A 43611-nucleotide genomic window follows, 5' to 3' on the forward strand; every position below is an offset into this window, starting at 1 on the left:
GCGAGGGGTTCCAGTTGACCTGCAATGACCTTGAGCAGCGTGGATTTGCCGCAGCCGTTCGGACCTATGACTCCTACTCGTTGCTGGCCGCTTAACAGCAGTGTGACCGGGGCTTGGTTGGCCGGAACATAGGGGAGCTTCACCTCATCCAGTTCCACAACGCGCTGGCGGGTCAGCGGCATCAAGGGCAGGGCGTGAAGATTGATAGCGGTGTCCTGCTCGATCAACTCGGCTGCCTCCTGTACGCGTTGTGCCAACTGCTTTTGGGCCGTCACGTGTTGCTGACGCAGTTTGCCGGTGGTGGCTTCACTGCGACCCTTTTGCCTGTCCAGCAGGATTTTGGCCTGATTGGCTTGCTTGCCCTGTTGATTCCCGCGTGCCTGTCTACGCTCTTGCCGTTGGCGTTGCTCTTGCATGGTGCTTTCTGCACGCTGACGTTCCAGTTTGCGGTGCTCCAGCTGGTCCAGGGCGTTTTGCTGCTCCAGGGCTTTCTGCTCGGCGTAGTGGCTGTAATTACCGCCATAGCTACGCAGCCCCAGGGAAGACAGCTCCACAATGCGCTCCATCGTGTCCAGCAGTTGGCGGTCATGGCTGATGACCAGCAGGCCGTGGGGCCAGTGTCGTAACTGCTCAATCAGGGCAAGCCGGTTGTCGCGATCCAGGTGGTTGCTGGGTTCATCCAGAATCAGGAAATCGGCCTGAGACAGCAAGGCATGGATCAGCGACAGCCGCATGGCCTGGCCGCCGCTTAATGTTTCGGCAGGTGTCCCGGCAGTCAGATGACCCAAGCCATTGCGCTCCAGCGCTTCCTGTAATTGCTGCCGAATATCCCAACGGTCTTCGATCAGATTGAAGTCTTCCATGGCGCTACTGCCGGCTTCAATCCGGGTAAGTGCGTCCAGCGTTGGCCCTACACCCGCCAGATCAGCGACGCGCAACCCGCTGACAGACACCACTTGCTGCGCCAGATAATGGACTTTGCCCGAGCGCAGGCAACGGCCACTGCTGGGCTGAAGTTGCCCGGCCAGGATTTGAGCCAGAATGGTTTTGCCCACGCCATTACGTCCGACCAGGCCCGTGCGCCGCGAGTCGAAGGTTTCGTTCAGTTGGGAAAACAGAGTCTTGCCCTGCGGCAGGGTATAGGACACGCCTTCCAGCGTCAGATAAGGATTCGTCATACGTGATGCTTCCATTAATGCCAAGAACTCCCCCTGCGTTGTGGGGGCTGGTGGAGACTGGCCGTCTAGGGGACGGCGGCATTAGTGGCGCATTGGACGAATACCTCACGGGAAATGAATCGAAGCCACACTATAAAAGCATTTTGCCGGGAAGGTAAAGTCGGCTGGGCTTCTCAAGGAAGCGATGAAGGTCGTGTGATTCCATCACAGGAGCGGGTTTGGGCTCAGAAGCCTGGGCTTGTCTCACGGTTTTGGGATCTTGATTTACAGGCTTCAGCGCGGTGAGGTCTGTACTGCTGCAGGCTGCGTGAAATACCGAGCCGCGAGAGATGGCCACCCAGCAGGAAATGAAGTTTATTTCCTGACGTTTATTCAATAAAGTGGAGTCCTCGGCTTTTCATCCTCTGTATCGCTTCATGTCTGGAGGATAGAGGCAGGACTGCCTTTTCTCTCCCAATCCGGGAAGCCGCACCATTTTGAAGGAATGTCATGAACACATTCAATTTACCCGCTCGCTCGATTGTGTATGTGCAGGATGTGTATTGTGGTTGGTGCTGGGGTTTTGCCGAACGCATGGTCGAGTTCGAGGCGGCCAACAAGCATCGCATTCCTTTTACCGCTGTCTCGGGTGGCTTGTTCGTGGGTGACCGGGCTGCGCCCATGTCCCGCTACCCTTATATTTCCGAATCCAACGAGCGCATCGCGCAAATGACGGGGGTGACGTTTGGGGCTGCTTATAAAGCCTTGGCCGAGGAAGGGACCACGGTTATGGACTCTTTGGATGCGGCGACAGCCTTGGCGGTGCTGCGTGCGCAAGATCCGGAGCAGGCCATTCATTGGGTGCACGAGTTGCAGCAGGCTTTCTACTTGAACGGACGCAGCTTGTCTGATCAGGAGGTCTGCCTGGGAATTGCTGCTGCCAATGGCCTGGATGTAGAGGCTGTGCGACGCCATTTAACTGACGGTTCAGGCCGGGAACAAGCCTTGGCTGATTTTGCCCTGGCACGGGCTTTGGGCGCGCAATCCTATCCGACCTTGCTGTTTGTGGATGGTCGAAAAGTGACAAAGCTACCGGCGGTTGGTACCCCTTTGGAAACGCTGAATCAGACACTGGATTCCTTATTGGGCTGATTAGCAGTTCGGTACATAAAGCAGATTGAAATTGCGGCATCCGGGCCCAGCCAGGATGCCGCATTGGGTTTTACTGCAAGCAGGCTTAGAAGCGGTAAGCCGTATTCAGATGCACGGCCGTTTGTGCGTTGGTGCCTTTGCCTACTTGGGCGCTGATACCGGCCCCCAGCGTCCAGTTATTGCTTAACTGGCCCACGGTTCCCAATTCCAGCAGACCTGTGTCACGCACTCGCTTTTGGTCTGTAGGCAGATAAAACTGGCGATTGTTGTAGACGCCATCCTGCAGGTGCGCGCCCAGTTGCTTTGCAGGTTTCTTGAACTCGTGCAGCCACTCTGCAGAGGCATACACAGCCCATTGATTGCTGAGCGCCACATTGATTTGATAGCCCAGGCCACTTTGTACAGAGGTCTGGTCCTGGGCGTCGAAGCCCATGGAGGTGGACAGACCCTGCCCGTCCTCGGACAGGGATTTGATCTTGGCTTTCTGCAGACTCAAGCTCAACAGCGGACCATGGGTGACAGTACCGACCTGCCAGTCGTAGCCTGTACTTATCTTGCCACCGTATTGGCTGCCGCCCGCTTTGGCCTGGTGCTCGCGGGTGGCGGCACCAAGACGCAGGTGGCGGCGGGTTTTATTGTCCAGATCGCTGTAGAACAGCTGGGCGTTGAACCATAGATTGCTGGCTTGCCAACGTCCGTACAGGCCGGCTGACTGACGTTTTTGGCTGTAACTGCCGTTGTTGGCGGTTTTGCCATCCAGGTCCTCGTAGGACAGGTAAGCACCTGCCGTCCAGTCGTTCATGCGCTTGTCCACACCGAGCTTCCATCCCGCCTGGGTACCGTCCAGACGGGAGTTCGAGCTGCTGCCATTGCGGCTGATGGCTTCCCCCTGGAACCAGACGGACAAACCTGGGTTCCCGGACGAGCTGACAGTGTGCAGGCGACGATCAATATGCTGCATTTGCATCTGCCCGGCGGTATTGGCGGAGGAGGCCAGTACGGCTACCTGACTGGGAGCGCTCAGGACAGCATGGGCATAGTCAGCAATCGTGCTATGGCCGCCTGAACTGGGGTGTACGCCGTCGGCAAACAGATAGTGTTGATCTGCTCCGGCTGCGACCAGATCGGCGGGGGTGCACAGGCGGGAGGAAACACTGCCGCAGGCGGCAGTATTGACGTTGCTAAAGCCATAGGCTTGGGGATCTGCGGCCACTTCATGCAAGAGCGCCGAGACATTCAAAGGAATGATGTTGGCTGAGCTTGTTGCCAGTTGCTGGGTGAAAGCCTGGTTGTAGCTGTCACTGAGCAAGGTGGCGATACCTGCACTGATCGGTGAGCCGGAGAACTCCGGAGTCATGCCCAGGTCAGGGATGTTGGGGACCAGAATATAGCGCGCGCCTGCCTGCGATAGCGCGTTGACAAGGGCAGCTTGATTGCCGACGGAATCAGCCACGATCTGAGACATATTGAACGGATCTTTTACGGCGGCAAACAAGTCATTCGCGCCACCCCAGACGGTGTACAGGGCCTGCCCGTCCAAACGCCCGTTGCTCATGGCCAGCAGTTGGTTGGTCTGGGTTGTCATGGCGGGCAAAGGTGGATTGGTGGGGCCGGGAGGGTTGCTGGGGTCCAGCAGCTCATCGACGGCCACGCGAGCACCACCGACAGCATAGTTGCTGCCGCCCTGGCTGCTAGGTGAGGCGTCGGTTCCCAGCTTTTGAGCCAGTACCTGGGACCAGACCTGGCCAGGATTGGTGGTAAAGCGCGAGCCGAACTGTCCACTGTCAGTCAGGCTGTCGCCGATGAAATAGGTATTGGAGAACGCTTGGGCCTGTGTCCCTGCATGCAGGGTCATCAAGGCCAAGGCAAGACATGTTTTTTTCATTGCGCAGTCATTAAAAAGGCGTTCCCCAAGCAGCACCTTTTGAACAGCCCTTTGCTTTTTGTGTCGTGGCGTTCAAGGTCAATCAGCATCTCGGATGGAACAGGTGGATGAAAAGATCATCGGATCAGGACCATCATAGTCAGGAGGCGTTTATTTCTGACACAGACAGGCACAGGATTGTGCGGTCAGGATAAACGCGGGCAATGGGCAATAAAAAAACGCCATGCTGTTGCATGGCGTTTTGGTTCAATCTTGATTGGGCTTAGCCGCGGACCAGGGGGGCGACACAGACATTGGGGTTGTCGGCCAGGGGCACAAATTTCATGCTGCCACCGTCATAGGCGTCGATGGTGCCAGACTCAATGTCGTAGACCCAACCATGCAGCGTCAAGCGGCCTTCGGACATGGCCAGGCGCACGGAAGGGTGGGTCTGGATATTGGCCAGTTGGGCAACCACGTTTTCCCGCACCATGGAAGCAATGCGATCTTGCTCGCTGGCGTGCGTGCGGGCTTCATTGACCAGACGTGCCGAGTCGGCATAACGCAGCCAGTGCTCCACAGCAGGCATGTGATCCAGGCACTGACAGGAGGCAATGGCGGTCATGGCGCCACAGTCGGAGTGGCCGCAGATCACGACATCGGATACACGCAGGGCGGACACGGCGTATTCCACGGAGGCGGTCACTCCACCGGGTTCTGGACCGTAGGACGGGACGATGTTGCCAGCGTTACGAATCACGAACAGATCGCCGGGTTCACGTTGTGTCACCAGCTCTGGGACCAGACGGCTATCGGAGCAAGAGATAAACAAAGCGCGGGGGTTTTGTTGTGTAGCCAGATTTTTGAAGAGCTTGGCGCGCTTGGGGTAGGCTTCCCGTTGAAATTTCAGGAAACCGTCGATAATGTCTTTCATCCTTGTCCTTGTAGTTCGGCTTGGATAGAAGATTAACTCTTCAAGGTCATAAGGTAAAATACCGATTTCTGATGCTTTTCATTGGCTTTGCTTATACAAAGGCCCCTTATGCTCTTGCGCCATCTTAATTACTTTCTGGCGGTTGCCCAGTATCAAAGCTTTACCCGCGCCGCGCGTGCCTTGCACGTGTCTCAGCCGGCCCTGTCGCAACAGGTGCGTCAGCTGGAGGAACATTTAGGCGCGCAATTGTTTGACCGCACCGGGCGTCTGGTGCGTTTGACCGATGCCGGTGAGGTCTATCTGCGTTATGCCCGGCAAGCCTTGCAGGATCTGGAGGAAGGGCGGCGAGCCTTGCACGACGTCAGTGATCTGAGTCGAGGCTCCTTGCGGGTGGCGGTGGCACCGACCTTTACGTCCTACCTGATTGGCCCTTTGGTGGAGGCCTTCTACCGGCGCTATCCCAATGTGCGTCTGGTGATTCAGGAAATGTTGCAGGAGCGCGTGGAAACGCAGCTGGTCGAGGACGAGCTGGATATTGGTATTGCGTTTGAAAAGCCTACCTCGGCTGCAGTGGAGTTCCAGCCTTTATTGGTGGAGACGCTGGCCTTGGTGATGAGCCGTACGCACCCCTTGGCCGAGCGGCGCAGCATTGATAGGGATACCTTGACGCGTGAATCTCTGGTCTTGCTGACCCCCGAGTTCGCCACGCGCGGACAGATCGAACGTCATTGTCGTCAGCATGATCTGGACTTGAAGGTATCGATGGAGTCCAACTCGCTCAATGCGGTCATTGAGGTGGTGCGGCGCACAGGTCTGGCGACCTTGTTGCCTGCTGCCATTGCCAGCAATAGCGAGTATTTGGTAGCGGTGAGTCTGGACCCGGCACCGCCGCAACGGCGGGCCATTCTGATGCAGCGCAAAGGTGCATATCAATCTGCAGCGATGCGCGCCTTTATTGAGCTGGCGCTGAAATACGGCGCGGCATCGACGTTTTAATACGGGTGTCCGGCAGAGCGGTAGTCACGTTCTGCTGCGGGCACTTTACAGCGCCACCACCACACTTTGCTCCAGAGGACGCAATTCGCTTTCCACAGCGGGTTTGCCCTCGTTCAAGTGGGCGACCAGATCTACCGTGGTAGAGATACGCGTCAACATCAAACAGGCCACTTCACCACCGGCAACACGGCTGCTATGCCAGCAACCGGGACGCATGCATACACCTTGCCCTTGAGGGATGCGGAAGGCTTTCAGGGTGGACAAGTTCGGGCCGCCTTCAGGCTTGCTCTCGGCCACGATATGGATCACTTCACCGGTCAGCGGGATCAGTGCCTGTTGTGTCAGCAGGTGGTTTTCCAGCGTCGTGATGTTGGGATCCTGAATCCGGTAATTCACCCACAACACTTCGGTCTGACCGCTTGGACCTGTGTCAAACGCATGTTCATGCCAGAAATCGGTAGCGGCATTGCTGAAGGCTGCCGTCGCAGGCGCCGTGGCCAAACCTTTACCCAACATCCAGCCATAAGGGGCGAAAGCCTCGGGGCTCAGGGGCTGGGGAGTCAGGGTGATTGGGGTGCTCATGGTTTATTGCTCAAAGAAAGTACTAAGGCAGCATCTTATCAAGAATGCAGCCTCGAACCGGGATTGGCCTAGATCAATAAGCTTGAGTTTCTCGTGGGTATTGTGGAACTAAGTAAAACATCCCCTGTCTTGAAGAGGGCTCGTCTTTACTTAGCGAGCTAAGCAAGCCGCCTTTTTTCATGGGCGGCTTCGCTCTGTTTGCTTTCTTGACAAGGGGTTGCTGTGCTTCAAGCTGTTTCGCTGACCTGTAGACGGGGCCAGCGTCGTGTGTTCTCCGAGCTGAGCCTAAGGCTTGAAGCTGGCCAATGCTGTTTGGTCAGTGGGCCCAATGGCAGCGGTAAAACCAGCTTGCTGCGCATCCTGGCCAATATCGCCCAGGCTGATGAAGGTCAGTTGATCTGGCGCGACCGCCCCGTGCAAAGCAACGATAGCGATTACCGCCGACAGCTGGTGTATGGCGGGCATGCGCCGGGGCTTAATGGCAGCTTGTCGGTGCAAGAGAATCTGGACAGCCTGCTCATGCAGGATCGTGTGCCGCTGGAACGGGAGGCCTGTGACCAGGCGTTGCTGGCTGGCGGTTTGCTGGCTTACCGTCGTGTGCCTGTACGGCAACTGTCAGCCGGACAACGTCGCCGCGTGTTTCTGGTGCGCCTGTCCCTGAGCAATCGCCCCTTGTGGATTCTGGACGAGCAGCTGACTGCGCTGGATAGCGCCGGTCAGAAGTTTCTCGGCGAGCTGATTGCGCAGCATCTGCATAAGCAGGGCGCTGTCATTCTGACCAGCCACCAGACCTTGCCCTGGGATTTGGAGGTGCAGCATCTGGATCTGGGGCAGGCATGTTGAGCCTCTTTTTAGCCTTGATGAAGCGCGAGTGGCGCCTGGCGATGCGTCGCCCCGGCGATGTTCTGATTCCTCTGGTTTTCTTCCTGGTGGTGTGCAGCCTGTTCCCCTTGGGCGTGGGGGCGGATGCGGCCTTGCTGTCCAAGATGGCCCCCGGTGTGCTGTGGGTGTCGGCCTTGCTGGCCACCATGCTGTCGTTAAGCCGGCTGTTTGAGCAGGACGAGCAGGACGGCGCGTTGGAACAGGTGCTGTTTTCGCACTTGCCGCTCAGCCTTTGGGTCTTGGGCAAGGTGTTGGCGCATACCTTTTTGACAGGGGTGCCTTTGCTGTTGCTGGCGCCGATTCTGGGGCTGCAATTCAGTCTGCCTACGTCCAGCCTGGGCGTGCTGATGCTGTCTCTGGCGCTGGGCCTGCCCGTTCTGACCTTGCTGGGGGCGATTGGTGCGGCCTTGGTACTGGGTCTGCGCTCAGCCGGGGTCTTGCTGGCTTTATTGATTTTGCCCTTTTACGTTCCCGTGCTGGTCTTCGGGGCGGGGGCGGTGCAAGCGGTTCAGGCCGGATTGGGTGCGCAAGCGCATCTGTCCGTTCTGGCCGCTTTTTTACTGTTGGCTTTGTTCTTCGCGCCACCTGCTACGGCAGCGGCGCTGCGCCTTGCTCTTGAGTAAATTCCATGAACTTTTTGTATCGCTACGCTGCCCCGCAGAATTTTTACTTCCTGGCCGGACGCATTGTGCCTTGGGCATCCGCTCTGGCTCTGCTGCTGTTCGTAGTTGGGGCGTATGTGGGCTTTTTCCTGGCTCCAACTGATTTCCAGCAAGGTGAGGGCTACCGCATTATTTTTCTGCATGTGCCGGTTTCCTGGATGTCCATGCTGATCTATCTGGCCATGGGCTTCTGGTCTTTGATCTGCCTGGTTTTCAATAGCCGCACGGCGGCCATGATGGCGGCCGCGCTGGCACCGACTGGAGCCATCTGTACGGTCTTGTCTTTAGTCACGGGGGCTTTGTGGGGCAAACCCATGTGGGGCGCCTGGTGGGTCTGGGATGCCCGTCTGACTTCCGAATTGCTGCTGCTGTTTTTGTACATGGGTTTCATGGGCTTGCGTGGTGCCATTGACGACCCACGTCGCGCTGACAAAGCCGCTTCCATCCTGGCCCTGGTCGGGGTGGTGAATGTGCCCGTTATCTATTTCTCGGTGCAGTGGTGGAACACCTTGCATCAGGGGGCTTCGGTATCGCTGACCAGCTCGCCATCCATGGCCACCGTCATGCTGACGGGCATGTTGCTGATGAGTCTGGCCATGTGGTGCTACAGCATTGCCATCGCACTGTACCGGGTGCGCAATTTGATTCTTGAACGTGAGGCGCATACCGCCTGGGTTCGCAACTTGACGGAGGGCTGATGATGCATTGGTCGAGTGTGGGCGATTTTTTCGCTATGGGCGGCTATGCCGTGTATGTGTGGGGCTCGGTGCTGGCCTGTACCGTGTTGATGCTGGGTGAAGTGCTCAGCGTCCGGGCAGGGCGGGCACGGGCCTGGCAGCGGGTACGTGACGAGCGCGCCCTGGGGGGCCAGCGCCATGACTAAGCGACAAAATCGTCTGGTCCTGATTCTGGGCGCATTGATCGTGCTGGGGGCGGCAACCGCCCTGATCCTCAATGCCTTCCAAAGCAGCCTGGTGTTCTTTTTTACCCCTACTGAAGTCAGCCAGGGGCAAAGCCCTGAAAACCGGACCTTCCGGGTGGGTGGCATTGTGCAGATGGACAGCATCCGCCGTGGTGGCGCCCAAGGCATGGCCGTGAACTTTGTGGTGACAGACGGCGCGGCCCAGGTGCCTGTCAGCTATACGGGAATTTTGCCGGACCTGTTTCAAGAGGGGAAAGGCGTGGTGGCCCAAGGTCGCTTGAACGAGCAGGGCCATTTTGTGGCGGAAGAAGTGCTGGCCAAGCACGATGAAAACTACATGCCGCCCGAGGCCATGCATGCCATGGAGCAGGCCGAGCGCGCGAAACAAGGAGCCCAGCCATGATCCCGGAGCTTGGACACTTTGCCCTGATTCTGACTTTTGTACTGGCGCTGGCCCAAGGCATTGTGTCCTTGTATGGTGCCTGGCGTGGCAATTTGGCCTGGATGGCTTTTGCACGTCCCGCAGCCCGCTGGCAATTCGGTTTGGTGGCCTTCAGTTTGCTGTGTCTGGCCTGGTCCTTTGTGAGCTTTGATTTCTCTGTCGCCTATGTGGCGCAGAACTCCAGCACCAAACTGCCTTTGTTCTACCGCATTGCTGCTGTGTGGGGCGGGCATGAGGGCTCGCTGCTGCTGTGGATGTTCATGCAAACGGGTTGGGCCTTTGCTGTCAGCATTTATTCGCGTTCCTTGCCGGAAGCCATGCTGGCCCGTGTGCTGGGCGTCTTGGGTCTGATTACCGCCGGTTTTCTGCTGTTTGTCCTGATTAGCTCCAACCCCTTTGAGCGCATGTTCCCGGTTCCGGCTGAAGGTCTGGATCTGAATACGCTCTTGCAGGATATTGGCCTGATTGTTCACCCTCCCTTGCTGTATATGGGCTATGTGGGCTTTTCGGTGGCCTTTGCTTTTGCGATTGCCGCTTTGCTGGCAGGCCGTCTGGACGCCAGTTGGGCGCGTTGGTCGCGTCCCTGGACAACCTCGGCCTGGCTGTTTCTGACCTTGGGTATTGCCGTAGGTAGCTGGTGGGCCTACTACGAGCTGGGTTGGGGCGGCTGGTGGTTCTGGGACCCGGTAGAGAACTCCTCCTTTGTGCCGTGGTTGGCGGGGACCGCCCTGATTCACTCGCTGGCGGTCACGGAGAAACGTGGCAGCTTCAAGAACTGGACCGTGTTGCTGGCAATCAGCACCTTCTCGCTGTCCATTTTGGGCGCTTTCCTGGTGCGCTCCGGCGTGCTGACCTCAGTACACGCGTTTGCTACAGATCCGGCCCGAGGTGTGTTCATTCTGAGTCTGTTCGCCGTCATTGTGGGCAGCTCCCTGATCCTGTTTGCCTGGCGCGCACCGCGTGTCGGAGCAGGTGGGCAGTTTGCCGTGGTGTCGCGTGAGTCCTTGCTGCTGGTCAACAACGTTTTGCTGGTAGTGGTGACGGGCACGGTGCTGTTGGGCACCTTGTATCCCCTGATTATGGATACGCTGGGCCTGGGCAAAATCTCCGTGGGGCCACCTTATTTCAACAAGGTGTTTGTGCCTTTGATGATCCCGGCTCTGGTTCTGATCGTGTTTGGCGTCATGGCGAATTGGAAGCGTGCCAGCATGATGGATATGGTGCGCCAACTGGCCCTGGTGATCGTGTTCAGTATCGTGCTGGGTGCAGCCATTCCTTTGTTGTACGGCCAGTGGCAGGGCACCGCCGCCTTGGGCGCGGGTCTGGCCATATGGATTGTTTTGGGCAGCTTGTTTGATGTGGTCAAGCGTGTGCGCGCCACGCGTTCCGGCGTGTTCTCGCAACCACGCAGTTGGCTGGGTCAGCACCTGGCCCACATCGGGGTCGCTGTCTTTGTCCTGGGGGTGACCATGGTCAGCCACTACGAGACAGAAACCGATGTCTTGTTGCAACCCGGTCAGACGGCGCAGGTGGGCGCGTATGACGCGCGCTTCCAGGGCGTGCGTATTGTGCCGGGCCCGAACTATTCGGCCGAACGCGGCACGGTAGAACTGCTGCAGGATGGCAAGGTGGTGTCCACCTTGTATCCGGAAAAGCGCACCTATCTGTCCTCGGCCTTGCCCATGACGGAATCGGCCATTAACGCCAATGGTTTGCGTCATATTTACGTGGCGCTGGGCGACAACTTTGATCAGGGCGGTTGGAGTGTTCGTCTGTACTACAAGCCTCTGGTGGACTTTATCTGGCTGGGTTGTTTGCTGATGGCCTTGGGCGGTGCGCTGGCAATCAGTGATCGACGTTATCGCGCCAAGCAAACCCGTGCCGCTGTGCAAAACAAAGCCATGAATACGCAGGTGCAGGCATGAACCGTTTTACTGTTCCCTTGATCGGTTTTGTACTGTTGCTGGTATTTCTGGGCATTGGTTTGACCTTGAAGCCCAGCGAAGTGCCTTCGCCCTTGGTCGATAAACCGGCTCCGGCGTTCAGCCTGCCTCAATTGCACAATCCCGAAGCCAGTTTTTCGGGTGAGCAAATGAAGGGACGCGTCTGGTTGCTGAACGTGTGGGCCTCGTGGTGCTACCCGTGCCTGACCGAACATGCTTTCATCAAAGAGCTGTCCACCAAGCACAAGGTGCCGATTGTGGGCTTGAACTACAAGGACGTACCTGAAGAAAGCCGCGAGTGGCTGCTACGCAATGGCAATTCTTATGAAGTCTCTGTCATGGACAGGGACGGTCGTGTGGGCATTGATTTCGGTGTGTACGGTGTGCCGGAAACCTTTGTGATCGACAAGCAGGGCATTGTGCGCTTCAAGCACATAGGCCCCGTGTCGCGTGAATCCATGGAGGAAACCTTGTTGCCTTTGATCCGTCGTTTGGAGCAGCAGCCATGATGATGCGTCAATGGATGGTGGCCTTGATGGCCAGTGTGTGGTTTCTGGTGCCGGCGGCGCAGGCCCAGTCGGGGGAACAGGGCGCCCAGGAATCGGTGATGCTGGAAATTGCGGCCGAGCTGCGTTGTCTGGTGTGCCAGAACGAATCCATTGCGGCATCGCGTGCCGAGCTGGCGGTGGACTTGCGTCAGCAGATCATGGAGCAGTTGGGGCAGGGGCGCAGCCCCGATCAGATTCGCACGTATATGGTGGATCGCTATGGCGACTTCATTTTGTATCGCCCGCCCTTTAAATCCACCACCTTGCTGCTCTGGTTCGGGCCAGCTCTGTTATTGCTGACTGGCTTTCTGGTCTATGCCTTTACGCTGCGCCGTCGACGCCGCGCGGGTGATGACACGGCCTTGACCGAGGAACAACGTCGTCAAGCCGATGCTCTCTTGCAGGGCTCTTCTCGGGATGAACAATCGTGACTATTGTTTTTTATATTGTGGCCGCGCTACTGGTGCTGCTGTGCGCGGTGTATTTGATGTTGAGCGTCAAGCGCAAGCCCGCCGTGCAGCGTGTGGTTGAACACAAGCAGGCCAATCTGGCGATTTTGCGTGAGCAGCTCAAGGAAATCGAACGGGACAAGCAGGCCGGTGTCTTGTCTGCCCAGGACTTTGAACAGGCGCAGATGGATTTGCGCCAGCGTGTGCTGGAAGAAAACGAAGGGCTGAAAACGGAATCTGTGCAGCAAGCAGGCGCACCGAAGCTGGCCTGGACCTTGATGGTCAGCATTCCGGTCGCGGCTATCGCCTTGTACTTTTATCTGGGCAATCCGGCCATGCTCGATCCTGCCGCCGTGCAGCAGCAAGCCAACGCACAGCCCGTGGATATTGAGGCCATGGTGGCCCGTCTGGAGCAGCGTCTGAAAGAAAACCCGGACGATCCGGGCGCCTGGTTGATGATGGCCCGTTCGCATCGCTATTACGGCCGCCATCAGGAAGCGACACAGGCGTATGCCAAGGCCATGGCCGTGGTGGATGGAGACCCGACGGCATTGGCTGAATATGCTGAATCCATGCTGCTGGCCGGTGTCGATACCTTGGACGGTTTGCCGGGTCGTTTGGTCAAGCGATCGCTGGAGCTGTATCCCGAAGAGCCATTGGGCTTGATGCTGGCCGGCGCTGCCGCTTTGCATAAAGAGGAGTATCCGGCTGCGATCGACTACTGGCAGCGTTTGCTGGCGCAGTTTCCACCCGATTCGGAAACCGCCAAGGTCGTGAACCAGGGCTTGCAACTGGCGCGCGAACGTATGCGTATGCCGGCCGCCCCTGCAGCGGAACCTGCCACGGCCCCTTGATATGGAAATAGTGTCTTTGGATTTGGGCCTGATCGCCCTGATAACGGCGTTTCTGGCGGGGATGGCTTCGTTTCTCTCCCCCTGCGTCTTGCCCTTGGTTCCCGGCTATCTGTCTTATCTGGCCGGGGACGGGCAGGTGTATACGCAGGTCAAGCGCAGCCAGCTACTGGGCCGCAGCGTTTGCTTTGTGGCTGGCTTTTCGCTGGTTTTTATCGCCTTGGGAGCCAGCCTCTCTTACCTTGGTCAGCTGTTGATGGCCTATCGCTATGAGTTGAATGTGGCGGCAGGTGTCATGGTGGCTTTGGCGGGCTTGAGTGTGATGGGGGTGCTGCGCATGCCCATGAGCCTGCAACGCTACTATCGCTTTGAATCCGGCAAAGCGGCAGGCCCTGGCGGGGCAACGGTAATGGGGCTGGCGTTCGGCTTTGGCTGGACTCCCTGCATCGGCCCGATTCTGGCGGGCATTTTGATGATGGGAGCCAGCACGGCCAGTGCGGGCAAGGCCAGTATCCTGTTGTCCGTCTACGCTTTGGGTCTGGGCGTACCTTTCATCCTGGCCGCCTGCTTCCTGACCCCCTTCTTGCAGCGCATGACCCAGATCAGGAAGATCGGGCGCTATGTGCGCTGGGGGGCGGGTCTGGTGCTGATTGTGATGGGTTGGGCCATGGCAACCGGCGAGCTGGCGCGGTTTGCGATCTGGGTGCTCAAGACATTCCCGGTGTTAGGACAACTGGGCTGAACCGTCGTCTATCACTTCACGGCAGCATTGCCGCCATCGGCGAACAGGGCTGATCCGGTCACAAAACTGGACATGGAGCTGGCCAGAAAGAGCGCTGCGGACGCAATTTCTTCAGGTTGGGCGATTCGCTTCATGGCGTGCAGCCCCGCCGCCCAATCCTTGGTGCTCTGATCCCCGGCAATGTCTGTGTCAGTTCCGCCAGGCAATAGAGCGTTAGCTCGTATTCCTTGCGCCGCATAGTCTGCAGTGATGCCTTTGACCAGTCCCATGAGTGCCGCTTTGGCGGCACCATAAGCGCTCATCCCGGGTAGGCCGACACTGGTGCCCACAAAGCTCGAGGTGAAAACAATCGAACCGCCACCGCGATGGAGCATGGCTGGAATCTGGCTACGGGCACCCAGAAAGGCTGCCTCAAGATTGGTATCCAGTGTTGTTTGCCATTCTTCCAGTGACATCTCGGCCAGCGGCTTGAGGGCACCGACAATACCGGCGTTATTGATCGCAATATCCAGCCCACCGAATCTGCTGTTCGCGGCTTCGATCAGTTGCTCATGGGTTTCAGCCTGCGTAATGTCCCCCGTCACAAACTCGGCACGGCCGCCAGACTGCCGGATCTCCTTGGCGACGGCATCAAGCAATGCGCTACGCCTTGCCGTAAGAACAAGTGCCGCTCCCTGCTCAGCAAACTTCAATGCGATGGCGCGTCCAATACCAGAGGATGCGCCGGTAACAAGGGCAACCTTTCCATCAAGCAAAGCCATGAGTGAAATCTCCTGTATTTCTATTGGGAGCTCACATCGTATGTGTCCTGGCCTGACGGGGAACTCCGTTTCTTGCCTTCAAAACTCGTTCTTGATGATGGGGCAGGCAGCCGACTATCAGTCTTGTACTTCGCGGCGTAGCAGTTCACGTTTTCGGTCTATCCCCCAGCGGTAACCGGCCAGATCGCCATCGCGTCGTACGACGCGGTGGCATGGGATGGCCACGGCAATGTGGTTGTTGGCGCAAGCCTGGGCCACGGCACGCACAGCTTTGGGCGAGCCTATGCGTTCGGCGATGTCGGTGTAGCTGACGGTGACGCCTGGCGGGATCTCACAGAGCGCGCGCCAGACTCGTTCCTGGAAGGCCGTTCCTTGTACATCCAGTGGCAGGTGCAAGCCAATAGAGGGCGTTTCGATGAAGCCCACGACTTGAGCGATCAATTGCTCGAACTCGCCGTCGCAGCCGATGATTTCGGCTTTGGGAAACTGATCTTGCAGGTCACGAACCAGTTGATCGGGATCGTCGCCCAGCAAGATGGCGCAGATGCCGCGTTGGCTTTGGGCTACCAGAATCGCTCCTAGAGAGCACTGACCTACAGCGAAACGGATGACAGCACCGGCCCCTCCAGCCCGGTAGTCCCGTGCACGCATGCCTAACAGCTGTTCAGAGGCTTCGTAGAATCGGCTGTTGGAGTTGAATCCGCTGTCGTAGATCGCATTGGTGATGGTCGTATCCGGACTGCTCAGTTCCTCGCGCAGTCTGCGAGCACGATAGGCCGAGCTGTATGCCTTGGGCGTCAGACCTGTTTCGGCTTTGAACAGCCGATGAAAATGGAAGGGGCTTTTGCCCACCGCGGCTGCCAGCGTGTCCAGCGATGGCGGCGTCTCCGAGGTTTCGATCAGGCGGCAGGCACGAGCCACGATGGCGGCCCGTTCGGCTGCGGCGCTGGTTTGAGAGCCATGGGCCCTACGGCTATAACGATAGCCTGCTGCTTCAGCGTTCTGGGGCGAATCGAAAAATTCGACATTCTCGCGCTTGGGCAAGCGTGTTGTTGAGCTGGGTTGGCAGTACACGCCTGTGGTACGCACCGCATAGACGAACTGGCCATCGGCAGCGGGGTCTCGTGCCTGCACAGCCGCCCAGCGCTGATCGTCGGTTTTGTAAGCAGGGTTCGTAGTCATAGGGCAGGGATCCTGACATCATCAATTACGAAGCCAGAATACGCGGGTCTTTCATCGCAAGCACTCCGATTCTTGCGGTCAATATTGACAGACCCGGCTGACACCACACAAGAGCCTGTCAGTTGTTGACGGTATGTGCGTGCTAAACGAAGCAGTATGAAAAAAGGCCGGTATCAACCGGCCTTTTTATTGGCTCTGAAGCGCTGGCACCGTGAAAGGCGCGTCGTGCTTACAGGGCGCTGGGGGTGTAACCCGCTTCTTCAATCACTTTCAGGGCTTGTGCGCCATCCAGACCTTGAACGGTAACCTGGTGTTTTTCCAGATCCGTGCTGACGGTGGCTTGAGGGGCGACAGCCTGAATGGCTTCAGTGATGCTGCGTACACAGTGGCCGCAGGTCATGTCGGGTACGGAGAAGGTGGACATAGCTGACTCCTTTGATAAAAACAATGGAGTCAGCTTAAGGCTTGCCACGGGGGCAAGGTCAAGTGCTGTTTTTTTTAAAACAGGGCCGGTGACATCAGGCGGATCTGATCAAACTCGGGATTGCCCAGCCATTGAATCTGGCTGCTGGCCAAACCTGGGCCTGATTCCTTGTTTTCCACAAAAGCACCGTAGGAGATGGTCTGCTTTTGAGTGTCCAGTAGCACTACGTAGCTGGAGCTGGTGCAGTCATGGGGTTTGCAGCCCTGGAAAACCTGGTAGTCGCGGCCATCCAGAGAAACGGTTTCGCCCGGCGAAGCCGTACCGAAATCTTTAACCCAGCTGGCGTTTTTGGCGACGTCCTGCATCAGGCTCTGATACTGCTGGGCCACTTGCTTGTTGGACTTGGCCAGGTCAGCCAGATAAACGGATTCCGAGGACTGTGCATTGCTCAGGAAAGGGGCGAGCAGGGCGCTGCCAAGGACAAGGCGGCACAGAGAATGGGAAATACGCATGGGATCTCCAATAATGAGGCGAGCCTTCAGTTTAGCAGCGCGCTTAGTGCGGGATTGTTAACAAAATCAAGGAAAACCTGCATAAACGGCTATCCCTACAGTCGTTATAGTGCTTATCCGTCCATGGGATTGGCACGGGGCTTTGTTTCCTGTCGAATTACCAGGGCATTTGAGGGGTGTAGGTAAAAACCACAGCTTGCCAGCAAAATTGTTTCATAACTAAACTATTTATAAATGAATGGTTGGCATAGTTGAATTTGTAGTTCGATCTGCTGTGCATCTTATTTAAAGACAGCCTATAAGCGCGGTGGCGCAAGGAGATAACATGAAACGTATTGCATTGACCGTAGCTCTGGCGGCGGCTTTTGGCGGTTCTTTGGCTCATGCCGATACCATCAAAGTGGGGATGGCAATGGACACATCCGGTCCGTTCGCTGCCGTTGGTGGTGAAGTTCGTGATGGCTTTAATCTGGCCATCAAACAACTGGACGGCAAGCTGGGCGGTTTCCCGGCCGAGTTCATTCAACAGGATATGGCCGGTAACCCCGACCAGGCCCGCCAATTGGTCAATCGCTTCGTGCAGCGCGACAAGATCGACTTCTTTACCGGCCCCGTGGGTTCCAACGTGGCACTGGCAGTGGCTCCCGCCCTGTTCTCGGCCAAAGTGCCTTACCTGACCAGCAACCCGGGCCCCAGCCAACTGGCCGGTGCCGGTTGTAATCCGTACTTCTTTGGTGTGTCCTACCAGAACGACGCCTTTGACGAGGCCGCCGGTAAAGTGGCTGCGGATCGCAACTACGAAAAAATGTTCATCATTGCCCCTGACTATCCGGCCGGCAAGGATCACCTGAACGGCTTCAAGCGTGGTTACGGCAAACCCGTCAACGACGAGCTCTACACCAAGCTGGGCCAGATTGACTACTCGGCTGAACTGGCACAGATCCGTGCGGCCAAGCCCCAGGCCGTGTTCTTCTTCCTGCCCGGTGCCATGGGCATCAACTTCATCAAACAGTTCGTGGCCGCTGGCCTGAATAAAGATGTGGTGTTGCTGGGCCCAGCCTTCTCGGGTGACGAGGACATCATCCCCGCCGTGGGCGAGCCTATCCTGGGCATGTTGAACACGGCTCAGTGGTCGCCTGACCTGGATGTTCCTGCCAACAAGACCTTTGTGGAAGAGTTCCGCAAAGCCTACGACGGCCGCTATCCATCGGTTTACGCTGCTCAGGCCTATGACGTGATTCTGGCTATTGACGCCGCCGTCAAACAGGTTGATGGCAAGGTATCCGACCGCGAAGCGGTGCTCAAGGCACTGAAAGCCGCCGACTACAACTCGGTTCGCGGCCCATTTACCTACGGCAACAACAACTTCCCCGTGCAGGCTTATTACTTGCGTGAAGTGGTCAAGGATCAGGACGGACGTCTTGTGAACCGTATGGTCAGCAAGGTGTTTGACTCCTACCAGGACGTCTACGCCAAAGAATGCAAACTTAATTAAGATTCACAGGTGGTAAAAGCATGTCGCTCATTCTGATTAGCGAGCAATTGCTGAATGGTTTGCAGTTTGGTTTGATGTTGTTTCTGATTGCCGCGGGCCTGACGTTGGTCTTCGGCATTATGGATATCATGAACCTGGCCCACGGCTCCCTCTATATGGCGGGAGCCTATGTGGCCGCGGAAACCATGCAGCGTACAGGGTCTTTTACCGCCGCCATTGTGGTGGCGGTGGCGGTGACAGCCCTGGTCGGTATTGCCTTGGAAATTCTCATTCTGCGCAAGCTGGTCACTCGTGATCACCTGGCTCAGGTACTGGGAACCTATGCCGTTATTTTGATCGCCAATGATGTGGTCAAAATGATTTGGGGCCCAACCCCCGTTATGTTGAATATGCCTGCCTTGTTGTCCGGGCCGGTAGAACTCTTGCCTGACTTTCTCTATCCCGCCTTCCGTCTGATGATTATTGCGGTCGGTCTGGTGATGGCGCTGGCCCTGTATGCCTTCGTGACCAAAACACGGGCTGGGGTGCTGGTGCGTGCAGGAGCCTCCAATCGACAAATGGCCACCCTGATGGGGGTGCGTGTGCCTATTCTGTTCCTGGGTGTGTTCACTCTGGGAGCCGCTCTGGCTGCGCTGGCCGGTGCCTTGTTGGGTCCGATTACCGCGGTTCAGATCGGTATGGGCGAGGACATTCTGATCCTGGTTCTGGTCTGCATCGTGATTGGCGGGATTGGCTCGATTCGTGGCGCGTTTGTAGGTGCCTTGCTGGTGGGTATGGTTGATACCGCTGGCCGTGCATTCCTGCCCATGTTGCTGCGTAACGTTTTCCCGGCAGATGTGGCTTCCAGCGTCGGTCCTACGATTGCTGCCATTTCGATCTATGTCCTGATGGCGGTTGTTCTTGTTTTCCGTCCTTCGGGCCTGTTCCCGGCGCGAGGTTAATGTATGTCTACTTCGCGTATTTTTTCCGCCCTGGTGCTGGTGGCCTTATTGGCTTTCCCCTTGATTGCACCGATGTACGGACTTGAGTTCTACATTTCGTTTGTACGCCGTATCTTCATCTATGCCCTGGCTGCCAGTGCCTTGAATCTGGTGCTGGGTTATGGCGGGATGGTGGCCCTGGGCCATGCCGCGTTTTTCGGGGCAGGGGCCTACACCGTGGGTATCCTGGCTACCGAAGGCGTGCAAAGTGGCCTGATTGCCTGGCCTGCCGCCATGGTGATCTCCGGCTTGCTGGCTTTCCTGACCGGTGCCGTGTCGCTGCGTACTCGTGGTGTGTACTTCATCATGATCACGCTGGCGTTTGCCCAGATGATCTTTTATCTGTTCATTTCCTTGCGCCAGTACGGTGGCGAGGACGGTCTGAACATGTACAGCCATTCCTCCTTGCCCGGGATTGATCTGAGCAATGAGCTGAGCTTTTACTACCTGGTTCTGGCTATTCTGGTGGCGGTGCTGTTCCTGTTCAATCGTCTGGTTAAAGCCCGTTTCGGGCAGGCCTTGATGGGCACGCGTGAAAACGAAAGCCGCATGACAACCTTGGGTTACCCCGTCTACCGCATTCGCCTGACGGCTTACACCTTGAGCGGAGCCATCATGGGTCTGGCCGGTGCCTTGCTGGCTAACCACAACCTGTTTGTCTCGCCCAGCCTGATGAACTGGACCCAGTCGGCTGACCTGATCATCATGGTGCTGGTGGGGGGGATTGGCTTGCTGTATGGCGGTGCTCTGGGTGCGTTCGTGATGTTGGTGCTGGAAGAGTTGCTGCGCAACTGGACCGAGTACTGGCACATGCCTTTGGGTATCTTGTTGCTGCTGGTGGTGTTTTTTGCACCCAAGGGGCTGGCCGGACTGGTGCGTGTCCGCTCGGCCGCTGATCCCGCTACTACTGCCAAGGAGCAAGCATGACGAACACGATAGCAACCGCCTCCAAGGCGGGCAGCGGCTCGGCCGCTTTGCAAGCCCGTGGTCTGATGAAGCGCTTTGGTGCTTTGCAGGCTACCAATGATGTGTCCCTGGACCTGGTGCCCGGTGAAATTCATGGTTTGATCGGCCCGAACGGGGCTGGTAAATCGACCCTGATTCATTTGCTGTCGGGCACCTTGACCCCGGATTCGGGCCAGCTCTTGCTGGGTGGCCGGGATGTGACTTCCTTGTCGGGTCACCAGCGTGTGGCTGCCGGTCTGGCACGTTCGTTCCAGATCACCAACATCTTCAAGAACTACACGGTGCTGGATAACCTGGTGCTGGCTTTGCAGGCATGCAGTGGCAGCAGCTTCCGCTTCTGGCGTGCTCGTCAGGCGGAAACCGAGCTGTACGAGCAAGCCCGTGCTTTGGCTGCCGAATGTGCCATTGATGCGTCCTTGCTGCATACCCAGGCCGGTGTGTTGCCGCATGGCGAGCAGCGCAAGGTGGAATTCGCCCTGGCTTTGGCCAGCCGTCCGCAAGTTCTGCTGCTGGATGAGCCTATGGCCGGGATGGGGCCGGACGAAACGCTGCGCCTGACTGAATTGATCGAAACCATGCGTGGCAAAGCCACCATGTTGCTGGTCGAGCATGATATGGAAGCCGTTTTCCGTCTGGCTGACCGGATTTCTGTGCTGGTGGCGGGGCACATTATTGCTACCGGCACGGCTGCCGAAATCCGCGATAACGAGGCTGTGCGTCAAGCTTATCTGGGCGACGACGACACGCCAGTTCCAACCAAGGTGGAAAGCCATGCTTGAAACGACTCAATTACAAAGCGGCTATGGCGCCAGCCAGGTGCTGTTCGGGGTAGATCTGTCCATTCGTAGCGGGCAGGTTGTGACTGTGCTGGGCCGTAATGGCATGGGCAAGACCACCTTGCTGAAAACCATTCTGGGCCAGTTGCCGGTGCGCGGCGGCGATGTGAAGTTCGACGGCCAGTCCATTGCGGGCTGGAATCCGGACCGTATTGCCCGTGCCGGGATTGCCATTGTGCCCGAAGGGCGTCAGTGCTTTCCCAACCTGACCGTGGCCGAGCACTTGACGGCCTTTGCTTGCAACCGCAACCCCAAAGCCAACAAGACCTGGACGCCCGAGCGTGTCTATGACTTTTTTCCGCGCTTGCGTGAGCGTGCGTCCAATATGGGCAACCAGCTCTCGGGCGGTGAACAGCAAATGCTAGCCATTGGCCGTGCGCTGGTCACCAACCCCAAGCTGCTGATTCTGGATGAAGCCTCCGAGGGACTGGCGCCCAAGGTGCGTGAAGAAATCTGGAACTGTCTGGCCGTCTTGCGTGAAGAAGGGCAAACCATCTTGCTGATCGACAAATATGTCGAGCGGCTGATGGCCTTGTCGGATCACCACATTATTCTGGAACGTGGCAAATTGGTCTGGCAGGGGAACTCCGAAGCATTGGGGGCTGATCGCACCTTGTGGACGCGCTATCTGGGCGTGTAAAAAACACAAACTGCAACAATCCCAAGATGCCGCCTGCTTGATTGCAGGCGGCATTTTTTATGCTTATCGTCAAGGCGCTATAGGGGATTGTGGCGGAGGAGTTGCACTTTCTTCTGAAAGTTCCCTAAGCATCTCTGGAAAGATTATTTCCTTGCGATGTATCAATGTGTAATGAAATGGCATTCCTTACGATGTCCATAAGGCCAGCAGGGTTATGGGTCCTATCCGGACCACTCACTGGCAGGAAGCTCTGTCATCCCATAAGGAAGTTGTTATGAAATTACGCCTGTTCACTCTCTCTGCTCTGGCCGCCGGTCTACTGCTCGGCAGTGCCGCGCAAGCTCAGGAAAATGAGCCTGTACAGCCGATTCCCGCCGCAGTTGTCACTGATCCGGCACGCGTTGAACTGGGCAAGAAACTGTGGTTTGAACCTCGCCTGTCCCGTTCTGGTTTCATCTCCTGTAACTCCTGTCATAACCTGAGCATGGGTGGCACGGACAATATCCGTACCTCCATCGGGGATCGCTGGCAGGAAGGCCCCATCAACTCGCCTACCGTCCTGAACTCCAGCCTGAACGTGGCCCAGTTCTGGGACGGCCGTGCCAGCGACCTGAAAGAGCAGGCCGGTGGCCCGATTGCCAACCCCAAGGAAATGGCGTTCACACACGAACTGGCCATGGAGTTCCTGAGCTCCATCCCCGAGTACAAGGCTGAGTTCAAGCAAGTCTTTGGCAAGGCCGACTTCGGCATTGATGAAGTCACCTCCGCAATTGCCGCCTTTGAAGAAACCTTGGTGACGCCTGATTCGCGCTTTGACCTGTGGTTGAAGGGTGACAAGAAAGCCATTACCGATCAGGAGCTGGCTGGCTATCAACTGTTCAAGAATAGTGGTTGCGTGGCCTGCCACAACGGCCCTAATCTGGGCGGTACCTCCTTCCAGAAAATGGGTCTGATCGAGCCGTACCAAACCACCAACCCGGCTGAAGGCCGTGCGGCTGTGACGGGTAAGGATGCTGACCGTTTCAACTTCAAGGTTCCTACCTTGCGTAACGTCGAGCTGACCTACCCTTACTTCCACGATGGTGCCGTCAATACCTTGACTGAAGCCGTGGATACAATGGGTCGTCTGCAGTTGGGTCGCAGTTTCTCTGCAGAGGAAAATGCCCAGATCGTCGCGTTCCTGAAAACGCTGACGGGCAAACAGCCTGAAATCGTGCTGCCAATCTTGCCACCTTCGCGTGACAACACACCACGTCCGGTGCCATTTGGTTCTTGATAGCAGGCTATTCAGGCGGCTTTTCATGAGCTAGGCCGCCTTGAAGTGACCCAGGTCCTGGATTTTCTATTTTCCTGGCCTGGGTTTTTGTATTTGGCTGTGGATTCATGGCCTTGCTTGGCGTTCAAGACAAGAATCCCCTGCTGTTATTGTTGATGCTCGATCAGGCGGGCTAAAAAAATAGTACCATTTAGATACTATTTCAATGACTGGAACCATCATGAGTCGCATTGTCCTGTTTGAGAACATTCATCCTAGCGCCCGTGAAGTTTTTGAGGCTGCGGGTTTGACCGATATTCAGACCTACAAGGGAGCCTTGTCGGGTCAGGAGCTGCTGGACGCTGTCAAAGGCGCCGAAGTTGTCGGAATTCGTTCCCGTACCCAGTTTGACAGCCGGGTGCTGGAGCACGCAGACCAGCTCAAAGTGCTGGGATGCTTTTGTATTGGTACCAACCAGGTGGATCTGGACCAAGCCCAGAACCATGGTGTACCGGTCTTTAATGCGCCGTTCTCCAATACCCGCTCCGTTGCCGAGCTGGTGCTGGGTGAGGCCATCTTGTTGCTACGTCGTATCCCCGAGAAGAACCTGCGCGTACACCAGGGTTTCTGGGACAAAAGTGCCGATGGCGCTTTCGAGATCCGTGGCAAGACTTTGGGCGTGATTGGTTACGGCAATATTGGTTCCCAAGTCGGTACTCTAGCCGAAGCGCTGGGTATGCGCGTGCTCTACCACGATGTGGAATCCAAACTGCCGCTGAGCAATGCCCGTGTCTATGGCAGCCTGAAGCAGATGCTGGCCGAGTCCGATGTGGTCACCTTGCACGTACCAGGCGGGCAGGGCACGCATAACATCATGAATGCCGAGACGATTGCGGCCATGAAACCCGGTTCCATTCTGATCAATGCTTCGCGCGGGACGGTGGTGGATATTGATGCCTTGCACCAAGCCTTGGTCAGCGGTCATCTGGCGGGTGCTGCGCTGGACGTGTTCCCAACCGAACCGAAAAGCGTGGACGAACCGTTGAAGAGCCCCTTGATCGGTATGCCTAATGTGATCCTGACGCCGCATATTGGCGGTAGTACTCAGGAATCCCAGGAAAACATTGGCCGTGAAGTGGCCGAGAAACTGGTTAGCTACTTGCGTAGCGGCGCTACCAAGGGCGCGGTGAACTTCCCCGAAGTGTCTTACTACGACATCCAGGGTGCTGTGCGTCTGCTGCATGTTCATCGCAACGTTCCCGGCGCGATGGGTAGCTTGAACAATATTCTGGCCCAGCACGGTATCAACATCACCCGCCAGCAGCTGCAAACGCAAGGCGAGTTGGGTTATGCCATGACGGACCTGGATCGTGTGCCCGAGCAGGGTTTGCTGGAAGCTGTGCGTGCCCATCCTGGTACTGTACGGAGCGATCTGATTTTCCCGGCTTGAAGCGGTAGTCGGACCCTAAACAAACGGCCCCGGATTCTTTTGAGTCCGGGGCCGTCTGCTCGTCTGCTATCCGTCCGTCTGCTATCAGGCCGAGTGCATGGACTTGGTGGGCCAGGCAATCGTCTGTTCCGGGCTGCTGCCGGGCACAATAATGTCGCGCAAGGTGTAGTTATCCAGATAACTCAGGAACTGGACCAGCGCCTGTTTAAGGATGTTGCTCAGGTTGCAGCGACCGCTCAGGATGCAGTGGGTGCCGCTGCCCAGGCACTCCACCACCGCCAGATCGGTTTCGGTATAGCGCACCAGCTCGCCCAGATTGATGTCTTCCGGCGCACGGGCCAGCCGCATTCCGCCGTTTTTCCCGCGCTGTGTCTGAATCCATCCGCCCTTGGCGAGCAGGTGGGTGACTTTCATCAGATGGGCTTGGGAAATCTGGTGGTACTGGGCAATTTCCGCGATGGTACAGAGCCTGTCTTCGTTCTGACCCAGATACATCAATTGACGCAGGGCGTAGTCGGTAAGGTTGGTCAGACGCATGATCAGGGCAGTTGCAGCTCGCTGGCCACTTGAGTGGGGTTGTGCTGGAACTGGTAGCCAAACCAGAAGCTGCGGGCGATGCGCTGGGCATATTCCAATGCCAGCGCGGCCATGGCCTGGTTTTCACGCTCCTGGCAGGTTTCCTTGAACAGGCGTAGCCATTGTTCAAAGTGGCTGGCCTGAATATGCTTGAGCGACAAATGCTTGGCCATGGGATTGCCATTGAAGCCATCGGTCTTGAGTAATAGAGATGACCAGAACTCTTCCATTACGCCCAGATGCGTATCCCAATCCTTGATGCGCTCGGAGAAAATGGGGCCAAGGACATCGTCCATGCGGATACGATCGTAAAAGTCCCAGACCAGGTCATGAATTTCCTGGCGGGTACACAAAGGGTTGAGAGCCATAATATTTTGAATTTAAAGATATATATTTTATCTATCTTATTGATATGACTCATCGGGGTCAAGCCGGAAAGAAAACGCTTGGGAACGGAACATGTTCACGCCGGATTTCACGCTGATTCAACGCTTGCTTTCCTACACTGCTTGCACGTTTCAGCGTATGGATGTTGCGTTTGCGGTGTTTGGCCAGTCTGGCCGGCTTGCAAGGGCTGTACAAGTCTTGAACGGTGCTCTTTAAGAAAGACAAGTATCACCGAAGGTAAATTGCACTAGGCGGTCTGGCGGGCTACGATTACTTTTTGTTGGCTAGACCTTGGTTTTGTTACAGCACGGTGCTCAAGGAATAATGATTACAAAACGACAGGCCCAAACGCTTTCTTGCGTTATCCCTGGTTTGAATGAAGCAGAAAACCTGCCCGCATTGCTGCCGGTTTTGGTGGCAAAGTTGCGCGAACTGGTTCCGGACTTTGAAATCATTTTCGTTGACGATGGCAGTACAGACGCAACGCCTTTGGTTATTGAGCAATTGCGTCAAACCTACCCTCAACTGGTCTATTTGCAGTTATCGCGCAACTTTGGCAAAGAGGCAGCGTTGACGGCAGGGCTGGAGGCCAGCCGCGGGCAGGTAGTCGTGTGCATGGATGCGGATTTGCAGCATCCCCCTGCCTTGATCGAAGCTATGCTGGAGCGCTGGTCTACAGGCCTGGAAATGGTCTATGCCGTGCGGGAAACCCGTGACGACGAGACCTGGATGAAGCGGGCGGGCACCAGTTTGTTTTACAAGCTGATGCGCACCTCTAACGGTTTGCGTGTGCCGCGTGATGCAGGCGATTTTCGCCTGATGGATCGCTGCGTCGTTGATGCCTTGATGGCCTTGCCCGAACGCAGCCGCTTCATGAAAGGCTTGTTTGCCTGGGTGGGTTTTCCGTCCGAGCCCATTTACTACTCGCCTGCCGAACGCTTGCATGGTGTCAGCCGATTCCGTCCCACTAAACTATTGCGCTTTGCGGTGGATGGTTTGACGGCATTCACCACCTGGCCACTGCGTTTGTTAAGCCTGTTAGGTGCAGTGTTGGCCATGCTGTCTTTCAGCTACGGCTTGTTCATTATCTTCAAGCACTTGTTGTATGGGGATGCCGTTCGGGGCTGGACAACCTTGATTACGGTGGTACTGTTTTTCGCGGGGGTGAATATGCTCTCGCTGGGTGTGGTGGGCGAGTATGTCGCCAGCATCTTTGCCGAGGTCAAGCACCGGCCCTTGTATCTGGTGCATCGTCGCCGTGGGCAGGGACTGGCTCAGGCCTCTGAACCGGCACCTGACCAGAAGCAGTTAGCGACCCCCGATCAGGACCCGCAGCAAGGCTGAAGGCAAGCCTGGTTTTGAAGGCAGGCCGGATCGTTTAATTGGCGAACTGCTCTCATTTGTAATTGAACGCTACATCGATACTCTGAATCGCTTCGACAGCTACGCAAGTAGCTGCCTACCCCTATTGGTTTGGCTTTGAGCGATGAGTATCGATAATTCCTTTGCCTCTTCCGGTGCAACACTACCGCTTGGACAAGCGCGTGGACCGGCCTATTGCTTACGTTGCGGCGTCCAGCGCCTGGGTACGCTCTCTAGCGTGTCCGTGGGGCTGCTGGCACTGCTGTGGTTTGCGCTGACCCTGGGGGCGTACCCCTTGTTGATTCCGGATGAGGGGCGTTATGTCGGCGTGGCCCTGTCCATGCTGGAATCCGGTGATTATCTGGTGCCGCGTCTGGACGGCCTGCCGTTTTTCCATAAACCCCCCTTGCATTATTGGCTGACTGCCCTGAGCCTGAAAGTGTTGGGGGTGAATTTTGTGGCTGCTCGTCTGGTACCTGCCTTGATGGCGGCCTTGTTGATTGCCGGTATGCATGCGTTCTTGAAGCGTCATGCCAGCCAGCAACATGCGGGCTGGACGGCTTTGATTCTGGTCAGCAGCCCCTTGCTTTTCGGTGCTTCCCATTACGCCAATCTGGACATGACGGTTGCTGCCTTGATCAGTAGCTGTGTGCTCTTGGGTGGTCATGCTGCCTTGCAGATGGAGCAGGGGCGCTCCTGTCGTTGGGCCTTGATGGGGCTGTATGCCACCGCAGGCCTGGCTTTTCTGGCAAAAGGCTTGATCGGGATTTTGATCCCCGGCGGTGTCTTGGTGTTCTGGCTGCTGGGTCGAGGCCATTGGCGTACGTTGTTGCGTCTGTTTTCTGTGACAGGCCTGGGAGTCTTGCTGCTGGTTGCCACGCCCTGGATGTGGGCCATGCAGGCGCGCTACCCCGGTTTTTTTGACTATTACATCGTCTATCAGCACTTCCAGCGTTTTCTGGAAGCCGGCTTTAACAATCCTCAGCCTTTCTGGTTCTACTTTGCCCTGATGCCTGTTGCCACCTTGGGTTGGACGCCATTCTTGTTCAAGCGCTTTCGTGGTTCTGCTAATGCTTCCGACGGTTTGGGCGCGGTACGAGGCTTGATGCTGTCGGCATTGCTGACTGTGCTGGTTTTCTTTTCCATTCCTGCGTCCAAGCTGGTGGGCTATGTCCTGCCTGCGATTGGCCCTTGGGCTTTTTTTCTGGCGGATGTGGTGATTCGCCGCAGTCAGCGGGATGGAGAAGCAAAGGTAGAGCGCTTTGCGGTATGGAGCCTGGGTGTTTGTGTTGCGATTTGTGCGTTTGCCGTGGCGACGATGATGCTGCGCCCACAGGTCAACAGTCAGGCCTTGGGCCGTGTACTGGCCAGTGAATACCAAAAGGGTGACCGTGTCGTCTTTCTGAATAATTACCGTTATGACCTGGGCTTCTATGTTCCGGGCCTGAAGAACATCAGCGTGATGGGACGCTGGGATGATCCGGAAATCATGCGCACCGATAGTTGGCGCAAGGAGCTGCTGGAGGCAGCTCGCTTTGAGCCGCAACGTGGGGCGCTGACCTTGATAGATCGGGCAACCCTTCGTCAGCAGTTATGTCGGGACAGCAAGGCGGTCGTCTGGTTGATCGGCTCGCCAGATGCCGTGCGCCAAAGCCAGGTGCTTAACCATGCTCAGCGCCTGTATGAAGATCAGCGTATTGCTCTATGGCGCTTTGATCACGACGAGTACGAGCTTATGTGCGGCGGAACGCCCAAAGCCGCCCAGCCAGAAACGTCAGCACAGCCAAACCGATAAGAATCAGGCCCAGCAGCAAGTCGTAGCGCAGACCGGAATGATTCAGTAAAAACGCATAGCTGGCTTCGTTGACGGCGAAGCCAGCGGCAGACACCAGAAAAAAACGTGTCAGAGCCGGCAGAAAGCGGGCATTCTGGGAGCGGAATGTCAGCCAGTAGTGGCCACCAAAGGACACCAGGAACGCAATCAGCCAGCCAAAAAGATTGGCCAGCAGCGGAGACAGGCTCAGCGTTTGCACCAGGGCGATTACAATGCCCCAGTGCGTGAAGGCGGCCAAAGTGCCGACCAGTATGAACAGAATGATTTGACGAGACATAAAGCGGAGCGAGCAGTGGCCAAGGACAGGCAGATCAGTATATGTGCGGATGATTTTGGCATGGCCCCCGCCGTGGACGAGGCCATACTGAAATTGGCCCAGGCCCGGCGCCTGACAGGAACATCCTGCCTGGTCGATGGGGACAGCTTTGTGCAAAATGCACCAGCACTGCGCCAGAGCACGCTGCAAAAAGGTTTGCACCTGAATTTTACCGAGTTTGCTTCCCAAGCGGGCGTGTATGCCATGCCGCTCAAGCAGGTGATTATCCGCAGCCTGCTGCATCGTCTGGATGCCCAGAAGGTCAAGGATAGCGTGGCTCGCCAGCTGGATCGTTTTGAGAAGGTGATGGGGCAGGGCCCGGACTATATCGACGGGCATCAGCACGTGCATCAGCTACCCATGATACGCGAGGCCTTGCTGGCAGAAATGGAGCGCCGTTATGCCGCTTCCATGCCTTGGCTGCGTTATACCGGCGCCCAGCGTCTGGCTACGAGTTTCGCGTTTAAAGACAGATTCAAGGCGCAGATTATTGCCGGGCTGGGTTCCAAGGATTTGCTGCGCTTGGCCAGAGCCAAAGGCGTCACCTTGAATACCGGCTTCACCGGCGTGTACGACTTTCAGGGTGGCAAGGAGCGTTACAGCGCCTTGGTCAAAGCCTGGCTGGCGGTGATGCAGCACGGGGACAGCATGATGTGCCATCCCTCCTTGAGCAGCGTGCAGGACGATCCTGTGGGCTTGCAACGTCAGGCAGAGTACGAGGTGCTGGCTGGCGATGAGATGCAGCAATGGCTGGATCAATACAGCCTGCGCATTGCCTGAGAAGGAAGATCAGGGCGTCTGGGCTGGCTGGCTTTGGCTGCCGTCACCCAGACTGCGCTGCATGATGACCACATCAATCCACTGCTGGAACTTATAGCCCACGGCTGGCTGAGTACCTACATGGGCAAAGCCCAGCGAACGGTGCAGGGCAATCGAGCCCCGGCTGTCATGGCCGGAGATGATGGCCACCATTTGCCGCCACGGGCCTTTCTCACACTCCAGCAGCAATTGTTCCAGCAAGGCTTTGCCCAGACCTTTGCCAATCTGACCTTGAGCCAGATAGATGGAGTCTTCTATCGTGAAGCGATAGGCCGGGCGGGAGCGATATGTTCCTGCGTAGGCATAGCCCACGATCTGCCCGTCCAGCTCTGCGACCAGCCAGGGCAAATTCTGCTCGCGCACTTGCGTGAAGCGGGCACGCATTTCCTGTTCGTCCGGTGGGCGTTGTTCAAAGGTCGCCGTGCTGTGCAGTACGTGATAAGCATAGATGTTTTGCACCGCTGCCATATCGTCCAACGTGGCCTGACGTATCAGCAAGGCACTGGCGTGATTGCCTTGCGGCAGGGAGGCAGAGAAAGGGACTTGCGTACTATCGGGGGGGAACATACTATTTTTCCTTTGAACTGATTTAGTTTATCCCGATTTCAGGAGTTTCTATGTCCTTCCCGCACCAGTTTTTGACCGAGCAATTGGCCGTCGCCCCTCAATTATCGGGAGAGGACATGCAAGCCGTGGCCGATGCCGGTTTTAAAAGTGTCATCATCAACCGTCCCGATATGGAAGGCGGTCCCGACCAGCCCTTGTCGGCAGACGTGATGAAGGCCGCCCAGGCGGCAGGCTTGCAGGTGGAATATCAGCCAGTAGTGGGTAGCGCTATTACTTCTGCTGATGTTGCTCGTTTTGGTCAATTGCTTGAAGCCTTGCCAGGCCCGACTTTGGCCTACTGCCGCACGGGTACTCGCTGTGCCGTATTGTTCCGCGCATTGAACGAATCCTGACCTGGCTCAAGGTTCAGGTCTGTACTAGCTTGTCCTGTGTCGGTATGCAGCTGTAAGCTATCTGTCTCCATTCAAAGGGGTTATGCCATGTTCAAGAAAATTCTGATTCCAACTGACGGTTCCGAGCTCTCCTCCCAAGCAGCCAACAAAGGCGTGACCTTTGCCCGCCAAATTGGTGCCGAGGTTCTGGCTTTGCACGTGACGCAGCCATTTGCTGCCACCGTTGGTTTTGATGGTATGGCTGCTGCCTACGCCATCACCGACGAGGACTACGACAAGACTGCCAAGGAACAGTCGCAGAAGTACTTGCAGCAGATTCTGGACCGTGCCGAGACCGCTGGCGTCAAGGCCACTGGTAGATCCGTATCGAATTTCAATGTGGCCGATGGGATTGTGCAGGTCGCTGAGCAGGAAGGCTGCGACCTGATCTTTATCGGTAGCCACGGCCGCAGTGGTCTTTCCCGCCTGTTGCTGGGTAGCGTGACCATCAAGGTGCTGAATATGGCCAAGAACACCGTGCTGGTGTACCGCGTCAAAGAAAGCGATTAATCGCTTTTCAGCCCAAAGAAAAAGCCCGCTCAGGCGGGCTTTTCTGTGTCTGCGGCACGTCTTATTGGCTGCGTGGCTCCAGCTGCTGTTTATGGGTCACGACTGCCTGCAAAACAATAGGCAGCAGCTCGCCATCTTCGCTTTTACCGCTGGGATTTTGTTCTACAAAATCCAGCAGGGAGCGGCGCATGCGCGGGTCCCAGAATTTCTGGATATGTTCCGCAATCTCGCGCAGTCCTTGCTCCCGATTGCTCAGGATTTCAAAGAACTGACCGATCTGGTTGGCCATGGGAATCAAAGGAACAATGTTCATGGTGATGTGGCCGAGCGTGACTCGGCAGAATTCAGATAGTGGGGATGGCTGTACAGCGTGAAGCTGCGGTCACGGGCAAAGGCGGCCAGCATGACACCCAGTTCATCGGCAATCTGCACGGCATAGGCGGTGGGGGCGGATACGGCCACCACAAAGTTGATGCCCATGGCAGCGGCCTTCTGGACCATCTCGAAGCTGGCACGGCTGGAGATCAGCACCATGCCAGAGCGGGGATCAATATCGTTGCGCAGCATGTGGCCCAGCAGCTTGTCCAGCGCATTATGGCGACCTACATCCTCGCGCACGGCCAGGATATCACCTTGCAGATTGCACCAGGCCGCCGCATGGGTAGCGCCCGTCAGACGATGCAAGGGTTGGCTGGAGCGCAAGGCATCCAGGGCCTGGAAGATGGCGGCAGCATCGGGGCGGTGCTCGGGAGCGTCCAGACGGGGTAGCTGTCGGCGTACCTCGTCCAGACTTTCCAGACCACACAGGCCACAGCCTGTACGGCCAGCCAGCTGACGGCGACGCGCCTTGAGTTGATGCTGGCAGGCACTGGCAATCTCGATTTGCAGCAGGCTGCCGCGCTCGCCTTCCAGCACATCCACGCCGCGTATATCGTCAGCGGTACGAATAATGCCCTCGGTCATGGAGAATCCGTAGGCCAGATCTTCCAGATCACTGGGGCTGCACAACAAGGCACTATGGCTGATGCCATTGAACTCCAGAGCCACGGCTTGTTCGCGCGCCAGCGCATCCTGATCCTCTTGGGGCAGGGTGTCAGCTTGTGTTTCAGCTGGGGTACGCGCCTGCCGCCATACGGTGGCAGGGGCGCTAGCATCACGAAAATCTGCCTGGCTCACGTGGGCAACTCCTTAGGGCCTGTTGGGACGCATCATACTTTCGCGACGGCCTCGGCATGCTCATGCGAATGGCTGTGATCCGCCTGGGCCAAATCCTCGGCCGGGACGGTCTCGCCTTGCAGGAGACGCTGCTGAATATCGTGGAAACGGTTCCAGCGATTTTGCCAGGCCGACTCGGAGGTCACGCGCTGAATTTGCACGGCCGTCACCTTGTACTCGGGGCAGTTGGTTGCCCAGTCCGAGTTGTTGGTGGTGACCACGTTGGCGCCCGACTCGGGAAAGTGGAAAGTAGTATAGACCACCCCTGGCTGCACTCGTTCGGTCACCGTCGCGCGCAGGGCGGTCTCTCCCGCACGGCTCTTGACCGAGACTTTGTCGCCACTGCGAATGCCGCGATCTTCGGCATCCACCGGGTGAATTTCCAGCAAGTCCTCTGCATGCCAGGCCACGTTGTCGGTACGGCGGGTTTGTGCGCCCACGTTGTATTGCGACAGGATACGGCCGGTGGTCAGCAGCAAGGGGAACTTGCGGCTGCTGCGCTCTTCGGTGGGTACGTACTGAGTCAGCATGAAGCGGCCCTTGCCACGCACGAACTCGTCGATGTGCATGGTGGGGGTGCCTTCAGGTGCCTGTTCGTTGCAAGGCCATTGCACGCTGCCACCCAGTTCCTGGATGCGATCGTAAGACACGCCAGCAAAGGTCGGTGTCAGACGGGCGATCTCGTCCATGATCTGGCCGGGATGCTCGTAGTTCATGGGGTAGCCCAAAGCACGGGCCAGGGCGCAGGTGACTTCCCAGTCGGCCATGCCCGCCTTGGGCTCCATCACTTTGCGTACGCGCGAAATGCGGCGCTCGGCGTTGGTGAAGGTGCCGTCTTTTTCCAGGAAGGACGAACCGGGCAGGAACACATGGGCGTACTTGGCGGTTTCGTTCAGGAACAGATCCTGCACCACCACACACTCCATGGCGGCCATGGCAGCAGCTACGTGTTGGGTGTTCGGGTCGGACTGAACAATGTCTTCACCCTGGCAGTACAGTCCCTTGAAGCTGCCACTCAAGGCGGCATCAAACATATTGGGAATGCGCAGACCGGGTTCAGATTGCAGGGACACGCCCCAGGCCTGTTCAAACTGCTGACGTACGCTGGTGTCGGAGACGTGACGGTAGCCGGGGAACTCGTGCGGGAAAGAGCCCATATCGCAGGAGCCTTGCACGTTGTTCTGACCACGCAGCGGGTTCACACCCACACCTTCGCGGCCTACGTTGCCGGTGGCCATGGCCAGGTTGGCAATGGCCATTACGGTGGTGGAGCCCTGGCTGTGTTCTGTCACACCCAGACCGTAGTAAATCGAACCGTTGCCGCCGGTAGCGTACAGACGGGCTGCGCCACGGATGTCGTCGGCGGATACACCGCAGATCTCGGCCATGGCTTCTGGCGAGTTCTGGGGCTGGCTGACAAAGCTACGCCATTCATTGAAGGCAGCGGTATCGCAGCGCTCGGCCACATAGGCCTCGTTCACCAGTTTTTCAGTGACGATAACGTGGGCCATGGCGGTCAGTATGGCGGTGTTGGTGCCTGGACGCAGGGGCAGGTGGTAGTCGGCCTGGATGTGCGGCGAGCTGACCAGTTCGGTCTGGCGCGGGTCGATCACGATCAGGCGGGCACCTTGGCGCAGGCGACGTTTCAGGCGCGATGCAAACACGGGGTGAGCGGCGCTGGGGTTGGCACCCATCACGATCACCACGTCGGTGTGCATCACCGAGTCAAAGGTTTGCGTACCGGCGGACTCACCCAGGGTCATCTTCAGGCCGTAGCCGGTCGGGGAGTGACACACGCGGGCGCAGGTGTCCACGTTATTGGTACCAAAGGCGGCACGAACCAGTTTTTGCACCAGATAGGTTTCTTCGTTGGTGCAACGCGAGGAAGTGATACCGCCCACAGCGTCACGACCGTGCTGATCCTGAATGCGACGGAACTCGGAGGCGGCGTAATTGATGGCCTCGTCCCACGACACTTCCTGCCAGGGGTCCGTAATGCTCTTGCGTATCATGGGACTCAGGATACGGTCCTGGTGCGTGGCGTAACCCCAGGCGAAACGACCTTTCACGCAGGCGTGGCCACGGTTGGCCTTGCCGTCTTTCCAGGGTGTCATGCGAATGACCTTGTCGCCCTTCATTTCGGCCTTGAAGCCGCAACCTACACCGCAATAGGCGCAAGTAGTGATGACGGCGTGCTCGGGTTGCCCCAGATCGATGACGGATTTCTCCATCAGGGAAGAGGTCGGGCAGGCTTGAACGCAAGCGCCACAGGACACGCAATCGCTGCCCAGGAAGCCATCGTTCTGACCGGCGGTGACGCGCGATTCAAAACCACGCTTGTCGATGGTTAGTGCAAAGGTGCCCTGAACTTCCTCACAGGCGCGCACGCAGCGATTGCAGACAATGCATTTGCTGGAGTCGTAGGCAAAGTAAGGGTTGGAATTATCGGTAGTATCGTCCAGGTGGTTGGCACCATCAAAGCCATAGCGCACGCTGCGCAGGCCCACCACACCGGCCATGTCTTGCAGTTCGCAATTGCCGTTGGCAGGACAGGTCAGGCAGTCCAGCGGGTGATCGGAGATGTACAGCTCCATCACGTTGCGGCGCAGCTTGTGCAGGGTGTCGTTTTCGGTTTGGACGACCATGCCTTCTTCCACCAGGGTGGTGCAGGAAGCAGGGTGGCCGCGACGGCCTTCAATGTCCACCAGGCACAGACGGCAGGAGCCAAAGGCCTCCAGCGAATCGGTGGCGCACAGCTTGGGAATATTGATGCCGGCCAAGGCGGCTGCGTGCATCACGGAAGTGCCGACGGGCACTTCAATCAATTTGCCATCGATGGTCAGGTTGACCATCTCGGTCTGGGGCGAGGCTGGGGTGCCCAGGTCACGTTCGCGTACGGCGACTGTTTCTTTCATGGTGATCTCCGTCTTAGACCTTGGCCAGGTCCTGCTCGGTTTGCGGGGCCAGTCCAAAATCCTGGGGGAAGTGTTCCAGCGCGGACAGGACGGGATAAGGGGTCATGCCGCCCAAGGCGCACAAGGACCCGGAGAACATGGTGTCGCACAGGTCGCGCAACAGCTCGACATGGTTGTCCATGTCTTCGCGGCGACGGATCTTCTGGATGGTCTCTACGCCACGCGTAGAGCCGATGCGACAGGGTGTGCATTTGCCACAGGATTCGATGGCACAGAATTCCATGGCGTACTGCGCCATGTGGGCCATGTCTACTGTGTCGTCAAAGGCCACCAGACCGCCGTGACCGACCATGGCATTGATCTTCATGTAGGCCTCATAGTCCAGCGGGACATCCCAATGGTGCTCGGGCAGATAGGCGCCCAAGGGGCCACCGACTTGCACTGCACGCAAGGGACGACCGCTGGCGCTACCGCCACCGTAGTCGTACAGCAATTCGCGCAGGGTGACGCCAAAGGCTTTTTCTACCAGGCCGCCGTTTTGCAGATTGCCGGTCAACTGGAATGCCAGTGTGCCACGCGAGCGACCCATGCCGTAGTTCTGGTAGTAAGCACCGCCCTTGGCCAGAATCACCGGCACGGAAGCCAGGGACACCACGTTATTGATGACTGTAGGCTGACCAAACAGGCCTTTGATGGCGGGCAGAGGCGGTTTCACACGCACCATGCCGCGCTTGCCTTCCAGACTGTCGAGCAGGGCGGTTTCTTCGCCACAGATGTAGGCGCCGGCTGCTTTGCGTACTTCCAGATCGAACTCGTAGCCGCTGCCTTGAATGCTCTTGCCCAGCCAGCCTGCGGCGCGCGCCGCCACAATGGCTTCGTTCAACGCTTGTACAGCCAGCGGGTATTCGGAACGCACGTAGATGTAGCCATAGGTCGCACCTACAGCCAGCCCGGCAATTGCCATGCCTTCAACCAGGCACAGTGGATCGCCTTCCATCAGCATGCGGTCAGAGAAGGTGCCCGAGTCGCCTTCGTCGGCATTACAGACAATGTATTTCTGCTGTGCTGGGGTGTTGAGTACCGTGTTCCATTTGATGCCGGTCGGGAAAGCCGCACCGCCACGGCCACGCAGGCCGGAGTCGGTCACTTCTTTCACAATGGCGGCCGGTTCCATGCTCAGCGCCTTGCGCAAACCTTCGAAGCCACCACAGGATTGGTAATCGGCCACGCTGACCGGATCAATAATCCCCACACGGGCAAAAGTCAGGCGTTCCTGATTCTTCAGGTAAGGGATGGCGTCCGTCAGACCGTGGCACAACTTATGTGCACCGCCTTGCAGAAAACCAGCGTCGAACAGACCGGGCAGATCTTCAGTCTGGACAGGGCCGTAAGCGACGCGGCCTTCAGCTGTTTGCACTTCCACCATGGGCTCCAGCCATAGCAAACCACGCGAGCCATTGCGCACAATCTGCACATCCAGACCGCGCTCCTGAGCCTGGGCCGCCAGTTGCTGGGCAATCTCATGGGCGCCCATGGCGACCGCTGCGGTGTCGCGCGGAACGTAAACGGTAATGGTGCTCATGACTGGGCCTCCTGGCTGCTTAGCAGGGCATCCAGTTTTTCGGGGGTGACGCGTGCATGGGGTACGCCATCGAGCATGACGGCGGGGGACTGAGCACAGAGGCCCAGACAGTAGACAGGCTCCAGCGTGTACTGGCCGTCGTCGCTGTTTTCATGGAAGTCGCAGTTCAGGCGGCGACGGGCATGAGCCGTCAGCTCCAGTCCGCCCCGCGCCTGACAGGCTTCAGCCCGGCAGATTTCCAGGGTATGAGTCGCGTGGGGCTGGGTGCGGAAATGGGCGTAAAAAGAGATAACGCCATGGATTTCCGCACGGGACAGAGCCAGCTGTTCGGCCAGCACCGGCACCACGGACTCGGGAATACAGGCAATCCGGTCCTGAATCGCGTGCAAAATAGGCAACAGGTTACCTTTCTGGCCGGCGTGCTCCTGCACGGCCTGCAAGGCGACCTCTTCAGGAGCCAGACCTGACAGGTCCTGCTCCTGGTGATGAGGGGTTGTTTGCATGTCCTGTGTGCGCGGTGCCCGAATAGGGTGCCTGCGCCTCCATATTTTTTATGCACAGCGGTGCATATTATTTGACAGTGTTTTCCCTTGTAATCTAACCACTTAAGTCCATAACTTCAATAAGCAATATTTCGCATATATAATGTTTGGTACATGCAGCACAAAACATAAATACGAAAACACACTGGTCTTAAAAACACATGACCAAACAGAAATTCAAAGCCCGGCTGCGCTCTGAATGGATTCTGGAAAATGCAGACGGCGTGGACCTTCCCATGGGGGATGTGTTGCGTTTGTTGGGTGCCATCGAGCGACTGGGGCACTTGGCGGGAGCCAGCAAGGAATGCCAGTTTTCCTACAGACATGCCTGGGGCTTGTTGCGTAATGCCGAAAAACAGTTTGATGCGGCCTTGCTGGAAACCTCCCGGCGCAAAGGTACCAAGCTGACCGAGTTCGCCCAGCGTTTGCTGTGGGCGAATCGGCGACTGGATGCGCGTCTGACGCCAACCCTGGAGAGCATGGCTTCCGAGCTGGAAGAGGAGCTGGGCCGCTTGTATGCGCAGCCTCTGGACCGTTTGCGCTTTCAGGCCAGTCACGGATTTGCGATTGAAGGCCTGATGCGCTTTGCCAATGAGCACGATGGTCTGCCGCTGGAGCTGCGCTACCGCACAGCCATTGAAGCGCTGGCTTCGCTGGAGCGCGGGGATTGCGATCTGGCCGGTTTCCAGGTTCCGGTGGGTGAGTTCGAGGTGGCTGCCATGCGCCGTTATGGGCAGTGGCTGTCCCCGGCGCGTCACAGGCTGATTTTCCTTTCCACTCGCCGGACTGGCTTGTTTGTGGAGAAGGGCAACCCCAAGAACATCACCGGCATGGCCGACTTGTTGCGGCCCGATGTGCGCTTTGTGAACCGTCAGATGGGGTCCAGTACCCGCTTTCTGGCGACCTTGCTGCTGGGGCAGTTAGGGGTAAACACGAATGCGGTGCTGGGCTTTGAAACAACAGAATTGACACATATGGCGGTGGCGGCTCACGTTGCCAGTGGCATGGCCGATACCGGCCTGGGTGTGGAAACAGCGGCCAGCCGATGCGGGCTGGAGTTCATTCCCTTGGCCCAGGAGCGTTATTTCATTGCGGTTGAGCAAGAAGCGCTGGATAAGGCTCCTATGCAGGAACTGATGAACGTGATTGGCGGTTCCGCGTATAGTCAATTCATGGAAGGTCTGGTGGGTTACGACCCACGGGGTTTGGGACAGATCATGACGCTGGAACAGGCATTCGGGCAGGCTGCCGACATGCTCTGGCGTTAGACCCCATTGCATGACGAAAACACACACCATGAGACGGGGACGAACCCTGTCCTTGAAAAAGAGAACACCATGAGCGATGAGCATGGGCCAAAACGTGAACCGGTGTCTGTAGACCAGGTTCAGTACAGGCCACATCAAGAAGCAGCTCCCCCAGGTTCCGAGGCCCGGCCCTTGGAGCCGAGTGACCCGCAGCCTGCTGGAGCGGGAGTTATGCCGTCCGGCATCGAGCAGGGGGCGCAAGCGGGTGCTGCAGAGCTTGCACGCCGCCCGACCGTGCGGATTGCCGCTGTGTCAGGGCAACCTTTGGACAAGCGTCACCGCCCATTTCGTGACCTGCGCATTTCCCTGACTGACAAGTGCAATTTCCGCTGTACCTACTGTATGCCGCGGGAAGTCTTTGGCACGGACTACGAGTTCCTGCCTCATTCTTCCCTGCTCAGTTTTGAAGAGATTGAGCGCGTAGCACGGCAGGCCGTTGCTCTGGGCGTGCGCAAGCTGCGCCTGACGGGTGGCGAACCGCTATTGCGTCGAAATATTGAAGTGCTGATTGCCATGTTGGCCAAGCTGCGTACACCGGAAGGTGATGCGGTGGAGCTGACTTTGACCACCAATGGCACCTTGCTGGGTCGCAAGGCTCAGGCCTTGAAAGACGCGGGGCTGAATCGTGTCACCGTCAGCTTGGACGCCTTGGACGATGCCCGTTTTACTCAATTGAGTGATAGCGGCGTGTCAGTCTCCACCGTACTGGATGGCATTGCCAAGGCACAGGCCGTGGGTTTGAGCCCGGTAAAGGTCAATATGGTGGTGCGCAAAGGGCTGAACGATGATCAGATCTTGCCCATGGTGGAGCACTTCAAAGGCTCGGGCCAGATTCTGCGTTTTATTGAATATATGGACGTGGGCACCAGCAATGGCTGGAATCTGCAAGAAGTGCTCAGCGGTGCGGAGATTGTGGAACGTATCCAGTCCCGTTTCGAGTTGGAGTCAGTGGCCGCCCAATACCGTGGCGAAGTCGCCAGCCGCTGGCGTTTCAAGGATGGGACGGGCGAAGTTGGCGTGATCACCAGCGTCACTCAACCCTTCTGTGGAGACTGTTCGCGCATGCGTCTTTCTCCCGAAGGACGCCTGTTTCTGTGCCTGTTTGCTTCCCAGGGTTATGATGTGCGGGCGCAATTGCGCTCGGGTGCGTCCGACGAACAGTTAGCCGCCTATATGCACGGCGTCTGGACGGGACGGCAGGACCGATATTCCGAGATTCGGGGTGAGCAAACCACGAGTCGTGACCGTATCGAAATGAGTTATATCGGCGGATGATAAGCACACAGGACATCAGCGGTATTGTGCTGGCGGGCGGACGAGCCCGCCGTTTTGATTTGTCGGGCCAGATCGATAAAGGCTTGCTGCTCTTGCAGGGCCAGCCTTTGGTGCAGCATCTGGTACGTCGCCTGCGTCCGCAGGTGGGGACTATCCTGATCAGTGCCAATCGCAATCCCGAGCAGTATGTCCATTGGGGACGTGTGGTTCCTGATGTCTTGGAGCTGGAGGGCTATCTGGGTCCGCTGGCCGGTTTGGCCAGCGTGCTGGATCAGATCAGTACGCCGTGGGCCTTGTCCTGCCCGGTGGATTTGCCTTTTGTGCCAGTGGATCTGGGCAAGCGTTTGATCAAGGCCGTTGAGGAGCAGGGCGCTGTGGCTGCCTACGCGCAGGCAGAGCGTAGCCACCCTTTATGCCTGTTACTGCGCACCGATCAGGCTGCGGGCCTGAAAGACTATCTGCTTAGCGGCGAGCGCCGTGTCATGAGCTGGCTGGAGAGCATAGGTGCGGTGGAAGTGGATTTCCGCGATGCGCCTGAACATGCTTTCTTCAATATCAATACTCCGCAGGACCTGGAAACAGCGCAGGGCTGGTAAACCAGCCCTGCTTGCTCGTGCTCAAGCGATTCGCTTAGAAACGGATGTTGAGGCGAGCCTGCACACTGTGGTCCTGGGCGGAGCGAGCCAACTGGCCTTGATACGCCAGTCCGATTGCCGACTGAGGGTTGATCTTGAACTCCAGGCCGGCTTCCAGCATGGCGCTATCTTTGGCAATCGGGGCGCCGACGACGGTGAACGCTGAACCTGCCGAGAAAGCATGGGTCGCGCTGGGTTTGACCGTACCCATGGCGTGCCGCCAGGCCACGGAGCCGTGGGCACTAACTTGGGTGCGACCCAGTTCAAACTCCGTCATGGCACGGGTCCCCAAGGTCATGAATGTCGTGTTGCTGCTTTGACGCTCGGCGTGCAGAGCGGCTGGCCCGCCTGTTTCCGTGAAGCTGTTGCTTTTCTGGTGCACGTAAGCCACTTGAGCAAAGGGCTCAAGCGTCACAGCCTCAGCCTCTATGCGATAGCCCAACTCGGCAAACGCCTGGGCGCTCTGGCTGCTGTAGTCCGCCTTCAGCGTGCTTGACAGCCTAGGTACGGATACCGAGCGGCTTGTGGACAGATCATGCCAGCTGTAGGCCAGACCACCGCGCAGTCCCAGCGCACCCCACTGAGTTCCCCCGTACGCACCCAGATGGTAGTTGTCGCTGCTTGCGCTGGAGGAGCGATCTCGTAGCTTGATGTCGCTACGGCTATAGCCTGCAAGCAGACCCAGACGTGTCGAGTCAGACACATTGGTGTCTACACCCATCAAAAAGCCACTGCTGGAACTGCTTACGTGGGCGGTATTGTCGGTGGCGTCAATGTTGCGCCAGCTACCCATGCCTTGAATCCAGCTGTGTGTCCCGCTGGAATCGGCGGCTGACAACTGCCCCTGATCATTGCGTACAGGGGCGGCTTGTGCCGCAACAGCACGGCTGGCTGAACGCAGGCGCTCATTGACTGCATCACGAATCTGGCGGCTGTCCTCTTGCAATACGGTTTTGCTTGACGCGTGCAATTCGCCCGACAGACTGTCAAAGCTGTCGCGCAGCAACGCGATGTCATTGGGTAGTTGGGCGACAGCATCATAGACAGCATGTCTGTCCTGTATGCCAATGCTTTCTATGGCCTTGGCGCTGGCCTGTTGATTACGTGTCCGTGCAGCGGAGGTCATTGCCTGGTCATTGCGTTCCAGCACCAGGGCGACACGACCGTTCTGGTAGTCGTACGACAGGGAGGGGTTCAGGAAGGCGAAGTCGGAAGTGACGTCACCAAACTCGCCGGACAATCCGCCCTCGGAGGTCAGAATGGTGTAGCTGGAGCGTAAATCGTAGCTGCCGTTGGCGCCAATGTGGGCGACCGAGCCGCCGCTCAGGCTTGTCTTGCCTGTGACTTGAATTCGGTCGGCGGCGGTACTGCCTGGGTCGGCCTCGACGAGCAGACGGGCGCCTGGCTCGATGTTCAAGTTGCCGTCAATGGTCAAGGTGCCGATGGAGTTTCCCGGTGAGAGGACCCCGCCCTGAGTGACGGTGATGTTGCTGCCTGCACCCGAGCCGACCACGCCACTGCCAGCCAGCATGCTGCCGGCCCCAATGGTGGTGGAGCCGCCCAAGTGGCCGTTCAAGACCAACTTGCCTGCTGTAATAGTGGTGGTGCCTTTGAACGCAGAGCTGTCTCCCGTCAGGTTCAGGGTGCCAGCCCCGTCTTTGATCAGGGAGCCTGTCCCGGAAATACCGCCGGCATAGGTGTCGTCGCTGGCTTGGTCGAAAATCAAGGTGCCCTTGTTATCCACGTTGCCGGGAAGGGTGGCGGCCTGAGCAATCAAGCTTCCTTCTTCAATGCGGCTGTTTCGATAGGCATTGGCTTCATTGCTTAAACGCAGCGATCCCGCACCGGATTTGACCAGGTCCGCATGACCGACGATGGCACCCGCCAGGGTCAGTGTTGTGTCTGCGGCGACTTGTACGCGTCCATCGTCCAGCAGGGCGATATCACGAGCAGTACTGAAGGAGTCTGTGGCGACCAGAGTGCCGCCCTGAAAACGTAACTCACCGCTGGCGGCGCCTAGGTTCGCGTCCTGGGACACTTCCAGGCGGCCACCGGCCAAGGTGGTGCCGCCGGTGTAGCTGTTTTGACCGCTCAGCACCAGGGTGCCCGCGCCTGCCTTGTGCAAGCTGTTGCCATTCCAGCCCGTGGTGCTGTTGGGGGTCTGGTCCGTCAAGTCCGTGCCGACGACGAAACGGTTACTGGCATCGCTCAAGGTGAAGGTGCCGTGGGCCAGATTGTTGTTGGCGGTCCAGCTCAGGCCATAGCTGGCCAGTAGTTGAGTCTGGTCAGCGGACTTGTGTGTGTTCAGGTTGAGATAGTCCACCGTGCCATTGAAGCCACCCACCTGATACGAGGCGAAGTCGCCTTGTATGCCGTCCCGTGTGCTTAGCAGTACTTTGTCCAGTTGGCCTGCGTGACTGATGCCACCCAGTGCGAAGGCAACCTGGTCCCCCAGAATCACGCGCTCAGCCTGCAGTGCAGGGCTGTTGGGACCAGCGGCAATGTCCAATACCGTGTTGTCGTGCAAATTGACGGTGCCGTCCACGCGGAGGGTGGCGGGTCCTTGCACGGACAAGGCGCTGTCTGCACCCTCAATATTCAGGTTACCCACCAGGTGGCTGGCGGCTCCGCTTACGCCGTCACCAAACTGCAGCGTGGCGTTCTTGACGCTGGCCGAACCCCCAAGCTTACCCAGGACTGCCAGCGTGCCT

General features: G+C 57.6%; 45 protein-coding genes (1 of these 45 cut by a window edge). 27 read left to right on the forward strand and 18 right to left on the reverse strand.

The window, feature by feature from the left end:
- Nucleotides 1–1178: the 5' portion of an ABC-F family ATP-binding cassette domain-containing protein gene (locus WFM49_RS11275; RefSeq protein ID WP_336973259.1), read on the reverse strand. The gene continues 436 nt to the left of window position 1, outside the view; the window shows 1178 of its 1614 coding nt (coding positions 1–1178); the start codon lies at nucleotides 1176–1178; its stop codon lies beyond the left edge, outside the window.
- Between the two features lie 489 nt (nucleotides 1179–1667).
- Between WFM49_RS11275 and WFM49_RS11280 the strand changes: the two genes are divergently transcribed.
- Entirely contained in the window at nucleotides 1668–2309 is a 642-nt protein-coding gene (locus WFM49_RS11280; RefSeq protein WP_109088860.1) for a DsbA family protein, read from the forward strand.
- 85 nt (nucleotides 2310–2394) lie between these two features.
- Here the strand turns inward: WFM49_RS11280 and WFM49_RS11285 are convergent, their stop codons facing one another.
- Nucleotides 2395–4194: an autotransporter outer membrane beta-barrel domain-containing protein gene (locus WFM49_RS11285; protein WP_336973262.1), complete on the reverse strand. Its 1800-nt coding sequence runs from the start codon at nucleotides 4192–4194 to the stop codon at nucleotides 2395–2397.
- Between the two features lie 262 nt (nucleotides 4195–4456).
- Complete coding sequence (locus WFM49_RS11290; protein ID WP_042483063.1) at nucleotides 4457–5107, reverse strand: carbonic anhydrase; 651 nt, start codon at nucleotides 5105–5107, stop codon at nucleotides 4457–4459.
- 108 nt (nucleotides 5108–5215) lie between these two features.
- Here WFM49_RS11290 and cynR point away from each other — a divergent pair, with 108 nt between their 5' ends.
- Nucleotides 5216–6103, forward strand: a complete 888-nt coding sequence (cynR, locus tag WFM49_RS11295) for a transcriptional regulator CynR (RefSeq protein ID WP_042483066.1) — start codon at nucleotides 5216–5218, stop codon at nucleotides 6101–6103.
- A gap of 45 nt (nucleotides 6104–6148) precedes the next feature.
- Here the strand turns inward: cynR and WFM49_RS11300 are convergent, their stop codons facing one another.
- A complete protein-coding gene (locus WFM49_RS11300) occupies nucleotides 6149–6685 on the reverse strand; it encodes an ureidoglycolate lyase (protein ID WP_045930866.1) in 537 nt (178 codons plus the stop codon).
- A gap of 222 nt (nucleotides 6686–6907) precedes the next feature.
- Between WFM49_RS11300 and ccmA the strand changes: the two genes are divergently transcribed.
- Genes ccmA through WFM49_RS11350 form a run of 10 tightly spaced genes read left to right on the forward strand, consistent with a single transcriptional unit; the run spans nucleotide 6908 to nucleotide 14126 of the window.
- Nucleotides 6908–7528 (forward strand): cytochrome c biogenesis heme-transporting ATPase CcmA, encoded by a 621-nt coding sequence (gene ccmA, locus WFM49_RS11305; protein ID WP_063688745.1) that lies wholly within the window; start codon nucleotides 6908–6910, stop codon nucleotides 7526–7528.
- Nucleotides 7522–8190 (forward strand): heme exporter protein CcmB, encoded by a 669-nt coding sequence (gene ccmB / locus WFM49_RS11310; RefSeq protein ID WP_283737607.1) that lies wholly within the window; start codon nucleotides 7522–7524, stop codon nucleotides 8188–8190. The genes ccmA and ccmB overlap by 7 nt, the downstream gene beginning before the upstream one ends.
- Nucleotides 8191–8195: 5 nt before the next feature.
- On the forward strand, nucleotides 8196–8927 hold the full coding sequence (gene ccmC, locus WFM49_RS11315; protein WP_042483075.1) for a heme ABC transporter permease CcmC: 732 nt from the start codon (nucleotides 8196–8198) through the stop codon (nucleotides 8925–8927).
- Complete coding sequence (ccmD, locus tag WFM49_RS11320) at nucleotides 8927–9112, forward strand: heme exporter protein CcmD (protein ID WP_009462365.1); 186 nt, start codon at nucleotides 8927–8929, stop codon at nucleotides 9110–9112. The genes ccmC and ccmD overlap by 1 nt, the downstream gene beginning before the upstream one ends.
- A complete protein-coding gene (gene ccmE / locus WFM49_RS11325) occupies nucleotides 9105–9554 on the forward strand; it encodes a cytochrome c maturation protein CcmE (RefSeq protein ID WP_022983242.1) in 450 nt (149 codons plus the stop codon). The genes ccmD and ccmE overlap by 8 nt, the downstream gene beginning before the upstream one ends.
- Nucleotides 9551–11518, forward strand: a complete 1968-nt coding sequence (locus WFM49_RS11330; protein WP_022983241.1) for a heme lyase CcmF/NrfE family subunit — start codon at nucleotides 9551–9553, stop codon at nucleotides 11516–11518. Before ccmE ends, WFM49_RS11330 begins: the two co-directional genes overlap by 4 nt.
- Nucleotides 11515–12045, forward strand: a complete 531-nt coding sequence (locus tag WFM49_RS11335) for a DsbE family thiol:disulfide interchange protein (RefSeq protein WP_009462261.1) — start codon at nucleotides 11515–11517, stop codon at nucleotides 12043–12045. The genes WFM49_RS11330 and WFM49_RS11335 overlap by 4 nt, the downstream gene beginning before the upstream one ends.
- Nucleotides 12042–12515 (forward strand): cytochrome c-type biogenesis protein, encoded by a 474-nt coding sequence (locus WFM49_RS11340; RefSeq protein ID WP_009462259.1) that lies wholly within the window; start codon nucleotides 12042–12044, stop codon nucleotides 12513–12515. The genes WFM49_RS11335 and WFM49_RS11340 overlap by 4 nt, the downstream gene beginning before the upstream one ends.
- Nucleotides 12512–13387, forward strand: coding sequence for a c-type cytochrome biogenesis protein CcmI (gene ccmI, locus WFM49_RS11345; RefSeq protein ID WP_022983240.1), 876 nt, complete (start codon nucleotides 12512–12514; stop codon nucleotides 13385–13387). The genes WFM49_RS11340 and ccmI overlap by 4 nt, the downstream gene beginning before the upstream one ends.
- 1 nt (nucleotide 13388) lies before the next feature.
- Nucleotides 13389–14126: a cytochrome c biogenesis CcdA family protein gene (locus tag WFM49_RS11350; RefSeq protein ID WP_022983239.1), complete on the forward strand. Its 738-nt coding sequence runs from the start codon at nucleotides 13389–13391 to the stop codon at nucleotides 14124–14126.
- Between the two features lie 11 nt (nucleotides 14127–14137).
- Here the strand turns inward: WFM49_RS11350 and WFM49_RS11355 are convergent, their stop codons facing one another.
- The 4 genes from WFM49_RS11355 to WFM49_RS11370 form a co-directional block, all read right to left on the reverse strand.
- Nucleotides 14138–14887, reverse strand: a complete 750-nt coding sequence (locus WFM49_RS11355) for an SDR family oxidoreductase (RefSeq protein ID WP_336973273.1) — start codon at nucleotides 14885–14887, stop codon at nucleotides 14138–14140.
- 117 nt (nucleotides 14888–15004) lie between these two features.
- Nucleotides 15005–16069, reverse strand: a complete 1065-nt coding sequence (ada, locus tag WFM49_RS11360; protein WP_009462251.1) for a bifunctional DNA-binding transcriptional regulator/O6-methylguanine-DNA methyltransferase Ada — start codon at nucleotides 16067–16069, stop codon at nucleotides 15005–15007.
- 229 nt (nucleotides 16070–16298) lie between these two features.
- Nucleotides 16299–16493 carry a heavy-metal-associated domain-containing protein gene (locus WFM49_RS11365; protein WP_022983238.1) on the reverse strand — a complete coding sequence of 65 codons (195 nt, stop codon included), beginning with the start codon at nucleotides 16491–16493 and terminating at the stop codon, nucleotides 16299–16301.
- 74 nt (nucleotides 16494–16567) lie between these two features.
- Nucleotides 16568–17005, reverse strand: a complete 438-nt coding sequence (locus WFM49_RS11370; RefSeq protein WP_009462247.1) for an Ivy family c-type lysozyme inhibitor — start codon at nucleotides 17003–17005, stop codon at nucleotides 16568–16570.
- 325 nt (nucleotides 17006–17330) lie between these two features.
- Between WFM49_RS11370 and WFM49_RS11375 the strand changes: the two genes are divergently transcribed.
- The 7 genes from WFM49_RS11375 (at nucleotide 17331) to serA (ending at nucleotide 24627) form a co-directional block, all read left to right on the forward strand.
- Nucleotides 17331–18500 (forward strand): ABC transporter substrate-binding protein, encoded by a 1170-nt coding sequence (locus WFM49_RS11375; RefSeq protein WP_009462245.1) that lies wholly within the window; start codon nucleotides 17331–17333, stop codon nucleotides 18498–18500.
- 20 nt (nucleotides 18501–18520) lie between these two features.
- Nucleotides 18521–19441 carry a branched-chain amino acid ABC transporter permease gene (locus tag WFM49_RS11380; RefSeq protein WP_022983237.1) on the forward strand — a complete coding sequence of 307 codons (921 nt, stop codon included), beginning with the start codon at nucleotides 18521–18523 and terminating at the stop codon, nucleotides 19439–19441.
- Nucleotides 19442–19444: 3 nt separating this feature from the next.
- Nucleotides 19445–20407 (forward strand): branched-chain amino acid ABC transporter permease, encoded by a 963-nt coding sequence (locus WFM49_RS11385; RefSeq protein WP_009462243.1) that lies wholly within the window; start codon nucleotides 19445–19447, stop codon nucleotides 20405–20407.
- On the forward strand, nucleotides 20404–21225 hold the full coding sequence (locus tag WFM49_RS11390) for an ABC transporter ATP-binding protein (RefSeq protein WP_009462241.1): 822 nt from the start codon (nucleotides 20404–20406) through the stop codon (nucleotides 21223–21225). Before WFM49_RS11385 ends, WFM49_RS11390 begins: the two co-directional genes overlap by 4 nt.
- Nucleotides 21218–21922 carry an ABC transporter ATP-binding protein gene (locus tag WFM49_RS11395; RefSeq protein ID WP_009462239.1) on the forward strand — a complete coding sequence of 235 codons (705 nt, stop codon included), beginning with the start codon at nucleotides 21218–21220 and terminating at the stop codon, nucleotides 21920–21922. The genes WFM49_RS11390 and WFM49_RS11395 overlap by 8 nt, the downstream gene beginning before the upstream one ends.
- Nucleotides 21923–22196: 274 nt before the next feature.
- Nucleotides 22197–23198: a cytochrome-c peroxidase gene (locus WFM49_RS11400; RefSeq protein ID WP_009462237.1), complete on the forward strand. Its 1002-nt coding sequence runs from the start codon at nucleotides 22197–22199 to the stop codon at nucleotides 23196–23198.
- Nucleotides 23199–23418: 220 nt separating this feature from the next.
- A complete protein-coding gene (gene serA, locus WFM49_RS11405; protein WP_022983236.1) occupies nucleotides 23419–24627 on the forward strand; it encodes a phosphoglycerate dehydrogenase in 1209 nt (402 codons plus the stop codon).
- A gap of 84 nt (nucleotides 24628–24711) precedes the next feature.
- Here serA and WFM49_RS11410 read toward each other — a convergent pair whose 3' ends face one another.
- On the reverse strand, nucleotides 24712–25164 hold the full coding sequence (locus WFM49_RS11410) for an RrF2 family transcriptional regulator (protein WP_009463896.1): 453 nt from the start codon (nucleotides 25162–25164) through the stop codon (nucleotides 24712–24714).
- 2 nt (nucleotides 25165–25166) lie between these two features.
- Nucleotides 25167–25571: a group III truncated hemoglobin gene (locus WFM49_RS11415; RefSeq protein ID WP_009463895.1), complete on the reverse strand. Its 405-nt coding sequence runs from the start codon at nucleotides 25569–25571 to the stop codon at nucleotides 25167–25169.
- A 343-nt stretch (nucleotides 25572–25914) separates the two neighbouring features.
- On the opposite strand from WFM49_RS11415, the gene WFM49_RS11420 reads away from it, so the two are divergent.
- Both WFM49_RS11420 and WFM49_RS11425 read left to right on the forward strand, forming a co-directional pair.
- The gene (locus WFM49_RS11420; protein ID WP_009463894.1) at nucleotides 25915–26934 is read left to right on the forward strand and encodes a glycosyltransferase family 2 protein; all 1020 of its coding nucleotides are present in this window, start codon (nucleotides 25915–25917) and stop codon (nucleotides 26932–26934) included.
- 142 nt (nucleotides 26935–27076) lie between these two features.
- Nucleotides 27077–28747 (forward strand): ArnT family glycosyltransferase, encoded by a 1671-nt coding sequence (locus WFM49_RS11425; RefSeq protein WP_336973279.1) that lies wholly within the window; start codon nucleotides 27077–27079, stop codon nucleotides 28745–28747.
- Here the strand turns inward: WFM49_RS11425 and WFM49_RS11430 are convergent.
- A complete protein-coding gene (locus WFM49_RS11430) occupies nucleotides 28686–29063 on the reverse strand; it encodes a GtrA family protein (protein ID WP_022983235.1) in 378 nt (125 codons plus the stop codon). The genes WFM49_RS11425 and WFM49_RS11430 overlap by 62 nt on opposite strands.
- Before the next feature lie 60 nt (nucleotides 29064–29123).
- Here WFM49_RS11430 and WFM49_RS11435 point away from each other — a divergent pair, with 60 nt between their 5' ends.
- Nucleotides 29124–29882, forward strand: coding sequence for a ChbG/HpnK family deacetylase (locus WFM49_RS11435; RefSeq protein WP_022983234.1), 759 nt, complete (start codon nucleotides 29124–29126; stop codon nucleotides 29880–29882).
- 9 nt (nucleotides 29883–29891) lie between these two features.
- Here the strand turns inward: WFM49_RS11435 and WFM49_RS11440 are convergent, their stop codons facing one another.
- Entirely contained in the window at nucleotides 29892–30488 is a 597-nt protein-coding gene (locus WFM49_RS11440) for a GNAT family N-acetyltransferase (protein ID WP_022983233.1), read from the reverse strand.
- A 50-nt stretch (nucleotides 30489–30538) separates the two neighbouring features.
- Between WFM49_RS11440 and WFM49_RS11445 the strand changes: the two genes are divergently transcribed.
- Nucleotides 30539–30880, forward strand: coding sequence for a TIGR01244 family sulfur transferase (locus WFM49_RS11445; RefSeq protein ID WP_009463890.1), 342 nt, complete (start codon nucleotides 30539–30541; stop codon nucleotides 30878–30880).
- Between the two features lie 87 nt (nucleotides 30881–30967).
- The gene (locus tag WFM49_RS11450; protein ID WP_009463889.1) at nucleotides 30968–31429 is read left to right on the forward strand and encodes a universal stress protein; all 462 of its coding nucleotides are present in this window, start codon (nucleotides 30968–30970) and stop codon (nucleotides 31427–31429) included.
- 61 nt (nucleotides 31430–31490) lie between these two features.
- On the opposite strand, the gene WFM49_RS11455 is transcribed toward WFM49_RS11450, so the two are convergent.
- The 5 genes from WFM49_RS11455 to WFM49_RS11475 are packed head-to-tail and all read right to left on the reverse strand — an operon-like array spanning nucleotide 31491 to nucleotide 37644.
- On the reverse strand, nucleotides 31491–31742 hold the full coding sequence (locus WFM49_RS11455) for a formate dehydrogenase subunit delta (protein ID WP_009463888.1): 252 nt from the start codon (nucleotides 31740–31742) through the stop codon (nucleotides 31491–31493).
- A complete protein-coding gene (fdhD, locus tag WFM49_RS11460; protein WP_022983232.1) occupies nucleotides 31739–32605 on the reverse strand; it encodes a formate dehydrogenase accessory sulfurtransferase FdhD in 867 nt (288 codons plus the stop codon). The genes WFM49_RS11455 and fdhD overlap by 4 nt, the downstream gene beginning before the upstream one ends.
- A 32-nt stretch (nucleotides 32606–32637) precedes the next feature.
- Complete coding sequence (fdhF, locus tag WFM49_RS11465) at nucleotides 32638–35559, reverse strand: formate dehydrogenase subunit alpha (RefSeq protein ID WP_336973286.1); 2922 nt, start codon at nucleotides 35557–35559, stop codon at nucleotides 32638–32640.
- Between the two features lie 13 nt (nucleotides 35560–35572).
- Nucleotides 35573–37141, reverse strand: a complete 1569-nt coding sequence (locus tag WFM49_RS11470) for a formate dehydrogenase beta subunit (protein ID WP_336973288.1) — start codon at nucleotides 37139–37141, stop codon at nucleotides 35573–35575.
- Nucleotides 37138–37644, reverse strand: a complete 507-nt coding sequence (locus tag WFM49_RS11475; protein ID WP_009463883.1) for a formate dehydrogenase subunit gamma — start codon at nucleotides 37642–37644, stop codon at nucleotides 37138–37140. The genes WFM49_RS11470 and WFM49_RS11475 overlap by 4 nt, the downstream gene beginning before the upstream one ends.
- A gap of 200 nt (nucleotides 37645–37844) precedes the next feature.
- Between WFM49_RS11475 and WFM49_RS11480 the strand changes: the two genes are divergently transcribed.
- From WFM49_RS11480 to mobA, 3 genes are all read left to right on the forward strand, one after another.
- Nucleotides 37845–38951 (forward strand): substrate-binding domain-containing protein, encoded by a 1107-nt coding sequence (locus tag WFM49_RS11480; RefSeq protein WP_022983231.1) that lies wholly within the window; start codon nucleotides 37845–37847, stop codon nucleotides 38949–38951.
- Between the two features lie 210 nt (nucleotides 38952–39161).
- Nucleotides 39162–40265: a GTP 3',8-cyclase MoaA gene (gene moaA, locus WFM49_RS11485; RefSeq protein ID WP_371477811.1), complete on the forward strand. Its 1104-nt coding sequence runs from the start codon at nucleotides 39162–39164 to the stop codon at nucleotides 40263–40265.
- Nucleotides 40262–40861 (forward strand): molybdenum cofactor guanylyltransferase MobA, encoded by a 600-nt coding sequence (gene mobA / locus WFM49_RS11490; protein WP_336973294.1) that lies wholly within the window; start codon nucleotides 40262–40264, stop codon nucleotides 40859–40861. Before moaA ends, mobA begins: the two co-directional genes overlap by 4 nt.
- Before the next feature lie 34 nt (nucleotides 40862–40895).
- Here the strand turns inward: mobA and WFM49_RS11495 are convergent.
- Nucleotides 40896–43611, reverse strand: a 2716-nt coding sequence (locus tag WFM49_RS11495) for an autotransporter outer membrane beta-barrel domain-containing protein (RefSeq protein ID WP_336973296.1), incomplete at its 5' end; no start/stop codon positions are given.

It is taken from the genome of Alcaligenes sp. PF14, assembly GCF_037150615.1.
Lineage (GTDB): Bacteria > Pseudomonadota > Gammaproteobacteria > Burkholderiales > Burkholderiaceae_B > Alcaligenes > Alcaligenes phenolicus.

What these genes read in the sequence shown, in the direction of transcription:
- WFM49_RS11280 (WP_109088860.1), top strand. Translation starts at nt 1,668, where the DNA reads ATGAACACATTCAATTTACCCGCTCGCTCGATTGTGTATGTGCAGGAT.
- WFM49_RS11285 (WP_336973262.1), bottom strand. Translation starts at nt 4,194, where the DNA reads ATGAAAAAAACATGTCTTGCCTTGGCCTTGATGACCCTGCATGCAGGG.
- WFM49_RS11290 (WP_042483063.1), bottom strand. Translation starts at nt 5,107, where the DNA reads ATGAAAGACATTATCGACGGTTTCCTGAAATTTCAACGGGAAGCCTAC.
- cynR (WP_042483066.1), top strand. Translation starts at nt 5,216, where the DNA reads ATGCTCTTGCGCCATCTTAATTACTTTCTGGCGGTTGCCCAGTATCAA.
- WFM49_RS11300 (WP_045930866.1), bottom strand. Translation starts at nt 6,685, where the DNA reads ATGAGCACCCCAATCACCCTGACTCCCCAGCCCCTGAGCCCCGAGGCT.
- ccmB (WP_283737607.1), top strand. Translation starts at nt 7,522, where the DNA reads ATGTTGAGCCTCTTTTTAGCCTTGATGAAGCGCGAGTGGCGCCTGGCG.
- ccmC (WP_042483075.1), top strand. Translation starts at nt 8,196, where the DNA reads ATGAACTTTTTGTATCGCTACGCTGCCCCGCAGAATTTTTACTTCCTG.
- ccmD (WP_009462365.1), top strand. Translation starts at nt 8,927, where the DNA reads ATGATGCATTGGTCGAGTGTGGGCGATTTTTTCGCTATGGGCGGCTAT.
- ccmE (WP_022983242.1), top strand. Translation starts at nt 9,105, where the DNA reads ATGACTAAGCGACAAAATCGTCTGGTCCTGATTCTGGGCGCATTGATC.
- WFM49_RS11330 (WP_022983241.1), top strand. Translation starts at nt 9,551, where the DNA reads ATGATCCCGGAGCTTGGACACTTTGCCCTGATTCTGACTTTTGTACTG.
- WFM49_RS11335 (WP_009462261.1), top strand. Translation starts at nt 11,515, where the DNA reads ATGAACCGTTTTACTGTTCCCTTGATCGGTTTTGTACTGTTGCTGGTA.
- WFM49_RS11340 (WP_009462259.1), top strand. Translation starts at nt 12,042, where the DNA reads ATGATGATGCGTCAATGGATGGTGGCCTTGATGGCCAGTGTGTGGTTT.
- WFM49_RS11350 (WP_022983239.1), top strand. Translation starts at nt 13,389, where the DNA reads ATGGAAATAGTGTCTTTGGATTTGGGCCTGATCGCCCTGATAACGGCG.
- WFM49_RS11355 (WP_336973273.1), bottom strand. Translation starts at nt 14,887, where the DNA reads ATGGCTTTGCTTGATGGAAAGGTTGCCCTTGTTACCGGCGCATCCTCT.
- ada (WP_009462251.1), bottom strand. Translation starts at nt 16,069, where the DNA reads ATGACTACGAACCCTGCTTACAAAACCGACGATCAGCGCTGGGCGGCT.
- WFM49_RS11365 (WP_022983238.1), bottom strand. Translation starts at nt 16,493, where the DNA reads ATGTCCACCTTCTCCGTACCCGACATGACCTGCGGCCACTGTGTACGC.
- WFM49_RS11370 (WP_009462247.1), bottom strand. Translation starts at nt 17,005, where the DNA reads ATGCGTATTTCCCATTCTCTGTGCCGCCTTGTCCTTGGCAGCGCCCTG.
- WFM49_RS11375 (WP_009462245.1), top strand. Translation starts at nt 17,331, where the DNA reads ATGAAACGTATTGCATTGACCGTAGCTCTGGCGGCGGCTTTTGGCGGT.
- WFM49_RS11380 (WP_022983237.1), top strand. Translation starts at nt 18,521, where the DNA reads ATGTCGCTCATTCTGATTAGCGAGCAATTGCTGAATGGTTTGCAGTTT.
- WFM49_RS11385 (WP_009462243.1), top strand. Translation starts at nt 19,445, where the DNA reads ATGTCTACTTCGCGTATTTTTTCCGCCCTGGTGCTGGTGGCCTTATTG.
- WFM49_RS11390 (WP_009462241.1), top strand. Translation starts at nt 20,404, where the DNA reads ATGACGAACACGATAGCAACCGCCTCCAAGGCGGGCAGCGGCTCGGCC.
- WFM49_RS11395 (WP_009462239.1), top strand. Translation starts at nt 21,218, where the DNA reads ATGCTTGAAACGACTCAATTACAAAGCGGCTATGGCGCCAGCCAGGTG.
- WFM49_RS11400 (WP_009462237.1), top strand. Translation starts at nt 22,197, where the DNA reads ATGAAATTACGCCTGTTCACTCTCTCTGCTCTGGCCGCCGGTCTACTG.
- serA (WP_022983236.1), top strand. Translation starts at nt 23,419, where the DNA reads ATGAGTCGCATTGTCCTGTTTGAGAACATTCATCCTAGCGCCCGTGAA.
- WFM49_RS11410 (WP_009463896.1), bottom strand. Translation starts at nt 25,164, where the DNA reads ATGCGTCTGACCAACCTTACCGACTACGCCCTGCGTCAATTGATGTAT.
- WFM49_RS11415 (WP_009463895.1), bottom strand. Translation starts at nt 25,571, where the DNA reads ATGGCTCTCAACCCTTTGTGTACCCGCCAGGAAATTCATGACCTGGTC.
- WFM49_RS11420 (WP_009463894.1), top strand. Translation starts at nt 25,915, where the DNA reads ATGATTACAAAACGACAGGCCCAAACGCTTTCTTGCGTTATCCCTGGT.
- WFM49_RS11425 (WP_336973279.1), top strand. Translation starts at nt 27,077, where the DNA reads ATGAGTATCGATAATTCCTTTGCCTCTTCCGGTGCAACACTACCGCTT.
- WFM49_RS11430 (WP_022983235.1), bottom strand. Translation starts at nt 29,063, where the DNA reads ATGTCTCGTCAAATCATTCTGTTCATACTGGTCGGCACTTTGGCCGCC.
- WFM49_RS11435 (WP_022983234.1), top strand. Translation starts at nt 29,124, where the DNA reads ATGGCCCCCGCCGTGGACGAGGCCATACTGAAATTGGCCCAGGCCCGG.
- WFM49_RS11440 (WP_022983233.1), bottom strand. Translation starts at nt 30,488, where the DNA reads ATGTTCCCCCCCGATAGTACGCAAGTCCCTTTCTCTGCCTCCCTGCCG.
- WFM49_RS11445 (WP_009463890.1), top strand. Translation starts at nt 30,539, where the DNA reads ATGTCCTTCCCGCACCAGTTTTTGACCGAGCAATTGGCCGTCGCCCCT.
- WFM49_RS11450 (WP_009463889.1), top strand. Translation starts at nt 30,968, where the DNA reads ATGTTCAAGAAAATTCTGATTCCAACTGACGGTTCCGAGCTCTCCTCC.
- WFM49_RS11455 (WP_009463888.1), bottom strand. Translation starts at nt 31,742, where the DNA reads ATGAACATTGTTCCTTTGATTCCCATGGCCAACCAGATCGGTCAGTTC.
- fdhF (WP_336973286.1), bottom strand. Translation starts at nt 35,559, where the DNA reads ATGAAAGAAACAGTCGCCGTACGCGAACGTGACCTGGGCACCCCAGCC.
- WFM49_RS11470 (WP_336973288.1), bottom strand. Translation starts at nt 37,141, where the DNA reads ATGAGCACCATTACCGTTTACGTTCCGCGCGACACCGCAGCGGTCGCC.
- WFM49_RS11475 (WP_009463883.1), bottom strand. Translation starts at nt 37,644, where the DNA reads ATGCAAACAACCCCTCATCACCAGGAGCAGGACCTGTCAGGTCTGGCT.
- WFM49_RS11480 (WP_022983231.1), top strand. Translation starts at nt 37,845, where the DNA reads ATGACCAAACAGAAATTCAAAGCCCGGCTGCGCTCTGAATGGATTCTG.
- moaA (WP_371477811.1), top strand. Translation starts at nt 39,162, where the DNA reads ATGCCGTCCGGCATCGAGCAGGGGGCGCAAGCGGGTGCTGCAGAGCTT.
- mobA (WP_336973294.1), top strand. Translation starts at nt 40,262, where the DNA reads ATGATAAGCACACAGGACATCAGCGGTATTGTGCTGGCGGGCGGACGA.